Below are 55,326 nucleotides of genomic sequence, written 5' to 3' on the forward strand. Positions count from 1 at the left end.
AGGTCCCCATCAATGACTCTGAACCCAAGCCGTTTCGCATCAACACCATGAGCGACTGTCCTCGCCGTAAACGCGCCTTCCAGGACCTCTCATCCGAATGAGGGAGCCCCCAGGCTGCCCCGAATTCCCGGAGGTCCAGTGGGCATCGTCTTCGAGGCAGCGCACCGAGGGACCGGCGGGAGGCTCCATGGACCAGGCCCTGAACGAGCGGCAGCAGGCCGTGCTCGACTGGGTGGGCCAGGGGTGTCCCGACGGAGTCTGGCCGGACAGCACGTACAAGACCAGCGGGCAGGCCCTGCAGAACCGAGGGCTCATCAAAATCACCAAACGCCGCGGGCATTGGAGCGCCCACCTCACCGAGAAGGGGCGGCAGCATCTCACGGACCGCGGCATCCGCCCCGTGGAACAGAGCACCCGACCACCGGAACGGCCCGCCCGGAAACCGGCACCACCGCGCCCCAGAGCCGTGCCGAAGGCCCGTACGAACTACGCGAACCAGCTACTCGAAGAACTGGCCGCGAACGACGGCTGCCTCATCAAGCCCATCGAATCCGACCCGCACTCGGTGAATTGGGCGTCACGCGTCAACGCCGCCCGCAAGTCCGGCAAGATCCCTCACACGCAGGAACTCCACGGATACCGCACCCACCGCGGCTACGAAATCAAGCTGGTCGACATCCCTGCCTGGCGCCTCGCGGAACTCACCCCGCTCCCTGTGCCGGCCAGACTCACCAAACCCCACGCCGTCGTGGCCGCCCTCCAAAAGCAGCCGCAGCCACTGGGATTGACCAAACCCCTCCAGGGCCGAGCCCTGCGCATCATCCAAACCCTCATCGCCGCCACCACAGCCCAAGGCCACAAGGCATCGCTCGGAACCACACAAGGCGCGCCCCCGCCCCATCGGCACCGCAAGGCACCACCGCACTTCTCCATCACCGCCCACGGCGAAAGTGTCGGATTCCTCGTCCTCCAAGAACAGGACCGCAACGAACACGTCCCCACAGACAAGGAACTCGCCGACGCCAAGAAGCACTCATGGATGCGCATCCCCCGCTTCGACTACACACCCTCCAGCCGCCTACGCTTCATACTCCGCGGCGGCAGCCCGCACCGTGCAAGCGAATGGGCGGATCTCCCCGACCGGCCTCTGGAAGAACAACTCGCCGAGATCGTGCAGGAGGTCGGACTCCGCGGCGAAGCCGCAGAACGCAAACGCCTTGCAGACCAGCAAGCCAGAGAGGTACAGCAAAAGCGCTGGGAAGCCGCCATGCAGGAAGCCCACGCCGCCTACGCCCACGCCTACCGCGTCAAACAGCTCGGAGAACAGGCGGACACCTGGTACCAGGCCAGGCGCCTGACTGAATACGTCACAGCAGTAGGCGTCCATGCCGCATCGCTTCCGCCCGGGCAGGAGCGGACCGAGGTCGAGGCATGGCTCGCGTTCGCGGACGCGCACCTCCAAAGCCTCACCGAATCGGTCTCAGCGCCGAAACTGCCCACGCCGCCGAAACCCAGCGGCGACGACCTCAAGCCCTTCCTCGGTCACTGGAGCCCCTACGGACCCCGCTCCTACTGAGCCGGACCAAGGGAAATCACACCGCCACGAGCCGGACCCGCTCGCCGCACAGCTTGGCCATGTCGTCAACATCGGAAGTCAGCATGACCACGGGGCGGTGCTGTCGCAGAGCGGCCTCGGCGACGGCCGCATCGATCGCGTACTTGTGTCCGTGCAATCCGGCATTCATCAGCAACTTCGAGGCAGCCCTCGCCTCCTCGTCACCGACCGGGACGACCCGCAGCCCGGAAAGCACCCAGTTCAGGCGTGACTTGTTCGTACGGGCGTGGACGGCCTCGATGATGGTGAGCGCGCTGATCACGACCTCCATGCCACGCGAGCGCGCCTCAGCGATCAGAGCCACCACCTGCTCGTCGTCGGCGAGCAGCTTCGACAGTCCCTCACTGTCGAGGACGAGCGTCCCCTCGTGACTCAGCCTGCGGCGGGCCACTCGGCCTCCTCGGCGAACACCTCGTCGAAGACCTGCCGCGCCCGCTGACGAGCCGGCTCGGAAACCGGCCCCTTGCGGCTCTCGTAGTCCGCCAGGTACTCGTCCAGGACCTGCCCGCGCAGCTCACGCTCGACTGCCTCGGCGATGAACGCGGAGAACTCCCGCTTCCCCACTCGCGCCCGGATCGCCTCCGCGGTCCCCTCCGGCAGCGACAGGCTCACCCGCGTCGCCGGACCTTCCCCGATGCTGTACGTCGTCTCACCCATACCCCGAGTGTGTCAAACGAGTAGGAAAAGTGCCACGCCTCCGCACGGCGCCCCAGAGCCGTGAAGAAGATGTGTGGATGAAACCCGTCCCGCCCTCCCCGCGCACCGGTCAGATCACTGCCCGAAACCCAGCACGGGCTCCTCATCCCATCCCAGCACCATCCCAGCACGGTACGGATGACCAGGGGTGATGACAGGTGACGAGGGGTCAGCTATCCCAGCACCATCCCAGCACGGGAAAAAACAAAGGGCCCGACCCCGAAGAGTCGGACCCCATCTGACCTGCATGTTTGCCAGATCAGCGACGTGGTGATATGTCAGCCGCTACACGTTGAAGCGGAACTCCACCACGTCCCCGTCCTGCATCACGTACTCCTTGCCCTCCATGCGCGCCTTGCCCTTGGCGCGGGCCTCGGTGACCGAGCCGGTTTCGACCAGGTCCTCGAAGGAGATGACCTCCGCCTTGATGAAGCCCTTCTGGAAGTCGGTGTGGATGACTCCGGCGGCCTCGGGGGCGGTGGCGCCCTTCTTGATGGTCCAGGCGCGGGCCTCCTTGGGGCCGGCCGTGAGGTAGGTCTGCAGGCCCAGGGTGTTGAAGCCGACGCGGGCCAGGGTGGCGAGGCCGGGCTCCTCGGCGCCGACGGACTCCAGGAGCTCCATGGCGTCCTCCTCGTCCAGCTCGGCGAGGTCCGCCTCCAGCTTGGCGTTGAGGAAGATCGCCTCCGCGGGGGCGACCAGGGCGCGCTGCTCGGCCTTGAAGTCGTCGTCGACCAGCTCGTCCTCGTCGACGTTGAAGACGTAGAGGAAGGGCTTGGTCGTCAGCAGGTGCAGGTCGTGGAGGAGCTCCGAGCGCTCCGTGCCCTGGACGATGCCCTGGGAGAAGAGGGTGTCGCCGCGCTCCAGGATCTCCTTGGCCTCCTCGACGGCCTTGACCTTGGGCGCCACGTCCTTCTTGATCCGCGACTCCTTCTGCAGGCGCGGCAGGACCTTCTCGATGGTCTGGAGGTCGGCGAGGATCAGCTCGGTGTTGATCGTCTCGATGTCGTCCTTCGGCGAGACCTTGCCGTCGACGTGGACGACGTTCTCGTCCTTGAAGGCGCGGATGACCTGGCAGATCGCGTCGGACTCACGAATGTTCGCGAGGAACTTGTTGCCCAGGCCCTCGCCCTCGGAGGCGCCGCGCACGATGCCCGCGATGTCCACGAAGTCGACGGTCGCCGGGAGGATGCGCTGCGAGCCGAAGATTTCGGCCAGCTTGGCCAGGCGGGCGTCGGGGACGCCGACCACGCCGACGTTCGGCTCGATCGTGGCGAACGGGTAGTTGGCCGCCAGCACGTCGTTCTTGGTCAGGGCGTTGAACAGGGTCGACTTGCCGACATTCGGCAGGCCGACGATTCCGATCGTGAGCGACACGTTGCGACTTCCCGGAGTGAGTGGAGGACTGGAGGCGGGTGGGCCGATCCACCAGTCTACGGCGTGCCCCGACCCGCCCCCTGCCGCGTATCGAACGCGTGGCCAAGGTCCGCCCCTCGGCGTGTCTGACGGGCGATTCGGCACATAAACAGACCTAAGTTGGTCCAGTGGAGCAACACAGGACGCGCCCGGCGCAGGACGAGCGGCACGGGCAGCAGGGCACGCGACGGGGTGCGCCCCTTCCTTCGCAGGTCAGGGGTGGTGTCCGGGCGGACCGGACGCGGCCCGGCGAAACGCGGCGCCCGGCCGCCGGCGTACGGCGTCCCCCGCCCCCGGTGGTCCAGGCGCTGCGCCGGCTGCCGAACCCCCGGCTCACCGGACTCGGCGTCGGTCTCTTCTGTCTGCTGTTGATGCTCGCGCTCGGCTCACTGGTGTCGCTGCTGTTCGGCTCCGCGCTGACCGCCTACGGCGTGCTGTTCCTGCCGGTGTGCGTGCTGACCGCGGCCTGGGTGCGCAAGGCGGACCTGGTGACCGCGGTCGTCATCGTGCCGATCGCGTTCGCGGTCGGGCTCGTGCCGGTCGCCGAGTCCGGGGCCGGCGGGACCGGGGACCGGCTGATGGGGCTGTTCACGGCGCTGGCCACCGAGGCGGGCTGGCTGTACGTGGGCACCATGATCACCGGGGTGATCGTGACCGTACGGAAGGTTCGGCTGATGCGGCGCCGGGTGGCCGCCGCCCGCGGCCGCTCCGTGAAGTAGGCGTGAAGTAGGTCAGTCCTTCGCCGCGCGCATCGCCGCGCCCACGATCCCCGCGTTGTTCTGGAGCTGCGCCGGGACGATCTCCGCCTTGATGCCCTCGATGTAGTGCAGGAACTTCTGCGACTTGCGGCTCACTCCGCCGCCGATGATGAACAGCTCCGGCGAGAACAGCATCTCCACGTGGGCGAGGTACTTCCGCACCCGGCGCGCCCAGTGCTCCCAGCTCAGGTCGCCGTCCTCCTTGGCCTTGCTGGAGGCCTTCTTCTCGGCGTCGTGGCCGTTCAGCTCCAGATGGCCCAGCTCGGTGTTGGGGACCAGGACGCCGTCGACGAACAGGGCGCTGCCGATGCCGGTGCCGAAGGTGAGCAGGATGACGGTGCCCTGCCGGTCCCGGCCGGCGCCGAAGGCCATCTCGGCGATTCCGGCGGCGTCGGCGTCGTTGACCACCGTCACCGGCAGGCCGCCCAGGCGCTCACCGAACAGGGCGCGGGCGTCGGTGTCGATCCAGCCTTTGTCGACGTTGGCCGCCGTTCGCACCGTGGAGCCGCCGGTGACCACTCCGGGGAAGGTCAGCCCGACCGGTCCCGTCCAGCCGAAGTGGTCGACGACCTGCTTGACGCCGTCGGCCACCGCGTCCGGCGTCGCCGGGTGCGGGGTGAGCACCTTGTGGCGCTCCTCGGCCAGGTCGCCCCTGCCCAAATCCACAGGGGCGCCCTTGATTCCCGAGCCGCCGATGTCCACACCGAAGATCTGCATGGCTCTACGTTACGACGGACGACTGACGGTCACTCCCCGGAGCCGCCGGTGCGCTCCGCGATCAGCGCGGCCGCCTCCTCGCGCAGGTCCCGGCGCAGCTCCTTGGGCAGCGAGAAGGTGATCGACTCCTCGGCGGCCTTGACCAGCTCCACGTCGCCGTAGCCGCGCTGGGCGAGCCACTCCAGGACCTCCTCGACGAGGACCTCCGGGACGGAGGCGCCGGAGGTGACGCCGACCGTGGTCACGCCCTCCAGCCAGGCCTCGTCGATCTCGCTTGCGAAGTCCACGAGGTGGGCGTCGCGGGCGCCGGCCAGCTTGGCGACCTCGACCAGGCGCTTGGAGTTGGAGGAGTTGCGCGAGCCGACGACGATCACCAGGTCGGCCTCGGCGCCCATCTGCTTCACGGCGAGCTGGCGGTTCTGCGTGGCGTAGCAGATGTCGTCGCTCGGCGGGGAGATGAGCTGCGGGAACTTCTCCTTCAGCGCGTCGACGGTCTCCATGGTCTCGTCGACGCTGAGCGTGGTCTGGGAGAGCCAGACGACCTTGGACTCGTCGCGGACCTCGACCTTGGCGACGTCCTCGGGGCCGTCGACGAGGGTGATGTGGTCGGGGGCCTCGCCGGAGGTGCCGATGACCTCCTCGTGGCCCTCGTGGCCGATCAGGAGGATGTCGTAGTCCTCGTTGGCGAAGCGGACGGCTTCCTTGTGCACCTTGGTGACCAGCGGGCAGGTCGCGTCGATGGTGGCCAGCTTGCCGCGGGCGGCCTCCTCGTGGACCACCGGGGCGACGCCGTGCGCGGAGAACATGACGATGTTGCCGGGCGGGACCTCTTCGGTCCGCTCGACGAAGATCGCGCCCTTCTTCTCCAGGGTCTGCACGACGTACTTGTTGTGCACGATCTCGTGGCGGACATAGATCGGGGCCCCGTACTGCTCCAGGGCCTTCTCGACGGCGATCACGGCGCGGTCCACACCCGCGCAGTAGCCACGGGGGGCGGCGAGCAGGACACGGCGGCCAGGCGAAGCAGTCATGCGTCCCATCGTAAGGCCGCGTCCGTCGGCCCAATGATCGCGGCACAGGAGCCGGTTCCGGACAACTGGGGCAAGTCCGCCATCGGTACGGGGCGGTCTACGACCGGCCCGGCCAACGCGGTTCGTTGTCAGCGGCTGTGGATACCCTCACCGGCATGGCTCTCAACACGTCCGCGGAAACACCCCTGCCCGTCGGTGAGGTGTCCCGGCTCATCGGGGGGTGGATCGACCGGCTCGGGGCCGTGTGGGTGGAGGGGCAGATCACCCAGCTGTCGCGGCGGCCGGGCGCCGGGGTGGTGTTCCTGACGCTGCGGGATCCCTCGTACGACATCTCCGTGAGCGTCACCTGCTACCGGCAGGTCTTCGACGCCGTCGCGGACGTGGTCAGCGAGGGCGCGCGGGTGGTCGTACTGGCGAAGCCCGAGTGGTACGCCCCGCGCGGGCAGCTGTCGCTGCGGGCCGCCGAGATAAGGCCGGTGGGCGTCGGGGAGCTGCTCGCCCGGCTGGAGCGGCTGAAGAAGGCGCTGGCCTCAGAGGGGCTGTTCGCGTCCGAGCGCAAGAAGTCCCTCCCCTTCCTTCCGCAGCTCATCGGGCTGGTCTGCGGGCGCGCCTCCGCGGCCGAGCGGGACGTACTGGAGAACGCCCGGCACCGCTGGCCCGCCGTCCGCTTCGAGGTGCGCAATGTCGCCGTGCAGGGCGTGCACGCGGTGCCGCAGGTCGTGCAGGCGGTGAAGGAGCTGGACGCGATCGACGACGTGGACGTGATCATCGTGGCCCGCGGCGGCGGCAGCGTGGAGGACCTGCTGCCGTTCTCCGACGAGCAACTGGTGCGCACCGTCGCCGAGTGCCGTACGCCCGTGGTCTCCGCGATCGGCCACGAGCCCGACAACCCGCTGCTGGACCACGTCGCCGACCTGCGCGCCTCCACCCCCACCGACGCCGCCAAGAAGGTCGTACCGGACGTCGGCGAGGAGTACGAGCGGGTCCGGATGCTGCGCGACCGCGCCCGGCGCTGTGTGCGGGCGGTCGTGGACCGGGAGGAGCGGGGGCTCGCCCACGCGCTGGCCCGGCCGTCGATGGAGGACCCGCACCGGATGATCGACGAGCGCGCCGACCACGTGGCGGCCCTGCTGGACCGCGGCCGCCGCACCCTCGGCCATCTCCTCGACCGCGCCGACTCGGAGCTGACGCACACGCACGCACGCGTGGTGGCGCTCTCCCCGGCGGCGACCCTCAAGCGCGGGTACGCCGTGCTGCAGAAGGCGGACGGGCATGTTGTCCGGGACCCGGACGAGGTCGGCGGCGACGAGGTACTGCGGGCACGCGTGGCCGAGGGTGAGTTCACTGTCAGAGTCGATGCTTAGGGTGGGTGCATGACCAGCAAGGTGGATGAGGCGCTCGGTTACGAGCAGGCGCGGGACGAGCTGATCGAGGTCGTACGGCGCCTGGAGGCGGGCGGTACGACGCTGGAGGAGTCCCTGGCGCTGTGGGAGCGCGGGGAGGAGCTGGCCAAGGTGTGCCGCCGCTGGCTGGACGGCGCGCGGGCCCGCCTGGACGCGGCCCTGGCCGAGGAGGCCGCCGAGGAAGAGCCCGAGGAGTAGCCCCTCAGCCCCCGTCACGGTGTGAAGCGGATCACCACACCCCCATTTTTGTTGAAGCTTGAACCTCTCTCCCCATATAGTTGACGTGTCAGCTGATCCGGCGCACGCCCCCGGATCCGACGTCACCCCCGAGAAGGTTCCCGAATGTCTCTCGTTCTTGACCCCGCCGCCCAGGACCTGCTGTTCCGCGAGGCCCGCACCGCGAACACCTTCACCGACGAGCCGGTGACCGACGAGCAGGTCCAGGCGATCTACGACCTGGTCAAGTACGGCCCCACCGCCTTCAACCAGACCCCCCTGCGCATCACCCTGGTCCGCTCCCCCGAGGCCCGTGAGCGTCTGGTGCAGCACATGGCCGAGGGCAACCGGGCCAAGACGGCCACCGCCCCGCTGGTCGCGATCCTCTCCGCGGACAACGAGTTCCACGAGGAGCTGCCGCAGCTCTTCCCGGCCTTCCCGCAGGCCAAGGACGCCATCTTCGGCGAGCGCCCGGTCCGCGAGGCCTCCGCCGCCATGAACGCCGCCCTGCAGGCCGCGTACTTCATCGTCGGCGTGCGCGCCGCCGGTCTGGCCGCCGGCCCGATGACCGGCCTGGACTTCGAGGGCGTCCGCAAGGAGTTCCTGGACGACGACCACACCCCGCTGATGGTGGTCAACATCGGCAGGCCGGGCGAGAACGCCTGGTACCCGCGCTCCCCGCGACTGTCGTACGACGAGGTCGTCACCACCGTCTGAGCAATCCGGATCGCATGAGGAAGGCCCCCGGCGAGCACGCCGGGGGCCTTCCTCATGCGCTGTGAACCGTCACTCCGTCTTCAGCGCGCCCGCCACCTCCGTGAGCTGGTCGAACGAGCCCGTGCCCGCGACGACGGTCGTCGCGCCGTCCTCCCGCAGCACCAGGGCGTCGTAGCGGCCGCCCGTCCAGCGGGTCCAGCTGCGGCCCGCGATCTCGTCGGTGGCCTCGGTCTTCTTCGCGCCCTGGGTGGCCTCGGCGATGAAGGTCTTCGGCTTCTGAGTGGACTGCCGGATCTGCACGTACTCCCCGTCGGGAGCGTGGTAGCCGAGGTGCCAGCTGTCGCCCTGGTCGCCCCGGAACCACACCGAGGTGGGCTTCCACTCCTTGGCCAGCCCCTCGGGCGCGGCCACGGGGTACGAGGCGGCGCGGCGCGCGGTGAGCAGCTCGACGCGGTAGTCGACCCGCTTGAGGTCCGGAGTGGACTCCTCGTGCGGGATGAAGAGGTACACCACTCCCGCCGCGAGGATGGTCACCGCGAGGGAGTAGACCATGTTCCGGACCGACTTCTGCTTAGCGCTCGTACCTGCCACGCCCCCTATCGTCGCAGGTGCCCCGGTCCGCTCATCCGTGGGGGCCACTGCTCATTTTGTCGGCCTGACGATAGAGTCGTCGGCATCACCCTCATCCGGCCGTCGTCGTATCAGAAAGGTGCGCTCCGATGACCGAAAATCATCACTTGCCGACCGAGCTCGATGTCCCGTCCGAGGCTCCCGACCGCAACCTCGCCCTGGAACTCGTCCGGGTGACCGAAGCAGCCGCGATGGCCGCGGGCCGCTGGGTCGGGCGCGGCGACAAGAACGGCGCCGACGGCGCCGCGGTGCGTGCCATGCGGACCCTCGTCTCCACCGTGTCGATGAACGGCGTCGTCGTCATCGGCGAGGGCGAGAAGGACGAGGCGCCGATGCTCTTCAACGGGGAGCGGGTCGGCGACGGCACCGGCCCCGAGGTGGACATCGCGGTCGACCCGATCGACGGCACCACGCTCACCGCCAAGGGCATGCCCAACGCCATCGCCGTCCTCGCCGCCACCGAGCGCGGGGCGATGTTCGACCCGTCCGCCGTGTTCTACATGGACAAGCTGGTCACCGGCCCCGACGCGGCCGACTTCGTCGACATCAACGCGCCGATCTCGGTGAACATCCGCCGGGTCGCCAAGGCCAAGCGTTCCACCCCCGAGGACGTCACCGTCGTCATCCTGGACCGGCCCCGCCACCAGGGGATCATCAAGGAGATCCGGGAGGCCGGTGCGCGCATCAAGCTGATCTCCGACGGTGACGTCGCCGGGTCGATCTACGCGCTGCGCGAGGGCACGGGCGTCGACATGCTGCTCGGCATCGGCGGTACGCCGGAGGGAATCATCTCCGCCTGCGCCGTGAAGTGCCTGGGCGGCACCATCCAGGGCAAGCTGTGGCCGAAGGACGACGAGGAGCGGCAGCGGGCGATCGACGCCGGGCACGACCTCGACCGCGTCCTGACCACCGAGGACCTGGTCCAGGGGGAGAACGTCTTCTTCGTCGCCACCGGCATCACCGACGGCGAGTTGCTGCGCGGGGTGCGCTACCGCTCCGAGACGGCCGTCACCGAGTCGATCGTGATGCGGTCCAAGTCGGGCACGGTCCGCCGGATCGACTCCGAGCACCGGCTGAGCAAGCTGCGGGCCTACAGCGCGATCGACTTCGACCGCGCGAAGTAGGGCGCACCCGCTCCGCAAGCGAATCGGGCGCCCCCGGTGCGGAGGGGGCGCCCTTTTCGATGCCCGGTTCAGCCCGCCTGCGCTATGCGGCCCGCCGCCCTGGCCGCCTTCTTCAGCTCCAGGTCGCGGCGCCGGCGGCGGGCCAGCACCACGCGGCGCTCGGCGGCGGTGAGGCCGCCCCACACGCCGTACGGCTCGGGCTGGAGAAGGGCGTGCTCCCGGCACTCGACCATGACCGGGCAGCGTGCGCAGACCCGCTTGGCGGCCTCCTCACGGGAGAGCCGGGCGGCGGTGGGCTCCTTGGAGGGAGCGAAGAACAGCCCGGCCTCGTCCCGCCGGCACACCGCCTCGGTGTGCCACGGGGCGTCCTGGTCCCTGTCTCGCGCTGGCACCCGCTGGGCCGGAACGGCAGCTACCTGCAGGGACGAATGCGGCGGTTGCAGCACGGTCTACTCCTGACGACGGCTTCGCGAGCGAGAGACGATGCAGCAAGGTCTACCCGTTGTACGCGAGCCTATGCAGGGAGTTCCGAAGCGCTGGATTCCGGCGGCAGTTGGGCCCCGAAGCGAGCGGAACCGCGCATTACGTTTTCGGCTGCCTTCGCGTCCGTCAACGTCACAGGTGCTTGCGCAAATGCTTCTCGACCTTGGCGTGGACCCGGTCGAGAATGTCCGTGACCAGCCTGCCCCGTCTCGGCCTGCCCTCGACACTGCCCAGGACGGCCCACCCGTCGACGTAGATGACGGGCGCGGCCGCGTCCTCCGCGTCCAGCGACTCCACCTCGAAGCTGCCGAGGACGCCGCCGCCGGTGCCGCGCAGCGAGACGTTCTCCGGGACGCGCACCTCGACGCTGCCGAACACGGCGAACGCCTTGATGACGACCTGCTGGTACTCGAAGAGCGCCTCGCTGAGGTCGATCTCGACGCTGCCGAAGATCGCGTACGCGTGGACACGGCGCCCGGGGCGCCAGCGGCCCTTGCGGACGGCACTGCTGAAGACGGCGACCGCGGTGTCGTCCGGCTCGGCGGGCCCGCCGGTGGGGCGGCTCGGGGCCGGGGTGTACAGGGGTGCCGCCCGGCGGGCGTGGGCCGCGGGCAGGTCCTTGATGAAGACCTCCAGCTCGCCGACGGTCCGGGCGCCCAGCACCCCCTCCACCCGCTCGCTGTGCTCCTCGGCGGTGAGGCGGCCCTCGGCGAGCGCCTCGCGCAGGATGTCCGCGATCCGGTCGCGGTCGGCGTCGGAGGCGCGCAGCTCGGAGGCGCGCAGCTCGGAGGCGGGCACGTCCTTGACGCGCGGCTCGGCGGCGGCAGTGGGCGCGGTCTGCTTCTCAAGGTCCACGACAGCAGCGTACCCAAACACGATAGATCGCGATAGCCCCTCTTTCGGGTCGGCCCCGGCTGCCGTTCCGCTCGAACTGAGCCTTACCTCACAGGCTCGCTTCGATTCGCAGGTTCTACGCTGGTGGACGCTGCCAATGGAGGCCAGCCGCTGTCTGTCGAGTGAGGAATGGGCGAGATGCCTGAGTTCGCGTACACCGATCTGCTCCCCATGGGAGAGGACACCACCCCGTACCGGCTGGTGACCTCCGAGGGTGTCTCCACCTTCGAGGCCGACGGGCGCACGTTCCTCAAGGTCGAGCCGGAGGCGCTGCGCAAGCTCGCCGAGGAGGCCATCCACGACATCCAGCACTACCTGCGCCCCGCCCACCTCGCCCAGCTGCGCCGGATCATCGACGACCCGGAGGCGTCCGGCAACGACAAGTTCGTCGCCCTGGACCTGCTGAAGAACGCGAACATCGCGGCGGCGGGCGTGCTGCCCATGTGCCAGGACACCGGCACCGCGATCGTCATGGGCAAGCGCGGGCAGAACGTGCTGACCGAGGGCGAGGACGAGAAGGCGCTCAGCAAGGGCATCTACGACGCGTACACCAAGCTCAACCTGCGCTACTCGCAGATGGCTCCGCTCACCATGTGGGAGGAGAAGAACACCGGCTCCAACCTGCCCGCGCAGATCGAGCTGTACGCCACCGACGGCGGCGCCTACAAGTTCCTCTTCATGGCCAAGGGCGGCGGCTCGGCCAACAAGTCCTTCCTGTACCAGGAGACGAAGGCCGTCCTGAACGAGGCCTCCATGATGAAGTTCCTGGAGGAGAAGATCCGTTCGCTCGGTACGGCCGCCTGCCCGCCGTACCACCTCGCGATCGTTGTCGGCGGTACGTCGGCGGAGTACGCGCTGAAGACCGCGAAGTACGCCTCCGCGCACTACCTCGACGAGATCCCCGCCGAGGGCTCGCCGCTCGGTCACGGCTTCCGGGACAAGGAGCTGGAGGAGAAGGTCTTCGAGCTGACCCAGAAGATCGGCATCGGGGCGCAGTTCGGCGGCAAGTACTTCTGCCACGACGTGCGCGTGGTGCGTCTGCCCCGGCACGGCGCGTCCTGCCCGGTCGCCATCGCCGTGTCCTGCTCGGCCGACCGGCAGGCCGTCGCGAAGATCACCGCCGAGGGTGTGTTCCTGGAGCAGCTGGAGACGGACCCGGCGCGGTTCCTGCCCGACACGACGGACGAGCAGCTGTCCGCCGGTGACGAGGACGTTGTCAGGGTCGACCTCAACCAGCCCATGGACACGATCCTCGCCGAGCTGACCAAGTACCCGGTCAAGACGCGGCTCTCCCTGACCGGTCCGCTGGTCGTGGCCCGCGACATCGCGCACGCCAAGATCAAGGAGCGGCTGGACGCGGGTGAGGAGATGCCGCAGTACCTGAAGGACCACCCGGTGTACTACGCCGGGCCCGCGAAGACCCCCGAGGGGTACGCGTCCGGGTCCTTCGGCCCGACCACGGCCGGCCGTATGGACTCCTACGTGGAGCAGTTCCAGGCGGCGGGCGGGTCCAAGGTGATGCTGGCGAAGGGGAACCGGAGCAAGCAGGTCACCGACGCGTGTGCCGCGCACGGTGGGTTCTATCTCGGGTCGATCGGTGGGCCTGCGGCCCGGCTCGCGCAGGACTGCATCAAGAAGGTCGAGGTCGTCGAGTACGAGGAGCTCGGCATGGAGGCGGTGTGGAAGATCGAGGTGGAGGACTTCCCCGCGTTCATCGTCGTTGACGACAAGGGCAACGACTTCTTCCAGGACCCGGCGCCGGCGCCGACGTTCACGTCGATTCCGGTGCGGGGGCCGGGGCTGTAGCCCGCCGGGGGCGGGGGGGGTGTTTTTTCGCCCCCCGCCGCCCCTACCCGTCCCGTCCTCCAGGGGCTTCGCCCCTTCGACCCCACCAGGGGGCTCCGCCCCCTGGACCCCCGTCGGCCCTGGACGGGCCTCGTCCTCAAACGCCGGACGGGCTGGAGATGGCCGGGCTCGCGCAGCCCCCTGCGGGTGGGTGGGGGGTCGGGACGGTCGCTACCCCGTCCTCGAACGCCGCACGGGCCGGGGTGGCCGGGCTCGCGTAGCCCTCTGCGGGTGGGTGGCCGCGGCTGTCGGTTGATTAGTCGTCGAAGTCGAAGTCCAGTTTCTGGTAGTCGCCCTCGTCCGAGAAGTGGATCTGGCCGCTCGCGCCGCGGTAGTCGTCCGTGCCGCCTGTGATCGAGGCGTCGAAGTCCGGTTGCTCCGCCGATTCGTCCAGCGGGACCGACATGAGGACCTGGGCGGTGATCTGGCCGCCGGAGAGGACGAAGGTGCCGACGCACTGGATGTCCAGGGGGTTGCCGGTGCGGACGACCGTGCAGGTGACTCCGTCGCGGCCCACCTTGTCGCCGCCCTTGTCCTCGTAGAGGTCGTCGGCGAAGGTGAAGCTGTCGCCGACCTTGGGGAGCTGTTGCGGCCCCTCCTCGTCGGACGGGACTTCCTTGGCGTAGAGGGTGAAGTCGTCCTGGGCCGACGCCGGGGTCGCCATGACGAGGGTGGTGGCCGCCGCCAGGCCCGCGCCGAGCGCGCCGAGCGTTCTGAAGCTGCTGCGGAGCATGTGCTGCCTCCCGGGGTACGGGCCCCCCTTGCAGTCCTTTCTCATTGTCCGGCGGGGGCGGGGCGGGCGCGCGGCGTGAAGATCCGTGGCCGCCAGGGAACAGGTCACCTGTGCCGGACGCTGTGACTGGTGGAGGTGATCGGCAGTGGCCGACGAAGAGCAGAGCTATCGCATCGAGCACGACTCCATGGGCGAGGTGCGGGTGCCCGCGCACGCCAAGTGGCGGGCCCAGACCCAGCGCGCCGTGGAGAACTTCCCGGTGTCGGGGCAGCGGATCGAGCGGGCCCACATCGAGGCGCTCGCGCGGATCAAGGGCGCCGCCGCGAAGGTCAACGCGGAGCTGGGGGTGCTCGACAAGGACGTCGCCGCCGCCGTTCAGGAGGCCGCCGACGAGGTCGCCGAGGGCCGGTGGGACGAGCACTTCCCCGTCGATGTGTTCCAGACCGGGTCCGGGACCTCGTCCAACATGAACACCAACGAGGTCATCGCCACGCTCGCCAGTGAGCGGCTCGGGCGGGACGTGCATCCCAATGATCACGTCAACGCCTCCCAGTCCTCCAACGACGTCTTTCCCTCCTCCATTCACATCGCCGCCACCGCCGCCGTCACGCGTGACCTGATCCCGGCGCTCCAGCACCTCGCCGGCTCGCTGGCGCGGAAGGCGGAGGAGTTCGCGGACGTGGTGAAGTCGGGGCGTACGCATCTGATGGACGCCACGCCGGTCACCCTCGGGCAGGAGTTCGGCGGGTACGCGGCCCAGGTCAGGTACGGGATCGAGCGGCTGGAGGCGTCGCTGCCGCGGCTCGCCGAGCTGCCGCTGGGCGGAACGGCCGTGGGCACCGGGATCAACACCCCGCCCGGGTTCTCCGCCGCCGTCATCGAGGAGGTGGCGCGAGCCACGGGGCTGCCGCTGGCCGAGGCGCGCGACCACTTCGAGGCGCAGGGCGCCCGGGACGGCATCGTGGAGACCAGCGGGCAGCTGCGGACCATCGCCGTGGGACTGACGAAGATCGCCAACGATCTGCGGTGGATGGCGTCCGGGCCGCGCACGGGGCTCGCCGAGATCGCGCTGCCCGATCTCCAGCCGGGATCGTCGATCATGCCGGGCAAGGTCAATCCCGTGATCCCCGAGGCCGTGCTGATGGTCGCCGCGCAGGTCACCGGGAACGACGCGACCGTGGCCACCGCCGGGGCCGCCGGGAACTTCGAACTGAACGTGATGCTCCCGGTGATCGCCAAGAACGTCCTGGAATCGATCCGGCTGCTCGCCAACGTCTCCCGGCTGCTCGCCGACCGGACCGTCGACGGCATCGTCGCCAACCGGGAGCGGGCCCGCGAGTACGCCGAGTCGTCACCCTCCGTGGTCACCCCGCTGAACAAGTACATCGGGTACGAGGAGGCCGCCAAGGTCGCCAAGAAGGCGCTCGCGGAACGCCGGACCATCCGTCAAGTCGTACTTGAGGGCGGATACGTCGAACGCGGCGACCTCACCCTCGCTGAGCTGGACGAAGCCCTGGATGTCCTGCGTATGACGCGCCCGTGACGATGGGCGCACGCGGCGCGAACCGTGACGTTCGCCGCAGCGTCGTCAGTGGGTGACACCTAATATCTGTGCATGACGGACGGTGGAGCGATGACAACAGTGGAAGCGGGCGGATCGACGGCGTACTGGGAGCCCGGAAGTCACATCCTGTGGCGGTACCGGGAGAACGCCGGGGACCGCTTCCACATCGTGCGTCCCGTCACCGTCGTCCGGGACGACGCCGATCTGCTCGCCGTATGGCTGGCGCCCGGCACGGAATGTCTCAAACCCGCCCTCGCCGACGGCACTCCTCTGCACCGCGAGCCGCTGAGGTCGCGCTACACCAAGCCGCGCACGGTCCAGCGCGGCCGCTGGCTGGGCACCGGGGTACTGAAACTGGCCAGACCCGGAGAGCCGTGGTCGGTGTGGCTGTTCTGGGAGCAGGGCTGGCGTTTCAAGAACTGGTACGTGAACCTGGAGCAGCCGCTGGCCCGTTGGGCGGGCGGGGTGGACTCCGAGGACCACTTCCTGGACATCTGCGTGTACCCGGACCGGACCTGGGGCTGGCGCGACGAGGACGAGTTCGCCCAGGCCCAGCTGGACGGCCTGATGAACGCCGAGGTCGCCGAAGGGGTGCGGGAGGCCGGGCGGGCCGCCGAGGAGGCGATCCGCGTCTGGGCGCCGCCGTTCTCCGACGGCTGGCAGCACTGGCGCCCCGACCCGTCCTGGGCTGTACCGTCACTGCCGGAGGACTCGGACCGTACGCCCGCGCACGTGTCCTCATGAGACCCTTGATGCGCCCCCGGGCGTGAAACGTAGGATCGTCCTCCGCAAGGGCGCGCGGCGGCAACTACGGGAGCGCACAGCGGGCTTGACCGATCGTCACCGAGGGGCGGGCAGGACGTGAGCGAGGGGTACGAGGGCAACACCGTTACGGGCGGCGCACGATCCGCCCGTGGCACAGGAACAGCCTCTGGCCACGCGGGAATCCCGTTCCTGGGGCACGTATTGCGGGTATCGGGACTTCGGCGGGACGAACGACGCGCCCCGGACGGATGGATGCGACACGCGTGACGGAGCAGCCGACCTCCTTCGAGCGCCCCCTGGGCGCCGACCCCGCGGACAGCCGCGGGGCGCTCCTGCGTACCCCGAATCCGCCCCACGCACCCTGTGCCGCCGCGTTACCCGCGCAGGCACGCACCGGCGAGCCGCCCTCCACCCCGGGCACGACCGCACCGTCCGGCTACGACAAGGTCCCCGTGAGCAACGGTTCCGAGCACGCGCAGCCCTCCGCCGCCGCGGAGGCCGACACCCATCGTCCCCGGCCGGTCCCGGAGGGGATCCCGGCCCAGCCGAGCAGCGAGGCGGCTGTGGAGGAACGGCGCACCGGGCAGGGCCTGCCGGCCGGCCGCCCCACACCCATGCGGCGGGACGGCGACCGGCTGCGGTTCGTGGGCGCCGCCACCCGGCGGATCGCCCGCGGCATCGATCTCGACGAGATCGTGATGGGGCTGTGCCGGGCCACCGTGCCGACCTTCTCCGACGCGATCCTGGTCTATCTGCGCGATCCGCTGCCGGTCGGCGACGAGCGGCCCACCGGCCCGGTGGTGCTGCGGCTGCGGCGTACCGACCGGATCCCCGGAGGACCGGGACACCGAGGGCTTCCTGCCCGTGCCGGGCGTGCCCGAGCCCACCGAGCTGGCCGAACTGTCCGCGGTGACCGCCGAGTTGTGCGAGGTGCAGCCCGGCGGGGCGCTGGCGGAGGTGCTGCGCGGGGTGCGTCCGGTGTTCGCGGACTCCCCCGCCGCCCGGGCCGCGCTGCCCGAACTCCTGGGCGACGACGGCGAACTGGTCGTGCCGACCGGGCAGCGCGCGATCCTCGCCCCACTGCGCGGCCGGCGCCGGGTGATCGGCGCGGCGCTGTTCCTGCGCCGCCCGGAGCGGTTGGCCTTCGAGGCGGACGATCTGCTGGTCGCCGCCCAGCTCGCCACGCACAGCGCGCTCGGCATCGACAAGGCGGTGCTGTACGGGCGTGAGGCGTACATCGCCGACGAGTTGCAGCGCACCATGCTGCCCGAGACGCTGCCGCGGCCGACCGGGGTCCGGCTCGCCTCGCGCTACCTCCCGGCCGCCGAGACGGCGCGCGTGGGCGGTGACTGGTACGACGCGATCCCGCTGCCGGGCAGCAGGGTGGCGCTGGTCGTGGGCGACGTCATGGGCCACTCCATGACCTCGGCGGCGATCATGGGCCAGTTGCGCACGACGGCGCAGACCCTCGCCGGGCTGGACCTGCCGCCGCAGGAGGTGCTGCACCACCTGGACGAACAGGCCCAGCGCCTGGGCACGGACCGCATGGCGACCTGTCTGTACGCCGTGTACGACCCGGTCTCGCACCGCATCACCATCGCCAACGCCGGTCATCCGCCGCCCGTGCTGCTGCACCTGGGCGGACGGGCCGAGGTGCTGCGGGTGCCGCCGGGGGCGCCGATCGGGGTCGGCGGTGTCGACTTCGAGGCCGTGGAGCTGGACGCGCCGGCCGGGGCGACCCTGCTGCTGTACACCGACGGCCTGGTGGAGTCGCGGCTGCGCGACGTGTGGACCGGCATAGAGCAGTTGCGCGAGAAGCTCGCCGCGACCGCCCAGCTGACCGGGCCGGACCATCCGCCGCCGCTGGAGGCGCTGTGCGACGAGGTGCTGGACATGCTCGGTCCGGGTGACCGGGACGACGACATCGCGCTGCTCGCCGCCCGCTTCGACGGGATCGCGCCGAGCGATGTCGCGTACTGGTTCCTGGAGCCGGAGGACGCGGCGCCGGGCCGGGCCCGCAGGCTGGCCCGGCGGGCGCTGTCCCGCTGGGGTCTTGAGGAACTCAGCGACTCCGTGGAGCTGTTGGTGAGCGAGGTCGTCACCAACGCGGTCCGCTACGCCTCGCGCCCGGTGACCCTGCGGCTGCTGCGCACGGATGTGCTGCGCTGCGAGGTCGGTGACGACGTCCCGCAGTTGCCGCGGCTGCGGCAGGCGCGCGCCACGGACGAGGGAGGGCGCGGGCTGTACCTGGTGAACAAGCTGGCCCGGCGCTGGGGCGCCACGCGGCTGAGCACCGGGAAGGTCGTGTGGTTCGAGCTGAACAGGTCGAGCTCAGCAGGCCGGGCCGAGCCGGGCTGACGGCACGTCGGGCCGAGCCGGGCCTGATGGCAACGGGAAGGGGCCGGTCCCTGGTGGGACCGGCCCCTCTCGCTATCTCTCGGAGTCCGGATTATCCGGATCCTCCGGTATCTCGTCCGTCGGCGGCTCGGTCGTCGGCTGCTGGGTCGGCGGCTCGGTCGTCGGCGCGTCCGTCGTCGGGGTGTCGGTGGGCGTCTCGGTCGGGGTCTGCGTGGGCGGCTCGGTCGTCGGGGCCTCGGTCGTCGGCTCCTCCGACGGCGACTCGCTGGGCTCCTCGGACTCCGTCGGCGTCCGGGACGGCTCCACCGCGGCGCCCTGGTCGGTCTCCAGGTCGAACTTGGCGTCCGAGTCGGTCACACCGAACGTGTACGCCGCCCAGATCGACGCCGGGATGCCACCGCCGTTGACCCGGCCGGTGCCCGGCAGCTGGCCGGTGGCGCCCTTCATGTTGACCTGCTTGCCGGTCTTGTCGTCCTCGCCGAACAGGCCGACCGAGGTCACCAGGTCCGGTGTGTAGCCGGTGAACCAGGCCGAGCGGCCGAAGTCGGAGGTACCGGTCTTGCCCGCGACCTCCTGGCCCCGGCGGGCCGGGTTCTCGCGCACCGAGACCCGGGCCGTACCGTCGTCGACCACGCCGGTGAGCACCGAGGTCACGGTGTCCGCGGCCTCGCGGCTGAGGACCTCGTCGCCGATCGGGTCGGGCATGGTGACCGTGCGGTTGCGCTGCTCGGCGGACTTGATCAGGGTCGGGGTGACCTTCTTGCCGTGGTTGTCGAGGGTGGCGTACACCCCGGCCATCTGCAGCGGGCTGGCGCCCATGGTGCCGAGGGTCTGCGCGGGCACCGCCTGGAGGTCCTCCGCCATGCCGAGGTCGGCGGCGGTGTCCATGACCTCCTCCATGCCGACGTCGACGCCCATCTGCGCGAACACCGAGTTGACGGACTTGTTCATGGCCGTCTGGACGGTGATGTCGCCGTAGTCGACCTCGTCCTCGTTGGGCGGCGCGAAGCCGACCTTGTTGCCGTTGGCGTCGACCACCGGACGCCGGCTGTCGCCGTCGTAGACCGTTTTCGCGCCGATCGGGTCGCCGTCCTGCGTCTCGGCCCCGTTCTCCAGGGCCGCGGCGAGGATGACCGGCTTGAACGTGGAGGCGGGCTGGTAGTCCTCGCGGGTCGCGTTGGAGCGGTAGTGCTCGAAGTAGTTCTCGCCGCCGTACAGGGCGACGATCCTGCCCGTCTTGGGGTCGACGGAGACGGCGCCGGCCTGGATGTCGGCGTCGACCTTGCGTTCCTTCGGGTCGAGCTTGCCGGTGAGCTGGGTCTTGACCGCCTTCTCCAGCTGCGCCTGCTTCTTCGGGTCGATGTTGAGGGTGATCGTCCAGCCCTGGCCCGTGACCAGCTTGTCGGCCTCCTCGCGGGAGATGCCGTCCTCCTTCATCAGCTGCCTGGCGAGCTGGTCGTTGGCCAGGTCCACCAGGTAGCCCTTCTGGCCCTCCAGACCCGCGGCGGGCTTGGGCTTCTTGGGCACAGGGAACGTCATGTCGGACCGCTCGGAGGCGTCCAGCCAGCCCTCCTCGACCATGTTGTCCAGGACGTAGTTCCAGCGGGCCTTGACGAGCTTCTTGCCCGTCTTGGAGGCGACCTCCCAGTCGTACTGGCTCGGCGCCTGGAGGAGCGCGGCGAGGTAGGCGCCCTGCTCGACGTCCAGCTCCTCGGCGTCCACCCGGTAGTACGCCTGCGCGGCGGCCTGGATGCCGTAGGCGTTGCGGCCGAAGTAGCTGGTGTTGAGGTAGCCCGCGAGGATCTGGTCCTTGGACATCTGGCGGTCGACCTTGAGCGAGATGATCAGCTCACGGAGCTTGCGGGTGACCGTCTGCTCCTGGGTGAGGTAGTAGTTCTTGACGTACTGCTGGGTGATCGTCGAACCGCCCTGCGCACCCTTGCCGCTGAGGGTGTTGATCAGGCCGCGGGCGGTGCCCTTGAGGTCGACGCCGGAGTCCTTGTAGAAGGACTTGTTCTCGGCGGCCACGAAGGTGTTGCGGATGTCCTCGGGCACCTTGGACAGGTCCACGATCTCGCGGTTGACCTTGCCGTCACGGGCGAGGACCGAGCCGTCGCTGAACTTGTAGATGTTGCTCTGGAGCTTGGCCGCGTCGTTGCCCTTGGGCACCTCGACCATCATGTACAGCACGATGAAGGCGCCGATGCCGAGCAGGCACACTCCCAGGAACGCGCCGAGCATCTTCTTCCAGGTGAAGAACCGGCGTATGCCGCTCCTGCCGGCCGCGGGCGACGAGCGGCGGCGACTGGGCGCCGCGCGGCGTCCACCGCGCTGCCGTGCTCGTCTCTCGTCCGCTCTTCCCATGACTCCGATCCGCTCCGCTTCGCTCTGGTGTGCTCTGGCGCCACACAGGTTCGCCGCTCAGGTCAGCTCAGAAAGCTAACACCGGGACATGTGACAAAGCGCTGCCGATCCCGTCTTTTGCGGACGTGACAATGAGCACCCGTTTCAACGGAACCGACGGCCAGGGGCGCCGAAAGGTTGCTTCACCCTCGTACGGGTGAACCATCTCGCACCCGACGCCCCACGCATTCCCGGCCTACGATGATGCTCTCGACACCAGCCCACGGGAGGCACGAGATGTCCGCAGCATCCGTCGAGCAGCCTCGCGTTCCTGAGGGGTCGGACGCCTACCCCGAGCCGCCGCGAACCCTGCTCGATCAGGCCGACCGGCTCATGCAGCAGCTCCCCGGCTACCGCGTCGAGATCCTCGCAGGAGCGCTCACCGTGACACCGCCCCCGGATGCCGCCCACGCAAGGGCCCTGGCCCGTCTCAAGCGCCCCTTCGCCGCCGCAGGTCTCGACGGGGGCGAAACGGAGGTACTGGAGGGCGTCGGCCTGTGGCTGCCCGACGGTCCCGAGGACTACGCCGTGCCGGACCTGTCGGTGGTCGACGCCGACATCGAAGAGCACCTCGTCGACTACAACTGCTACGACCCCGCGGCCTTCCGGCTGGTCCTGGAGGTGACGTCCGGCAACCACGGCACCGACCTGCGGACGAAGGTCAGGGCGTACGGCAACGCCAAGATCCCTGTCCATGTGATCGTCGACCGCCGGCACGACCGGCTCCATGTCCTGACCGACCTGGTCGAAGGCGGTTACGACACCCACCGGGTGCATGCCCGGGGAGAACACGTCACGCTCCCCGAGTCGATCGGGGCCGAGGTCACCCTCGACGTGTCCGCCATCCTCACGGCGGCCCAGCAGGCACCGGATCCCCGCATCCGCCGCTGAGACCGCGCCGCGGCCACCCGCCAACCCCGCCGATCCTTCGGAGGAGGCCAAGCCGATCCCGCGCCGCGGCGGGCCCCCCGCGAACCCGCCCGAACCCCAGTAGCAGAACCGTGACAATCGGCCCTCACCTGGGCCGCCCCACCCACCGCCAGGGACTGCACACTGCGCGTATACATCGGGGGTATACACCCGGTGTACAGTCCTCGGCATGTCCATCGGTCACACCCTTCTGGGGCTCCTGGAATCGGGTCCGCGTCACGGCTACGACCTGAAGCGGGCCTTCGACGAGAAGTTCGGTCACGACCGGCCGCTGCACTACGGCCAGGTCTACTCGACGATGTCCCGGCTGCTGAAGAACGGCCTCGTCGAGGTCGAGGGCATCGAGCCCGGCGGCGGCCCCGAGCGCAAGCGGTACGCGATCACCGACGCCGGCGTCACCGACGTACAGCGGTGGCTCGCGACGCCCGAGAAGCCCGAGCCGTACCTGCAGTCCACGCTGTACACCAAGGTCGTGCTCGCGCTGCTGACCCGGCGCGACGCCGCCGACATCCTCGACACCCAGCGCGCCGAGCACCTGCGCATGATGCGCATCCTCACCGACCGCAAGCGCAAGGGCGACCTCGCCGACCAGCTGATCTGCGACCACGCCCTGTTCCACCTGGAGGCGGACCTGCGCTGGCTGGAACTGACCGCGGCCCGTCTCGACAAGCTCGCGGAGGTGGTGGTCAAGTGACTGCGCCCGCTGGTGCCCTGCTCGTGGCCGAGCAGCTGCGCAAGGCCTACGGTCCGACCGTCGCCCTCGACGGCGCCGAGTTCTCCGTGCACCCCGGCGAGGTCGTCGCCGTCATGGGGCCCTCCGGCTCCGGGAAGTCGACGCTGCTGCACTGCCTCGCCGGCATCGTGACCCCGGACTCCGGTTCCATCCTGTACGCCGGACGCGAGCTGGCGACGATGAGCGACGCCGAGCGCAGTGCGCTCAGGCGCTCGGAGTTCGGGTTCGTCTTCCAGTTCGGCCAGTTGGTGCCCGAGCTGACCTGTGTGGAGAACGTCGCGCTGCCGCTCAGACTCAACGGCACCTCCCGCAAGGAGGCCGAACGCACCGCGCTGTCCTGGATGGAGCGCCTGGAGGTCGCCGACCTGGGCAGGAAGCGGCCCGGTGAGGTCTCCGGCGGCCAGGGGCAGCGGGTCGCGGTGGCCCGCGCACTGGTCACCAGCCCCCGCGTCCTGTTCGCGGACGAGCCGACCGGCGCGCTGGACTCGCTCAACGGCGAGCGCGTGATGGAGCTGCTCACCGAGGCCGCGCGGTCCACCAACGCCGCCGTCGTCCTGGTCACCCACGAGGCACGGGTGGCCGCCTACTCCGACCGCGAGATCGTCGTACGGGACGGCAAGTCCCGTGACATGGAGCGGATCGTATGAGGGGGCGCTGGGCCAGGGACCTGGCCATGGGGGTGCGGTTCGCCTTCGCGGGGGGCCGTGAGGGCTGGACCCGGGCCCTGCTGACCGCGGTCGGCGTCGGGCTCGGTGTGGCGCTGCTGCTGCTGACCACCGCGATCCCGAGCGCGCTTCAGGCCCGCGACGAGCGCGGCAACGCCCGCACCGACATCACCTACAGCGGCGAGAAGCCGCCCAAGGGCAAGGACACCCTGCTCGTCGCGGACGTCGACACCAAATTCCACGGTGAGGACATCCGGGGCCGCGTGCTGGAGCCCGAGGGCCCCGACGCACCGACGCCGCCCGGCGTGGAGAAGTTCCCCGCGGTCGGCGAGATGCTGGTCTCCCCCGCGCTCAAGCGGGTCCTGGAGTCCGACGACGGGAAGCTGCTGCGCGAGCGCCTGCCGGACAGGATCGTCGGCACCATCGGCCACGGCGGTCTGATCGGCTCGGCAGATCTCGCCTTCGTGCGGGGCGGGGAGGGGCTGGCGAAGCACCTCGACGGCGCCTACGTGGCCCGCATCAACAAGTACGGCGACCCGAACCCGTACAGCGACCCCATGGACCCGGTGCTGGTCCTGCTGATCCTCGTGGTGCTCGTGGCGCTGCTGATGCCGGTCGCGGTGTTCATCGCGGCGGCCGTACGGTTCGGCGGCGAGCGGCGCGACCGGCGGCTGGCGGCCCTGCGCCTGGTGGGCTCCGACAGCCGGATGACCCGCCGTATCGCGGCCGGCGAGGCCCTGGCGGGCTCGCTGCTCGGACTGGTCTTCGGCACCGCCTTCTTCCTGATGGGACGTCAGTTCGCGGGCTCGGTGGAGGTGTTCCGGCTCAGCGTCTTCCCCGAGGACCTCAACCCCTCCCCCGCGCTCGTCCTGCTGGTGGCCGTCGCGGTCCCGGCGGCGGCGGTGCTGGTGACGCTGCTGGCGCTGCGCGGGGTGGTCATCGAACCGCTCGGCGTGGTGCGCACGGCGAAGCCGGCCAGGCGCCGGCTGTGGTGGCGGCTGCTGCTGCCCGTCGGCGGACTGGCCATGCTCGCCCCGATGATCGGCCAGGGCAACGACGAGGAGTTCAACGAGTACCTCGTCATCGGCGGCGTGATGCTGCTGCTGGTCGGCGTGACCGCGCTGCTGCCCTGGGTGGTGGAGACGGTCGTGGCCCGGCTCGGCGGCGGCTCTGTCTCCTGGCAACTCGCGGTACGCCGCCTGCAGTTGAGCAGCGGTACGGCCGCCCGGCTGGTCAACGGCGTCGCCGTGGCGGTGGCCGGCGCCATCGCCCTGCAGATGCTGTTCTCCGGGACGGAGAACGCGTACACCGCGGACACCGGCTTCGACGTCTCCAAGGCGCAGATGGAGGTGTCGGTGGCGGGCGACACCGAACTGGCCAACGCGGTCGAGCGGTTGCGCGAGACCGAGGGCGTGCGTCAGGTGATCGCCAACCACATCGGGGACCTCGGCGACAAGCGGCTGGACCCCGAGCGCACCTCGACGGTGACCGTGGGTGACTGCGCGGCGCTGCGCGAGGTGGCGGACCTGCCCTCCTGCGAGGACGGCGATGTCTTCGCGGTGCGCGGCGCCGAGTACGACACGGACACCCCGAAGCTGGCCGTCCCTGGCACGAAGCTGTACATCGACCCGAGCTACGAGGGCGACACCCGGGGCAAGGAGGTCGTCTGGCAGGTGCCGGAGGACATCCGGCAGGCCGAGTCGCTCAAGGACCTCACCGGTTCCGAGCGCGGCGGCTTCCTGTTCACGCCGAAGGCGGCGCCCGAGGCGGCGCTCCCGGCGCTGCTCGGACGGGCCTACATCGCACTCGACGAGTCGGTGCCCGACGTCCGGGAGCACGTCCGCAACACCGCCGCCGCGCTCGGCCCGTTCGTCTACCCCAGCGACTGGTCGGCGACGAAGCAGTCCGACCGCTTCGCCTCCATCCGTACCGGTCTGTTCGTCGGCGCGGTATGCGTACTGGTGCTGATCGGGGCGAGTCTGCTGGTGTCGCAGCTGGAGCAGTTGCGCGAACGCAAGAAGCTGCTGTCGGCGCTGGTCGCCTTCGGCACCCGGCGGCGCACGCTGAGCCTGTCGGTGCTGTGGCAGACGGCGATCCCGATCACGCTGGGACTGGCGCTGGCCTCGACGGTCGGTCTCACCCTCGGCGCGGTGCTGCTGAAGATGACGAACACCGCGATCCGGGTGGACTGGGCGAGCCTGCTGTCGATGACCGGCGCCGCGGCCGGCGTAGTCCTCGCGGTGACCCTGCTCAGCCTGCCGCCGCTGCTGCGGCTGATGCGGCCCGACGGGCTGCGCACGGAGTGATCCCGCGGCAGAAGGAAGGGGCCCCTGTCCGGCGTACCGGGCAGGGGCCCGGCCCGTTCACAGGCCGTACTCCCGCACCACCCTCCGGACCTGGGCGAACAGCATGCCCACGTTGACCGACTTACGGCACACGACGACAGCGACCACGTCCTGCTGCTCGCTCATCCGGATGAACAGGTGCGTGAGGTTTTCGCTGTTGACGAGGATCTCCTGAAAGAAGTGCTGGTCGCTCTCGATGCCGCGGCGTTCCTTGAAGATGTCCTCGATCATCACGACCGTGCGGCCCTGGAACAGATCGAGGGTGGCGCCCGCCAGCAGGTCCAGCACCTCCGGCGGGTGGTTGTCGACGGTCTCGTACGACAGGAGCATGCCGGTGCTCATGTCGACCACGCCGGAGGCTACGCAGTCGGGGGCGTCGTTGCGCAGGGCCTTCACCAGCCCCATCACCTGGTCGGAGAAGCCGGGGGTCATGCGTTTGGTGGCCATCAGACACCTTCCGTTGCTTTGTGCGGGCTGGTCAGAATCGTTTCGATACGGCGCACGGCGCCCGTGGCCGCGCGGTGCAGCTGGTCGAGGTCCATGCCCTCGTCGCCGAGGACGACCATCAGTGCGGAGTCGCCGACCGCGTACAGGGCGGTGACGCCCTGGCTGCCGTAGGCGACGGTCCGGCGCAGGGTGCCGCGCTGGGCGGCGTGCGCGGTGCGCCGGGCGAGGCCGAGGCCGGCCGCGGCGAGGGCGGCGAGGCCCTCCGGCTCGATGCAGTCGGCGGTGTCCGCGGCGATGAGCAGCCCGTCCGCGGTGCCGACCGCCGTGTCGGTCAGGCCGGTCACCTGGTCGCGCAGCCCACGCATCTCGCGGGCCAGCGCTTCGTGGTTCATGTTCTTCAACTCTCCCTATTGCTGTGCTCAGGTGGTTCTTCTCGCCTCGTCCGGCGGAAGCGTTCGACCGTCGGACGCGGTGCTCCGCCGCCGGTCGCGTTGGTCATCCGGCGGACCCGTTGCGCAGGCGGAAGAACCATTTCCAGCCCGCCGCCGACCGTTCCGGGGCGAGCACATCGGCGATGCCGCTGGCGCCGGGTTCCCGGCGGGGCAGCGTGTCGGGCGTGGGGGGAGTCTCGGGGAGCGCCGGGGGAGCCGGCGCGGGGGCGGGTTCGGGCGGTCGGGGCCGTTCCCGGACGCGGGGGCGGACGCCCGCGGGTGGGGTGCGGATACGGACTGGTGGGGGTTCGGGGGCGCATTCCAGCAGTTCGTCGGCGAGCATCCGGGCCACCTCCACGGTGACCGTGTAGACGCTGCGTCCGGTGCGGAAGGCGAGGTCGCGGGCGGTGCTGCGGCCGTCGGCGTGGGTGAGCAGGTCGTACTGGAGCGGCGTGAGCGGGTTTTCGGGCTTGCCGACGGGCAGGGGGCGTTCGCGGTCGGGGTGGACGGGGTGGGGCAGCCGTTCGACGGCGGCGATGCGGCGGGCGGTGTCCTGCAGCAGGCGCTCGGTGGTCTCGGTGACCTCGACCGGGGCGAACGGGTCGGTGTCGCCGAGGGTGCGCCGCCAGTCCTCCACGATCCCGGCGGACATGGCGAACACGGCGTCGTGCAGCGCCATCACGCACACCACCCGCAAGGTGGCGTCGCCGGCGTGCCCGTGGGCGACGAGTTCGGCGACCGGCCACTCCGTGCCGCCGGCCTCCTCCACCAGCCCGGCCCACTGTTCCGCGCTGATCCGCCCGGAGCGCAGCAGCAGTGCCTCGGGGCCGGGCGCGCCGGGCGATTCGGCGGCGACGACGAGTCCGTCGCGGAAGTGGACGGTGCCGCCCGGGGTTCCGGTGACGCGCAGCGCGCCGGTGAACCCGTCCTGTCCGCAACCGGCCAGGGCCGGTGCCAGGAGGCTGTAGCCCGACATCACTCCCCTTGGCCTCTCGCACATACGCCTGATGCGTAGCGCTGAGGGGGGAATACCTATCAGCCGGACGACGGCGTACGGCCGGGGATTTCCGACCTGCCGCTAGTTGACGGAAGTTGATATTCCCGGCGGCCCAACTCGCCGACTTGGCGGTCGACTTGGGCACCGAATTGACCGAACGGAATCCCGGATTTCCGTCAGTCGTGGTCCCCCAGAACCCGAACCGGCAGGGGCCGCAGCGCCTCCCTGAGGGCGGCGGCGAGCTCCCGGTACTCGGCGCGGCGGGCGGCGCCGGTGCGCATGGCGAGGGCGATCCGGCGGGTGGGGGCGGGGTCGGCGAAGTAGCCGGTGGTGAGCTGGTTGCTGCGGCTCGTCTCGACCTTCACGGCGGTGCGCGGCAGCAGGGTGACGCCGAGCCCGCCCGCGACGAGCTGCACCAGCGTGGCGAGCCCGGCGGCCGTTGTGGTGACCGGGGCGTCCTCGCGGCCCGCCTCCCGGCAGATGTCGAGCGCCTGGTCGCGCAGACAGTGCCCCTCGTCCAGGAGCAGCAGGTTGACTTCCTTCAGCGCCTCGCGGGGGATGCCCTCGCGCCCGCCGAGCCAGTGGTCCAGCGGGGTGACGAGCACGAAGTCCTCGTCGAAGAGCGGGAGTTCGGTGACCGTCGGCACCCCGAGCGGCACGGCGAGCAGCAGCAGGTCCAGCCGCCCGCTGTTCAGCCCGTCCAGGAGGCTCGCGGTCTGCTCCTCATGGACCTGGAGGTCGAGGTGCGGGTAGCGGTCGTGGACCAGCCGCAGCACGGTCGGCAGCAGATACGGCGCCACGGTCGGGATGACACCGAGCCGGAGCACTCCGGTGAAGGGGGCGCGTACCGCCTCCGCCTCCTCCAGCAGGGCGCCGACCTCGTCCAGGACAGCCCTGGCGCGCTCCGCGAGCCGTTCACCGGCCGGGGAGAGCAGCACTTTTCGGGTCGTACGCTCAAGGAGGGTGACCCCGAGTGTCTCCTCCAAGGCGGCGACGGCGCCGGAGAGCGCGGGCTGGCTCATGCCGATGGCGGCGGCCGCGTCCCGGAAGTGCAGATGCTCCGCGACGGCCGCGAACGCCCGCAGCTGCGCCAGACTGGGCAGCCGGCGCTTGGCCCCACCATTACCCACGGTCACTGATAAACGCCTCCGATCAACACGAGTCAGTGTAGCGATTTCTCTAATCAATGCACCGTGTGCCAGCATCGGCCTCGTCCAACCCATGGGAAACGTCCGCGATCCGGACGCTTCTTCGCTGCAAGGAGAGCCTGTGCTCACTGTTGGTGACAAGTTCCCCGAGTTCGAACTCACCGCCTGCGTCTCGCTGGAGAAGGGCAAGGAGTTCGAGCAGATCCACCACAAGTCCTACGAGGGCAAGTGGCTCGTGGTCTTCGCGTGGCCGAAGGACTTCACCTTCGTGTGCCCGACCGAGATCGCCGCGTTCGGCAAGCTGAACGACGAGTTCGCCGACCGTGACGCGCAGATCCTGGGCTTCTCCGGTGACTCCGAGTTCGTGCACCACGCCTGGCGCAAGGACCACCCGGACCTGACCGATCTGCCGTTCCCGATGATGGCCGACTCCAAGCACGAGCTGATGCGCGACCTCGGCATCGAGGGCGAGGACGGCTTCGCGCAGCGCGCCGTGTTCATCGTGGACCCCAACCGCGAGATCCAGTTCACGATGGTCACCGCCGGTTCGGTCGGCCGGAACCCCAAGGAGGTCCTGCGGGTCCTCGACGCCCTGCAGACCGACGAGCTGTGCCCGTGCAACTGGAGCAAGGGCGAGGACACCCTGGACCCGGTCAAGCTGCTGGCCGGGGAGTGACCTGAGATGTCGCTCGACTCCCTGAAGTCCGCCGTCCCGGACTACGCCAAGGACCTGAAGCTCAACCTGGGCTCGGTCATCGGCAACTCCGACCTCCCGGCGCAGCAGCTGTGGGGCACCGTGCTGGCGACCGCCATCGCCTCGCGTTCCCCGATCGTGCTGCGCGAGCTGGAGCCGGAGGCGAAGGCGAACCTGACGCCGGAGGCGTACACCGCCGCCAAGGCGGCCGCCGCGATCATGGCGATGAACAACGTCTTCTACCGCACCCGCCACCTGCTGTCGGACCACGAGTACGGCAACCTGCGCGCGGGTCTGCGGATGAACGTCATCGGCAACCCCGGTGTCGACAAGGTCGACTTCGAGCTGTGGTCCTTCGCGGTCTCCGCCGTCAACGGCTGCGGTATGTGCCTGGACTCGCACGAGCAGGTGCTGCGCAAGGCGGGCATCGAGCGCGAGGTCATCCAGGAGGCGTTCAAGATCGCCTCGGTGATCCAGGCGGTCGGTGTCACCCTGGAGACCGAAGCGGTCCTGTCCGCGTAGCTCCGGTAGTCCCCCGGGCCCCGTTCACTCCTGGTTCACTCCGGGTGAGCGGGGCCCTCGGCGTTCTCCACAGGCGTTTCCGGCTCCGCGTCCTTTTCCTGGACCGCGGGTGCGGCCGCCACGGGCGGCTGGTTGTACGAACGCAGGTAGCCCACCACCGTGTTGGCCACCGCCACCAGCGGCACCGCCACCACCGCGCCGCCGATGCCCGCCACCATGCCGCCGGAGGCGACCGCGAGGACCACCGCCAGCGGATGGACGCGCACCGCGCGGCCCAGGATGAACGGCTGGAGGATGTGCCCCTCGATCTGCTGCACCGCCAGCACGACCACCAGCGTCATCACCGCCGTGAACACGCCCTGGGTGACCAGCGCGACCACGACCGCCAGCGCGCCGGAGGCCACGGCACCGACCAGCGGGATGAAGGAGAACAGGAAGATGAACACGGCCAGCGGCACGGCCATCGGCACATCGAGGAAGTAGATGCCGATACCGATGAAGACCGCGTCGATGAGAGCCACTATCACCGTGCCGCGCACATACGCCGTCAGCGTCCGCCAGGCGGCCGGACCGGCGCCCGCGACACCCGGCCGGGCGGCGGCCGGCACCAGCCTCAGCGACCACTCCCAGATCCGCTTGCCGTCGTAGAGCAGGAACAGCGTCGAGAAGGCCGCGAGCAGGATGCCGGTCAGCGCCTCGACGATGACCGTGACGCCCTCCAGGCCCGCCGAGGTGATCTCGTCGGTGTTGGCGCCGATGGTGTCGCGCAGGTTCTCCGCGATGTCGTTGATCTGCTTGTCGGTGACGTGGAAGGGGCTGTCCAGCAGCCAGTTGCGCAGTTCGTCGATGCCGTCCTGGACCTGGTCGGAGAGGTTGTCGATGTTCTCCATCACCTGCCAGGTGACGAACCATCCCATCAGCCCCATGACGACGAAGCCGAGGATCGCGGTGAGCGCGGTCGCCAGGCCGCGCGGCACGCCGTAGCGGCGCAGTCGGGTCACCGTGGGCTCCAGCAGCGCGGTGATCAGCAGCGCGGCCACGAAGGCCAGTACGACCAGTTGGACGGCGCTGATGACCCGCATGAGCACCCAGACGGTGCCGGCCAGCACCAGCAGCCGCCAGCCGGCCTCGGCGGCGACCCGGACTCCCCAGGGCACGGCCAGCGCGGGATCGGGCCGCTCGGGCGGCGGGGTTGCGGCGGGCAGCGGGGCCCGGTCCACGGGCGGCAACGGGGGCGGCGCCGCCTCGGCGCTCTCCCGCTCGACCTCCGCGCGGCGCTGGTCCAACCGCTCACCCATGTGCGTCAGACCGGCGCCGAGCCGTCCCAGCCAGCGTGGCACTCGCGACATGATCCGTCCTCTTCCCCCGTCCTTGCCCACCACTCCCCCCTGGAGTCGTCGGCTCCGACCGTACATGGCGAAGCCCCTCACCGTGAGACGGTGAGGGGCTGCCCGAAGTTGAGAGGTACGGCGTAATGCCTAGTACCAGTGGTTCGCCTGCCAGAAGGCCCAGGCGTCGCACGGGCTGCCGTAGCGCTCGTTCATGTAGTTGAGGCCCCACTTGATCTGCGTGGCGGGGTTGGTCTGCCAGTCGGCACCGGCGGAGGCGTACTTGCCCGCCGGCAGGGCCTGGAAGAGACCGTAGGCGCCCGAGGAGGGGTTCACGGCCTTGTAGTTCCAGCTGGACTCGTGGTCCACGATGTTGCTGAAGCACTGGTACTGGCCGGAGGGCACCATCTGCTGCGCCATCGCCTGGATCTGCGCGATGGTGTAGGAGCTCTGGACCGCGAAGCTGGTGGAGGAACGGGACGCCTTGGTCTCGGCCTCTTCGCGCTCCTTGGCCTCCTCGGCGGCCTTCGCGGCCTTCTCCGCGGCTTCCTTCTTGTCGATCGCGGTCTGGGCGGCGGCGCGACGGGCCGCTTCCTCCGCGTCCTTCTTGGCGCTCGCGTCCGCGGCGATGGCCTGGACGTTCGCCTGCTGAGTCAGGGACGCGGTCTGAACCTGGGCCTGCTGACCCGTGGGTATGTCCGCGAGGAGCGTCGCGTCGGCTGCCGTCGCTTCGGCGTCGTTGTTCTGCGCGGTGCTGCCCGAGGCAACGCCGACGACGCTTCCGACAGCGGTGACCGCGGTGGCCGAGGCCACTGCGAATCCCCGGACCGAAATCCGGCTCACACGGTTTCCTTCCAGCATCGCCCGCTTCGGTGACCCTGGCGGACGCAATCGTGCCCCTGACACTGGCCTCCCAACTGCGGGGTCACGGGAGGCGCGGGCCCGGTGGGCAACTCCCACGAGGGGAGCGCCGCTTGGTGCTCGGGCGGCATACGACGACGCTATGGAGTTAGCGGTGCTTCTCAAGTTGTGCCGTACCGCTGGGGGTACAGATGTGCCGTATGCGGGGCCTGACAGGAGTGAGACTCTGCCGTAACCGGACGCCGCAAGGCAATTCTGTGTTGCGTGTGAAAGCTCACATCCCGTTTGAGCCAGCGAGTTTGCGCGAAACGGCCACACGCGAAGGCGCCGCCCCACTAGGCTCTAGCCTTTGTCGGACGGCGCCAACTGGCGGGTAGCTACCCGAAGTTCAACACTCCGGTCAGATCTGCCCATCCTCCAGCATTTCGGTCACAAGGGCGGCGATCTGGGACCTCTCGGACCGGGTCAGCGTGACATGCGCGAAGAGCGGATGCCCCTTCAACTTCTCCACGACGGCGACGACACCGTCGTAGCGCCCCACCCGCAGGTTGTCCCGCTGGGCCACGTCGTGCGTGAGCACCACCCGGGAATTCGCCCCGACTCGGGACAGAACGGTCAACAGGACGTTCCGCTCCAGGGACTGGGCCTCGTCCACGATCACGAACGCGTCGTGCAGCGAACGGCCGCGGATATGGGTGAGCGGCAGGACCTCCAGCATCCCGCGCGCGGTGACCTCCTCGATGACCTCCCGGCTGGTGACCGAGGACAGCGTGTCGAAGACCGCCTGTGCCCACGGGCTCATCTTCTCGGCCTCGGTGCCCGGCAGATAGCCCAGCTCCTGCCCGCCCACCGCGTACAGCGGCCGGAAGACCATCACCTTCTGGTGCTGACGGCGCTCCAGCACCGCCTCCAGACCCGCGCACAGCGCCAGCGCCGACTTGCCGGTGCCGGCCCGGCCGCCCATCGAGACGATCCCGATGTCCGGGTCGAGCAGCAGGTCCAGCGCGATGCGCTGCTCGGCGCTGCGCCCCTTGATACCGAAGACCTCACGGTCGCCGCGCACCAGCCGGACGTTGCCGTCGGCCGTCACCCGGCCCAGCGCCTTGCCGCGCTCGGACTGGATGGTCAGACCGGTGTGCACGGGCAGGTCCGCGACCTCGGGCACATAGGCGTGCCCCACCTCGAAGAGGACGTCCACCTGTTCACCGGAGAGCGTCAGTTCGGACATTCCGGTCCAGCCGGACGAATCCGTGATCGCGAGCTCGGCGCGGTACTCCTCGGCGAGGAGTCCGACGGAGGAGGCCTTGATCCTCAGCGGGAGGTCCTTCGACACCACGGTGACGTCGAACCCCTCGGCCTGCAGATTGCGGGCCACCGCCAGGATGCGGGAGTCGTTGTCCCCCAGGCGGTAGCCGGTCGGCAGAACGCTGGGGTCCGAGTGGTTGAGCTCGACACGCACCGTGCCGCCCAGGTCCCCGATCGGGAGCGGGGCGTCGAGACGGCCGTAGCGGACCCGGAACTCGTCCAGCAGGCGCAGCGCCTGGCGGGCGAAGTAGCCGAGTTCGGGGTGGTGCCGCTTGGCCTCCAGCTCCGTGACCACGACGATGGGGAGCACGACCTCGTGCTCGTCGAAGCGGCTGAGGGCGTTGGGGTCGGCCAGCAGGACGCTGGTGTCGAGAACATAGGTGCGCCGGTCGGACTTGCGGCGCTTTGTGCTGGTCACCACGGAAGGACGTACCCCCTCGGAAGAGGTCGGGGAGCGACGGAGTGGAGCTGGACCGGTCGACGGCCCCTGTGCACGGGCCGAAAACCGGCCCTCCGCGCTTGCGTCCGTACGGTGTCCGCACGATCGGGCTGGTGCAAAGGGCCTCCCGGGCGGACGGCCCCGTGCCGTCCGCTGAGGATCCGACACCCGTGGTTCGGGCATCGACCTGACTGGCTTATGCCCTCGAACATGCGGTGCCATGCCACGGCATATGACGGCGTGGAAGTGAACTCCCCGTTACTTCTGCCCGGAAAGGGGGTACTTCGGGAGCCTGTCGGTGCTCGGGTCAGGCGCCGTAGCGGCGGTGCCGGGCCGCGTAGTCGCGCAGCGCCCGCAGGAAGTCGACCTTGCGGAAGGCCGGCCAGAACACGTCGCAGAAGTAGTACTCGGAGTGCGCCGTCTGCCACAGCATGAATCCGGACAACCGCTGTTCGCCGCTGGTGCGGATGACCAGGTCGGGGTCGGGCTGGTCGCCGGTGTAGAGGTGGCGGCCGATCATGTCGATGTCGACGGAGTCGGCGAGCTTCTCCAGCGAGGTACCGCGCTCGGCCGCGTCGAGCAGCATCGAGCGCACCGCGTCGGCGATCTCCTGCCGCCCGCCGTAGCCGATGGCGACGTTGACCACTATTCCGTCGACCTGCTCGGTCCGTTCCTCGGCCGCCTTGAGCGTGCTCTGCATCTGCGGCGGCAGCAGGTCCCGGGTGCCGACGTGGTGCACCCGCCAGCGGCCGTCGGCGGCGAGGCTGCGCACGACGTCCTCGATGATGCCGAGCAGCGGGACGAGCTCCTCCTGCGGCCGGTCGAAGTTGTCCGTCGACAGCAGCCAGAGGGTGACGACCTTCACGTCCGTCTCGGAGCACCAGCCGAGGAACTCCTCGATCTTGTCCGCCCCGGCCCGGTGCCCGTGCACGGTCGTGGAACCGGCCGCCTTCGCCCAGCGGCGGTTGCCGTCCATGATGACGCCGATGTGCTGGGGCACCTGAGCGTGGTCCAGGTGACCCTCCACCCGGCGCGCGTATAGCCTGACCAGCAGGCCGCGCAGCTTGTCGCGCAGGTTCACGTGAATGTCAGCCCCTCCGTGCGGATCCGGCCCGGCGGCGGTCCAGGGCCGAAGCCTACCTCCGCCCGGCGCGGGAACCGCCCACGGGTGTCAGGGGGTGCGGGGCCGGGTGAACCAGGCCCTGGCGTCGTCCCGGCGCAGCAGGATGAAGACGGTGAGGGCGGCGCCGAAGGGGATGATGCCGAGCAGTACCTGCATCTTCGACAGCGCGACGACGGCGAAGAACATCTGAATGACGGCCAGCACCGTGGAGGCGCCACGGACGCCGCTGCGGCGGCTCGCGTAGAAGGAGGCGAGCAGCGCCATGACCCACAGCATCAGGTAGCCGCCGGTGACGTACCCCGCCGCGTACGCGCTCCCGGCCGCGGCGGCGTGGAGCACGGAGACTCCCACGGTGACCCAGAGCACGATGCGCGCCGTGCGCACGGAGTCGGGCATGACGGCGGGGGCGTAGGGGAGCGGGGGGTATTGGCTGTACGGCGGTTGCTGGCCGTAGGGCGGTTGCTGACTGTACGGCGGTTGCTGGCCGTACGGCGCTTGCTGACCGTAGGACGGTTGCTGGCCGTAGGGCGGCTGCTGACCGTAGGGCGGTTGCTGCGGCGGTCCGAATGACATGTACCGGACCTTAACCGGGCAAGAAAAACGGGCCGGTCCGTGGGGGGGAGACGGACCGGCCCGAGGGGGGGTTTCCACCATAACCCTTCGTAAGTGATCCTGCGTGCATCGGCGCGCCACAACTACTCTCCGAAATCGGACGGCGACGCGTCGAGGTCCCCGGAGGGGCCTTTCCGGCGGGTGTTCATGGCCGGAACACAGCGGATTACCAGGGGAATCGAGCGGAACGCGAGGGGCTCTGGCCGGTTCGGGCGACATCCGTGACACACGGGGCGCGCCGGACACCCTTCCCTCCCCCGGGTGAACCGGCGGCGAACGTCGGCTTGACGGTGTGTACGGCACCGCGCAGCCCCCTCCACTGCGCGGTGCCGCCCGCGCAGCTTTGCTGACGCGAATTACCTTGGTCTGAACTTACGCGAGATGTGCGTGAGACGCGAGCGACAAGCGATAACAATGTGGACAAGCCGTGAATCCTTGGATGCGAAGGCGGTACAGTGGCGCAGGTCACATTTACCCGATTTGCTCCTTTCGTCCGCACCAGGCTTTGAGGGCGCGGCGGACGGAACCTGGGGCCATAGCGGACACGGGCTGACCTACATGAGCCCTAATGTCGCCCCATGACGGTGACCATCTCCTGGGAAGCGGCGAGCGCGCGGCGGCTCGAACGGCAGTTCCTGGCCAATCCGGCGACGGGGGCCGCGGCCGTCCCCACCGTCGTGGCGAGCATGCTCGGCGCCCACGCCCAGGTGCTGTCCGCGGCCGAACTGTCGATCGGCGTCCGCATCACCGGGGCAACCCGCACCGACGTACGCGCCGCACTGTGGGAGCACCGCACCCTGTTGAAGACCCACGGCCCGCGCGGCACGGTCCACCTCCTCCCCACCCGCGACCTCCCCCTGTGGACCTCGGCCCTGCCCGCGATCCCGTCCGGCGCGGGCCCGTTCGCCCCCGAGGTACGGGTTACGGAGCAACAGGCGCAGCAGATCGTGACGGCGATCGAGGACGCCCTCGACGGCGCCTGCCTCACCATCGACGAACTGAGCGACAAGGTCGTCGCCCGCACCGGCCCCTGGGCCGGCGACCCGGTCATGCCCGCCTTCCAGGGCATGTGGCCGCGCTGGCGCCAGGTCCTTCACCGCGCGGGCCAGTCCGGCGCCCTGTGCTTCGGCCCCGACCGCGGCCGCAAGGTCACCTACACCCGCCCGCCCCGCTTCGACCCCCTCCCCGCCACGGAGGCGGTCCCCGCACTGCTCCTCCGCTATCTGCACGCCTACGGCCCCGCGACCCCGGCGTACTTCGCCAAGTGGCTGGCGGCACCGACGGCATGGGCGGCCCGGCTCTTCGAGGAGCAGGCAGCGAGCGGCGCGATCGAGGAGGTCGGCTTCGAGGGCGCGTCGGCGTGGGTGGCCGCGGGCGACACGGAGTTCCCGTCGCAGGGGTGGCGGGGGGTACGACTGCTCCCCTACTTCGACGCGTACGGCATCGCCGCGCAGCCCAGGGAGTCGCTGTTCCCCGGAGAGGCGTACGGCAGGGCGCTGGCGCGTGGCCAGGCCGGCAACTATCCGGTGCTGCTGGTGGACGGGGCCGTGGCCGGGGTGTGGCATCTGCGCAGGCAGGGGAAGCGGGCGGTGGTGACGGTGGAGGTGCTGGGGTCCTCGTCAGGTGCCTTGAAGGCCCGGCAGGAGGAGGCGCTGGCCGAGCAGGTGGATCGGCTGGGCGAAGTACTGGGGATGCGACCGGAGTTGGTACGGGGAGAGGTGAGGGTGGGGCCGCACGCGTAGCCGCGCCGGATCCGCCGGCTTTCTCAGCGGGGCGTGTGGCGCCTACCGGGCTTATGGGCCACGAAGAGGTGTCGGGTGCTGTGGGTGACGAAGGCACCGTCGCTCTGGATCCGCTCGTGCAGGGCGCGGAGCTGGGGCTCGTACGCCTCGACGGTGAAGCCGGGCACCATCCAGATCACCTTGCGCAGGAAGTGCACGACCGCGGCGATGTCGTAGAACTCCATGCGCAGTTCCTCGGCCCGCAGGTCTTCGATCTCCAGCCCGGCGGCTTCGGCGGCGGCGCGTTCGCGCTCGGGATGCCGTGCCTCGCGTACGTCCCCGTCCTGCGGCCCGAGGAAGTACTCGACGAGCTCGAAGGCGCTGTGGGGCCCGACGTGTTGGGCGAAGTAGACCCCACCGGGCCGGAGCACCCGGACGATCTCCTCCCAGTGGGCGCGGACCGGGTGCCGGCTGCTGACCAGATCGAAGGTGTCGTCGGCGAACGGAAGCGGATCGGGCTCGGGCGAGGCGACGACGGCGACACCGCGCGGGGCGAGCAGGGCCGTGGCCTTGGCGATGTTGGGCGGCCAGCCCTCGGTGGCGACGGTGAGCACGGGGGCCTTGGACGCCCGTGCGAGGGCGAAGTCGAGCACTTCCCCTCCCCCGGTCTGCAGATCGAGCGCGGCACGGGCGCCCGCGAGCCGCGTACTGAGGGAGACGGCGTACCCCCAGCTGGGCCGCGCCTCGGTAGCGCGCCCCCGGAACCAGGAGAAGTCCCACCCCTCCGTGGGCACGGCGGCACCCTCGGCGACAAGCTCCTCGAAGGTACGGCTGGATTGGTCGTGGCCCATGCGCCAATGATCGCAAGGGGGTGTCGGAGGCCGCTGCTAATTTCCGAGGCATGGCGAACCCTGAGAGCACGCAGTCCGACCTGTCGTACACGGCGGGCGACAAGGAGACACTGCACGCGAGCCTGAACAGGATGCGGAACGCGGTGCTGTCGAAACTGGAGGGCCTGGACGACGAACAACTGCGCCGCCCGCTCACCCCGTCCGGCACAAACCTGCTGGGCCTGGTCAAGCACCTGGGTTCGGTGGAGTACGGCTGGTTCGTCTCGGCCTTCGGCGGCGAGGTGGAGCCGCTGTGGTTCGACCCGTACAGCGACCAGGACATGCGCGCCGACCAGGGCGAGACGACCCAGCAGATCATCGACTTCTACGGCCGCGCCCGCGCCGCCGCCGACCGCACGATCGACGAACGGTCACTGGACGACGTGGGCCGGCCGGACTGGCGGGACCATGATGTGTCCCTGCGCTGGGTCCTGGTCCACATGATCGAGGAGACGGCTCGGCACGCGGGACACATGGACATCGTGCGGGAGCTGATCGACGGGGCGGTGGGTTAGGGGGCTTGTACAGAGCTTCTACGGCGATACGAGCGGCCGTACGTCCTCGGCGACGAACCGCACGAACCCGGCGGGGTCGGGCTCGTCCCCCGCCGGCTGGAGCACGACCGTATCGGCACCGGCTTCCGCCATCCGCTGTACGGCCTCGGCGACTGCGTGGGCCTCCCCGGCGACCCCGATCCCGGGCACGTCGGCGAGCCCTTCCTCGGCGAGTTCCTTGTGCAGCCGCTCGGCGGCGCCGGGACCGGTGGCGGCGAGCAGATAGACGGTGAGGGGGTGCGGCTCACCGGTACGCGAGGCGGCTTCCCGGCCTTGCTGGATGAGTTCCTTCGCTTGCCGCACCTGGTCCACCGAATGGGAGGCGGTGAGCAGCGTCCCGTCGGCGGCCTCACCGGAGAGCCGGAGCGAACGGGGCCCGGTGACACCGGCGAGCACGGGGACGGGGTGGGCGGGCGGCCAGTCGAGAGCGACGCCGTCCAGCCGGACGTACCGCCCTTGCGTACTGACCTGCTCCCCGCGCAACAGGGCACGCAGCGCGTGCAGATGCTCCCGCAGGAGGGTGAGCGGCGACTCGACGCGGGCGCCGACCTGCTCCATCCACTCCTGCACTCCGTGCCCGACGGTGATGACGGCACGGCCGGGGAACATCCGCTCCAGCGTGGCGACTTCCATCGCGGTCACGGCAACGTTCCGCAACGGCACGGGCAACAGCCCGATCCCGACCTTCACCCGCTCGGTCCAGGCCAACACGGCAGCCGCCGCGGAAACCCCACCCTCCCGGAAACAGTCCTCCCACACCCACAGCTCCTCAAGCCCGGAGGCATCGGCGAGCCGGGCGATGGGGCGGAGGTCTTCTGGGGGGAGTTGGGGGCGGAAGATTGCGCCTAGGTGGGTCATGGGGGTGTTCCTACCCCGGTCGTCGGCGACGAACAACGCGATTACGCCAGCGGATGCTCACCCCAACGGCCGCTCAAAACTGACCGTCTCGACGATCCGGTGGAGGATCGCACGGTACTCGGCGCGGCGGGCCAGGGCGGTGGTGCCGAGGGTGAGTACGGCGAGGCGCTTGCAGTCGGGGTGGGGGATGTGGGCTCGGATCTGACGGAGGGGTGTGGGGAGCGAGGACGAGGGGACTGATGTGGACTCGGTGAGGGTGACGGGTCCGCAGGGAAGTTCCAGGTACTCGATGTGGGCGTCTTCGCTGGCGGATGCGGCGGCGCGGGCCGCGGTGACGCCGCGCGGGGTGGTGGCGATCTGCCGCCAGGAGACGGTGAAGAAGGAAAGAAGGGGTTCGGGGGCCGCATTGACGGCCACGTCGTCCCGATGGAGCCCGATCGAGCAGTGAACGGTGCCGGTCTCCTGTAGTGCAGCGAGGAGTTGCTGGCCTGCGGCGACGTGGGCGATGAACTGGAGGCGGTGCAGTTCGTTCGGGGCGGAGTTCAGGAAGGGCTCGACGGTGGCCCGTAAGGCATGGGCTGCCTCCGAGCCGGGCTCGGGGAGCAGGGCGTCGAGGGGCAGCGGAAGGAAGCCGGGCGGTTCGGCGAACCAGAGCTCCGCGTGGGGGTCCTGCGCGGAGTCATCGATGACGATGGTGGGGGTGGGTGCGGCTGCGTCGGCGGTGCTCATGACTCCTGTCCGGCGGGGGTGGCGGCCGGTACGTTCGGGAGGTACCGGGCTCCGGCTCGTCGTGCGCGCTCGATGTCGGCCGGCGTGACATCGGGCCACTCCGGCCGGGTGGCCCGGGCCTCGAAGGCGGACGGCCGGTAGAGGAAGTGCAGCCGCCTGGGCGCGGCGCCGTGCCGCCCGGTCACGGCCACGACGCCCAGGAACCGGGGGTCACCGGCGAACCACAGCGGCTCCAGTGCGGCCTTGAGGTCGGGCTTCGTACGCGGCCCACCGATGTGGCGGAGCCACCAGTAGGCACGGAAGTGTTTGACGAACGTGAGCGGGATTCCCTTCCTTCCTCGCCCGCTGGGATCCGGGAACTCGATCCAGATACCGCCGTCCTCGGCGTGGGGGTGTTCGTCGAGTCCGCGGGGGGTGTTGGGGAGGAGTTGCCAGGGGTAGTGCTGGAGGACTCGAAGGGTGCGGATGGTGGTGGGGAGGTGGCGGAGTTGGAGGATGGTTCGGTACATCGCGTAGCAAAGGGGAAACGCGAACAGAAGGGCGAACCCAGGGGTCAGGTAGACGACCAGGACATAGAGAAGGCCGATCCATGTGGCGGGCCATCCGACGAGGCCGAGCAGGTGACGGGCCACATACGCCCGCCATGCCCTGCGGGTCGGCGGGTGATCCCAGGCAGTACAGCAGTCGGGGGGGTGCACAGGTTTGCTCTCTCCGTCAGAAGACATGGCGCGCCAGGCTGTAGAGACCTCCGGTATCGAGTACCAGGCGTGATCCGTCGATGCCGGCAACGGCACCGTCCTTGATCCCGTCGTCATCCGCGTCCACAACCTTGTTGTAGAGGCCGAATCCCCCCGTGCCCACGCCGACGAGGCCGGACGCGCCCTGTACAGCCTTGGCGGCCCGTTCCGGATCGGCCAGACCGCGCACCGCCCTGAGAAACAGCGGGTTGTCCAACTGGGCCACCGCTTTCGCCTCGTCCATCGTCTTGGTGCCGTAGAGGGCCACCTTCTCGCCGAGGCTGAGCACTTCGGTGCTGCGGAGAGCTGCCTGCACTCCGGTGTACGCGCCTTTGCCGATCGCGCCGACGCCCGGGAACGCGCCTGCGGCGTCCGCCCCCACCGAAACGAGATTGCTCCAGAAGTCGGCATCGATCTCACCCTTGGTGAAGCCGTCCTTCAACGACGCCCAAGTCTCCGCGTCGGAGAGCCGGAGGGTCAGCCCCGAAAGACTGACAGCCGAAGCCCCCAACATCAGAACCCCCACCGTCGCGAGGCTCCATCCCAACGGCCCGGAGAGAAGCAGTGCCGCCACAGCGATCGTGCCTGCCAGGAAGCTGAGGACGTCCGGGAGGTTCTCGCCCAGCCAGTCGAGCGCGTCGTCGAACCACCCCGGCTCATTAGGCGCCAGCTTCTGCGTTGCTTCCCGGATCTTCTGGGCCCGATGTTTTGCCCTGGCCTCGTGCTCCCCGGCCAGCCGCCGAGCCCGCCCGAGCACCCGGTCCAACTCCGACTGTGCCTCTTCGACAACCGCCTCGGACTTCCCCTCCGCACGCTTCACCGCGTCGCGGGCATCCCGAGCGTCGTCCTCAAGCCGCTTGGCCCGCGCTTGGAAGTCGTCGAGCTCCCCCTCCCACCGAGTGAGCTGCTTGGCCGCTTTCCGCAAGGAGCGTGCCGCGTTCTTCAAGTTCCGCGGCAACGGCCCGCCGTCGAGCTGCTCGCGAAAGGCGACAGCGGCGTCGCCCTTCCAGTAACTGCCGTCAAGCAGCTTGGTGACGAGGTCGTACGCCTCCTCCAGGACCGACGCGCAGTCGCCCAGCTTTCGATACAGCTCCCGAACGGTCTCCGTACTGCCGGGAACGGGATTGAACCCGACGTGTGGGTAGTGCGGATTGGGAATGACGGGCGCCGACTTGAGCCCTTGCGGCTTGTCGAGATCGGCGAGGGCCTGAGGGCTGAGCGCGGCGCCGGTCTGCTCGGTACCGGGGGCGTAGGTCACTTCCGCCCGGCCTTGCTCAGCGCGGCCTCCAGGGCCTCGTCGACCTCCAGATAGCTGTCCCGGCTCTTCCCGATGATCTCGGCGAGATCCTGGGTCTGCTTGCCGATCTCCTCGGCGCCGTACTTCCAGTCCTCCTGAAAGTCCTCGCAGGCACAGTCGAGGTCGTCGGTCCCGAGTCCGGTCACGGTGGAGTCCAGCAACGCCTTGCGCACCCCGTTGAGCGAACTGACCGACTTCCGCAACGACCCCATGAACCGAGTCAGCTCATCCCCGTCCACCACCAGCCGCTCCGCCACGCGTCTCCCCTTCCACGCACCTCCGGCACCGCTTGAAGGAACGACGGGGCGAGCCATTCGTGACGCTGGAGGGGGTGGTCCGCCCGGAAGGGGGAGCGGGTTTCAGACCCAGCGCAGCGAGTGGGCGATGGCCTCGCACAGATCGCCGAGCGGACTGTTCGTGCCACTGAGTGGTACGGAGAAGGACAAATGCAGGTAGCCCACATTGCCGGGCATGTGAACGTGGAAGTCCATTGTGGTCTCGGTGCGAGTCTGCACAACCGTGCCAGCGGGCAGCTCCAGGACACCAACGTCAGTGTCGTGCCCGCTTCGAACAGTCAGTCGCTGCGCCAACTCGGCTGGCTGGGGCGTCAGTTCGGGTGGGATAAGCCTCAATGAGATCAGGAGCGAGGCAGGCAGGGTCACGCTGTCGCACACCTCGGTCTTCAGGAAGAACTCCAGGGCCCCGTGTGCCAACCCGCTCTCCGCCGTATTGCGCAGCGTGGTCCAGATGGTTCGGGTGACCTCCGAAGAGGCGCTGCCTTTCGCGGATTCCTTATCCACGAAAATCTTCAGTTGCCGTCGCCAACGCTCCTGGGTCAGGTCGACGCGGAACCAGTCACGCGGAACCAGAAGGGTGGATTGGATGCGAACTGGGCGGGGACAGTGGTCGCAGTGTCGGGTGCGCCGGTCACTCAGCATCTTCGCTTTCAGGAAGTGGCAGTTCGGGCGCGTCCGGGAAGAACTTCCGGGACGAGGCGTACATGCCGTAGGACGGATATGTGGCCGGAATATCAGCCCCACCGCGCCGAGCGATTCCAGCGATTTCTCGGTATCTGCGCGCCCTGATTCGTACGTTACGCAGAGATGGGTCGCGCAGGCTCGGCCGACGCCACAGATACAAGCCGACCAGCATTGCCAGTACGAGGAAAGCGTCTGCACAAATAAACGCCACCTGGAAGGTTCGGGATTTCTGCGATGCAACCAGATCCCAGAACGGCCACGCGCCAGCTACAAAGATGAACAGCGGGACACTTGCCAGGCACCCGCGTCCCCGCCATTTCCTGTTGTCTTCCCAGCGGTGGAACAGCAGCCCATGCACAGCCTTGTCATCGAGAAAATCGAAGCGTAGCTCGCGGCCAAACCGTTCGGCCGCCGCCTTGGCCGCGGGGACAGAGGCGATGACAGAAGAGGGGACCATGTCATGAGTACCCCCGTCATCGCCCATGAATTTACCGAACTGCAAACCTCCTTGACGGCTCACGGAAGTCTTCTCCTATCCTGCCGGGGCCAAGGCACCTCGGAATGAAGCTCCCGATCTTGTGGCAGCCCCGCAGGGCCGGAGCCGATCGTAGCCTCGGGCTTGGAGCCGCCCTGATCTCAGGGGTGCAGTCACCTCACGAAACTGCGTCCAATTCGCGCCGTTCGGCGCTGCACACCCCATTCACTCACCTGTTGATGACCTGGATTTCCTGGACCACTACGTCCTGCGTGGCGCCGAAGGTGCCGTCGGGCAGGTCGCCGCCGGCTCCGCCGGATCCGGTCCAGGTGATCTCCCATGTGACCGTCGCCTGGAGGGGGGCTTGCGAGTCAGGGCTGGCACTTCTCGCTGCCCCTCTGCGAAGTCAGGGTCTCGGTGACCCATACGCCGTTCTTGTTCTTGCGCAACGTGCCTGCGTAGACGACGTAGCTGTTCTTCGTCACCGGCGTGACGTCGACCTTGCCCGTCTCCAGGAACTTGTTGTACGCCTTGCTCTGGTCCTCGCAGTACACGAGGGCCGCGGTGCCATCGTCCCTGATCGTCAGGCTCTCGTTGTAGTAACGAGTCAACCCAGTCGTACGGGCCTTGTGGTCGATGAAGTCCTGGATGTACGACTGGCTTCCGGCCGCCGCAGATCCCTCGGAGTAGAAGCGGTATGCCTCGTGCAGGGCATCCTGCTCGGCGATGGCCATGTCGACGGCTCTGATGCGTTGTTCGGCATCATTGAGCACGGCGTCCTTCTCCTGGTCGCCGGTCTTCTTCCACTGAAAGTCGTACGTTACGTCCGTCGGCAGCTCGATCTTCGGTCGATCCGTCGCCTGGACGCTCTTGCTCGGGGAAGCCGAAGGCTCGTTTCCCGTCTCTGCTCCCGCAATCTTGTCCTTGCCCTCGGGGATGTCGTCGTCGCCCCCGCACGCGGACAGCGTCAGGGCCGCTACAGTCGTCAGGATGATCGCTGTGAGGGCGGTGGGGCGGCGGTACACGGGCGACTCCCGGGAGGCGAGGCTTCTCTTCTGCGAAGCAAAGCTATCCAGCGGGATGTCACGGTGCCAAAGGAGCACTGGGCGGCAGGCGCTAAGTCAGGGGTTCAAGTGACGGCTGCGTGGCCGAAAATGGATGGCAGGCATCCCACGCCGCGCATGACGTCTGGATGGCCAGGAGTCGAACCGAGTCCATCGCGACGGAGAAACACGAGGCTTGAGACCGGTGCTCAAGGCTGGCACTTGTCGCTTCCCCTCTGGGACTGGATCTTACTGACGGCCCACACTCCCTCTCCGTTCTTACGCAGTTGGGTGGCATAGAGCACGTAACTGTTTCTGGTTTCCGGTGTCTTGATGACCTTCTCGGTCTTCAAGTACATGTCGTACGCCTTGCTCTGGTCCTCGCAGTAGGTCAGCGAGGCCCTGTCCTTGCCGGTTACGTCGACCGTGGCGTTGTAGTAGCGGTATGCGCCGGTGACGCGGGCCTTGGCCTTGACGTACGCCTTGATGAACTCCTCTGTCGAGGCAGCGGCTTCGCCCTCGTAGTAGTAGAGGTAGGACTCGTCCAACGGGTCCTGGTTGACGATCGCCAGGTCTACCGCCTTGATGGACTGCTCGCTGTCGGCCAGGACCGCGTCCTTATCCTCATCGCCCGTCTTGGGCCAGTCGAAGGTGTAGGAGAAGTCCGCCGGGAGCTCGATCTTCGGGCTGTCCGAGGCCGACGGGGCGCTCTGGCTGTGTGACGGCGATGGCTTCTTGCCCGCGCCCGCTCCTGCGACCTTGTCGTTGCCCTCCTTCGCCGGGCCGTCGTCGCCCCCGCACGCGGACAGGGTCAGAGTCGCTGCGGTCGTCAGAATGAGTGCTGTGAGGAGAGCGGGACGGCGGCGGATCACGGGCGGCTCCTGGTGCTGCGTGCCGGGGTTGGGGGGTCAGCGTCTCAAGTGAGTTACCCGTGGGTTGAATTGGGGGTACTTCCTTCGGATGGTGCTACTCCCCCGTGAGGCGGAGGTCAGCCGCCGTCGTGGGCGATGCCTCGTCGGGGTTTTCGGCAACAGCATGGGTTCTATGACGACAGCCACCGCTCCGGTCCTTGCGCCCAGCCCCGCGCCTGCCTGGGCCCGTCGTGCCGCTCACGGCATCGCCCTGTGCGCCCTGCCCTCTGGGCTTTGGCGTATCGCCATGGCGTCCGGGGTGTACGTGGGGTACAGCGATCAAGTCCTGCGTGACGTCTTCGACATCCCTGGTTGGGGGATCGTCTACGTCGTCGGGCTGTCCGTGCTCACCGAACTGGCCGCGCTGCTGCCGTTGTTGCTCGTCAGTGGGCGGTGGAGGGTGGCTGTGCAGCCCAAGGTACTTGGGCTGGTGGCATGGGGGGTCTCCGGGTTGCTGGTGTTCTTGGCGGTTTGGCAGCTCGTTGTGGCGTTCACCGTTGAGAGTCAGACCTATATGGAGAGTGGTATCGCACAGGGCGTTTGGTGGGTTACCTTCTCGCCGCTGTTCGCCATTCCGGGGCTGATGACCGCGGTGACCTGGTCGTACTGGGCACGGCACCGAAAGCCCCTACGGCTGGCACTCCTCCGCGCCCCCGTTCGATGCGATGCTGGTCGTCTGCCAGACGCCTCCGTCGTTCCTGGCGAGGCTGGTGTTGTACTGGACGTAGGAATCCGCAGTCGCGGGTGACTTCTCGACCTTTCCGGTCTTCCTGTTCTTGATGTACGACTTGCTCTCGTCCGCGCAGTACGTGACGTAGGCCTTGTCGGCGCCGGACAGGGTTACCTTGTAGTCGTAGTACCGGGTCACCCCGGTCCAGGTGTCGCCGCCGTCGATGTACTGCCGTGCGAAGGTGATCGACGACTCCAGCGCCTTGCCCGTGTTGTAGAAGCCCAGCGCCTTCGTGTCCGTGTTGCCCTCGAAGATCGCTTCGTCCACGGCGTTCACCGCCAGGGCGCTGTCGGCCAGCACGGCGTCCTTCGTCCTGTCGCCCGTCTTCCGGTCCTCGAAAACGTTCTTGGCGTCCGACGGGAAAGTGATCTCCGGGCGCTGTGCGGAGGCCGGTGTGTCGGTCGCGCTGGGCGACGGGGACTTGCCGTTCGCCTCGTCAGCGACGGTGGTCTTCGCGTCGTCCCCGCTCCCGCACGCGGACAGCGTCATCAGGGCCGCTGCGGCGGTCAGCGCGAGCGCGGTGAGGAGGGTGGGGCGGCGGTTCACGGTCAGCTCCCGGTGAGGCGAGGCTTCTCTTGATCGAAGCAAACGTAACCGGGGCGCCGCTCCTTGCGGTGGCGGCGCCCCTTCACTCACCTGTTGATGGCCTGGATTTCCTGGACCACCACGTCCTGCGTGGCGCCGAACTCGCCGTCCGGGAGGTCGCCGCCGGCTCCGCCGCTGCCGGTCCAATGGATTTCCCACGTAATCGTCGCCTGGAGGGGGAACGTGTTCTCACCGGAGGAGCGGAGGTACTTCACTCCGCACGGCGGTGTCCGGTCCGCCTTGCCCTTCGCGTACGGCTCTCCGATGCGGCCGTTGTTGATCTCGCAGACACCCGACGCGGGGTACGTCACCGCGTCCTTCGTGCCCGGCTCGATCTGGAGGGACACCGGTTCCGCTGTCGCCGTCGCTTCCAGGCCCAGGACCGGTACCGACGCCGTCACTGACACCGGCTTGAAGTCCGCCGCGTCCAGCCATGCCCACGTCGGCAGGTTCACCTTCGTCGCGTTCTCCGGGGCCAGAGTCACCTTCGTGCCGGGGACGCGGATCTCCGCGTAGGCCAGTTGGGCCAGGATCTCGGGGGTTATGGCGTTCTCGATGTTCGCCGGCGGGGCGTCGCCCGTGTCGACCCAGAAGTACTCGTCCTCGTAGCAGGAGTCCCAACCCGGGGGGAACGTCTTGTCGTTGACGTAGGCGCCCCACCAGTAGCCCTCGCCGGACTTGTCCTTGTTGAAGGCCTTCTTCTCGTCGTTGGCGTTGTACTTCTCGCGCTGCTCGGCGTCCCATGTGTGGCCCGTCGAGCCCGCCTCCCAGATCGGCTCCAGGTACTTCTGAAGGCCCTCAGGGGTGTACTTCGGGGCATGCCAGCACGGTGGGGGCGTCCAGGACGTGGTCGAGGTCAGGGTACCGGCCTTGGCGCCGGTGCCGTTCTTGGAGTGGTCGAAGACCACGCCGCCGGCGGATACCGAGAGCTTGTCGCCATTGACGTTGGCGCCGGTGCCGCCCTCACCGAAGGAGCCGCCGTCTCCGGTGATGTCGTCGGCGTGCGCCGGGTTGGGGAGGGCAGAAATGATCAGGCACACACCGAGCGCTGCGGCGCATGGAAGCTTCTTCAATATCCGGGTCAGGGCTGGCACTTGGCACTTCCCCTCTCGGAGACGACCTTCTGGACTACCCAGACACCCTTGTCGTTCTTCTTGAGCGACGTGTGGTAGATCACGTAGCTCTTGGCAGTGACCTCGGTCTTCTTGGCCTTGCCGGTCTTCAGATCCTTGACGTACGCCTTCCCTTGGTCCTCGCAGTAGCTGAGGGAAGCCGATCCGTCCTTGGCGACAGCCACCACGGGGTCGTAGAAGCGGTAGGCGCCGGTGAGGCCTGCCTTGTTGTCCACGTAGTTCTGGATGAACTTCTCGGCCTCGGCGGCGGCTTCACCCTCGTGGTAGAAGCGGTACGGCTCGTCCAACGGGTCCTGATTGACGATGGCCAGGTCGAGTGCCTTGATCGACTGCTCGCTGTCGGCCAGGACCGCGTCCCTCTCCTTGTCGCCCGTCTTGGGCCAGTCGAAGGTGTAGGAGATGTCCGACGGCAGCTCGATCTTCGGGCGGTCCGTGGCGGGCGAGGTGCTCGCGGTGGGCGACGGGGACTTGTCGCCGCCGGTGTCGGCGCCGGCGATCTTGTCGTTGTCCTTCTTTTCGGGGCTGTCGTCGCTCCCGCACGCGGACAGCGTCAGGGCCGCTGCGGCGGTCAGCGTGAGCGCTGCGAGGAGGGTGGGGCGGCGGTTCACGGTCGGCTCCCGGTGAGGCGAGGCTTCTCTTGAGCGAACAAAACTATCCAGCGGCATGGCGGGGCACCAGGGCGGGGGCTGGTGACTGGCGGTGCGTATGAGGCCAAATCAACCGATGAGACGTCGCCGGTGGCCGTAACGGTTGCATAACCCGGCCACTTGTTCGCGGGCGGGATTGAGCTGGTCATTCCACTTATGAACATGCAAAGGAGGGGTGTGGGGGCGTAGTGAGCGTCCTGCCGGGGAGATTTGGTGGCATGAGGCGGCAATGGCGGGACGGTGTGGGGAAGTTGGCTGTGCTCGGGGCAGAGGGGGGTGTGCGGGTGCCTCTGGAGATTGCCTCGTCCTATCGCGCCCGTACGCGCGGGCTGCTCGGGCGGGAGTCGGTGGAGGGGGCCCTGTTGCTGTCTCCCGCCAACAGCGTGCACACCGTGGGGATGCGTATCCCCATCGATGTCGCCTATCTCGACCGGCGGATGCGGGTCGTCGCCGTGCGCACCATGAAGCCGGGGCGCATCGGGCTGCCGCGGCTTCGGGCCCGGCATGTACTGGAGGCCGAGGCCGGAGCCATGGCGGGGTGGGGGCTTCGGGTCGGGGGTCAGGTGGTCGTGGAGGTTGAGGGGGAAGCGGAGGCGGAGGCGGAGGGCGTGTAGCACCTCCAGCTCGACGGGGGGTGTTTTTGCGCTTTGTTCAGCTTGATGGGGGTATTTTCGGGTTTCTGGTGACCTGTTCTGTGTGCGTTTCTAGTCTGACTTCCGTACGGCTCTTCGACTCCTTTACGGGAAGGTGCTGGCGTGGTCGAACGGGGTGCGGAAACACCGGCCGAGGCGAACGGCACGACGGGGTTGTTCACCGCCGTCGGCAAGATGCTTCGGGTGCTGCGTGAGAGGAAAGGGCTGACGCAGAAGGAGTTCGGGGCGCTCGTCGCCTACGGGCCCGATGCCATCTCCGCCATCGAGCGGGGCGTACGGACTCCGCAGCCCGACCTGTTGGAGAAGGCCGACGATCTCCTCGACGCAGGGAATCTGTTGAAGGAAGTCATCCCCGAGGTCAAGGAGGCCATGGCCAAGGCGCGTACCCGGCATCCGGAGTGGTATCGGAACTACGCGGCGTTGGAGGCGGAGGCCGTCTCGCTCTACGACTACAGCCCCCTGAGTGTGCTGGGGCTGCTTCAGACCGAGGACCACTCGCGCGCCGTCTTCACCCAACGCCAGCCTCCCCTCGACGAGGAGACCATCGAGCGGCGCGTCGCCGACCGGCTGTCGCGGCAGCAACTCTTCGAGAAGTGGCCACCCCCGGAGTGCAGTTTCATCATTGAGCAGTCGGTGATCGAGCGGCCCATCGGCGGGCCCTCCGTGCACGCCGGGCAGTTACGGCAGTTGCTCCGCATCGGGCGTATGCGGACCGTGCAGCTTCAGGTGATGCCTACCGATCGGACTCAGCATTCGTGTCTCGGTGGCCCGTTCACGTTGTTGATTCCCAAGGGGCAGGAACAAGTCGCCTACATGGAGATTCAGGGGTATCCGCGTCTCGTCGTTGACCGAGAAGAAGTACGTCTTCTCGCCGCCCGCTATGGGATCATCCGGGCGCAGGCCCTCAGGCCCGACGAATCCCTAGAGCTGATCGAGAAGGTGCTGGGAGAGATATGAACATAGAGACGTTGAGTTGGGTCAAGTCGAGCTACAGCGACGGCGAAGGTGGACAGTGTCTGGAGGCCGCTGTTGCCTCCTCCACCGTCCACCTTCGGGACTCCAAGACTCCGGAATCGCCGTACGTCACCGTCGGCTCCTCCGCCTGGAACGCCTTCCTTCAGGCCCTCAAGTGAGCCTTCGCGGCTCGTCGGCGGGCCTGGTCAGTGCTCGCAGAGGGAGAACTCCCGTTCGTACAGCTCCTCGTTGTGCACATCCACGAAGTACTTGCGTTCCTGCATGAGTTGCTCTCGGTAGGCCTTGGCCTGGTCGAGGGTCATGGTGGAGGTCGGGGACCACGGCTGCTGCGGGGGTATGTCCGATGTCGACACGATCTTGCTCGACGGGTCCACCAGGAAGAACGCGACGATCTTGCGGTGACCGGGGCGGGTCGGGTCGGTCAGGCGGAACGGGCTGACCCGGTGCTGGAGGACGTTCGGGAACGCCAGGCAGCGGCCCTGTGGGGTCGACGTCGATCCCAGCACCTGGTTCAGGGCGTCCTCATCCTCCAGGCCGTAGGCCTCGCGGACGCCGTTGTCGTCGCTCTGCTCGTAGTCAGGGTCGTCGAGTGCCGTGCGGAAGCTCAGGTGGCTGTCGGTGATGTTCTCGTTGTCCCAGTAGTAGAGGGCGGTCGAGACGATGCGTTCGTTCAGCATGCCCTCCACGTGCCAGGAGCCGCCGGGGTACTCGGGCTTCTCCGGGGTGAGGTGAATGGTGGCGAGCTTGACGATGACCTGGAGGTCGCGGCCGCGCAGGTCGACCCGGGTGGCGTCGGTCGGCGGCTCGGGCGGGGTGAAGGCCGGGGCGTCGGGGATGTTCGGGGAGCGGTTCTCGTACCAGTCGTCAATCGCCATGCCCCAGGCGTTCATGGCCTCCTCGAAGTCCTTCACGTCCTCGAAGGCGGTTCTGACCGGGCGTTCCGGCCGCGAGTCGTACCAGGTGTAGGGGTTGACGTCGATCCGCACGGGGCGCGGGTTGCGCAGGTCCGTGAGCACCCTCTCGTAGAGCGAGCGCATCCTCGCGAACAACTCCGGGAGTACGGCGCTCAGTTCGCGGTGCTTGTCCGGGTGGACGTTGTTCACGTAGGAGAGGAACTCGGGCTCGCCGTTCTCATCGATCCGTACGTCCGTGGGCAGCCACTGGAACTTCTCCGAGAACTCGTGGCGCGAGTAGTGGTTCGTGGGGTTCTGCCAGGCGCGGTCGGGGGCGTTGCTCGCCTCTCGTACCAGGCAGAAGAGGGAAGGGTGGACCAGGTCCAGGACCTGGCCGTCCGATCCCGGGTGCCAGTCCTGCTCCTCCTCCGGTACGTCCTCCAGGACCCGGACGGCCTCGCGCAGGCGCGCCCTGAGGTCCTCATCGACCAGGCTGTCGGACTGCCACACACCGTCGACCGCCGACACCTCGATGCCGGTGCGCTCGTCCCGCAGAGACGCGTAGTACGCGAGTTCGTCCAGCACGTAGCGGATCTGCGCCTCGGTGAGGCCCTGGGCGAGCGCCTCCTGGGTCCACTTGGCGACGATCTCGGCGTCGTTCATCTTCTCGAACCATCGCGATTTGGCCCGTATGTGGGAACTGCACTGCATCATTTCCAGTTCGCGCAGCGTCCGCGGCGGCGTGTAGGACATGGCATGCCCAGTCTGGAACGGCAGTGGGAAAGCAGACAGGCCAGTCAATTCTCCGGGTCCTCCCCAGTCGGTACGTGGTGCTGGGAAGCGTACTTCCAGGGACTGACATCGCCTGGAGGCTGCCGGTCCCGGTGCGGGCTGCACGACGCGGGGCCGACCCCCGTCCGGCCCCGCGTCGGGTCCAGACTCGGTTGCCGGCGTGGCCAGGTCGACTCGTTTCGGGCTCCTCCGAAACGATCGCACCGGCCAGACTCGGGGACGTGGCACTGCGCTTTCATTTCACGGCGGAGGACTTGGCCCGTACCCGCCTCGCCCCGGGGCCGCGTTCGCTGCTTGAACTGGAGATCGCGATCCGGCAGTTGCAGGAGCGGCAGCACCCTGTGCACTTCGATGCCTGGCGGCAGCGCACGGGCGGACGTCTGCCTCCGCGGCTCCGTCCCCTGTTCGAGCTGATCCCGTCCACCGGTGCCGGGGTGGGGTTCCTCGACAACAGCCTGACCGAGGAGGGGAGTCCGGCCGAACTCGTGGAGCGGCTGCGTTCCACTCCGGCCGCGACCGTACGCAGGGACATGGAGGAGTGGGCGGGGCAGGCGGGCGCACGGCTGTCGCCGGAGACGCGCCGCGCGAGTGAGAGCCCGGCGTTCGCCCTGCAGGTGGCCGACCTCGTCGAGGACGCCTACGAGCGGATCGTCGCCCCCTACTGGCCGCGGATCGACCGGCTCGCCGCGGCGGACCGGGTCCTACGGCTGAAGCACCTCGGTGAGCACGGGGTCGACCGGCTGCTGCGCGAGCTGAACCCGCGCCGGATGATCTGGCAGCCGCCCGTCCTGCACGTCACCATGGCCTCCGGGTTCAGTGGCGACGTCCATCTCGGTGGTCGCGGACTGCTGCTCATCCCGAGCCTGTTCGGCTCGCACTACCCCTTGTTGGAGTACCACGTGGAGCAGCCGTGGATCACCTTCCCGGTCCGCTCCGACCAGCCGCTCGGCGCGGCACCGGCCGCCGTCACGGCCACCGCGCTGGCCGAGCCTCCGCAGTCACTGGCCGCGCTGCTCGGGCGTACCCGGGCGCTCGTGCTGAGCGTCATCGCCGACCATCCGGGCAGTACGACCACCCAGCTCGCCGAACGTGCCCGTATCTCGCCGGCCAGCGCCAGCGAGCACGTCACCGTGCTGCGCAACGCCGGGCTCGCGGCGCTGCTGCGGGACGGCAAGCATGCGCTGCACACCCTCACCGCGGCCGGGCATGTGTTGCTCGCCTCCTCACGCGGGGTGTGAGGGGCGGCCGTACTCAGTTCTCCGAGCGCGGGAAGCTGACCTCCACCCTTCGGTTCTTCTTGCGGCTGGCCTCCGTCGCGTTGGAGGCGATGGGGTACTGCTCGCCGTAGCCGCGCACCTCGTAGGTGATGTTCGGGTCGTTCAGTTCGGACTTGAGGATGTCCTCCACGGCGTTGGCGCGCTGTTTGGACAGGACGTCGCCGTGGGCCGAGGAGCCCAGGTTGTCGGTGAAGCCGAAGACCCTGATCCTGGTGGCCTTTTGGGCTTTGATCTCGTCCGCGATCGCCGCGATTCTCGCCTTTGCCTCGCCGTTCAGTTTCGCGCTGTCCTTCGGGAACAGGACCTCCGCCTGCAGCGCGAACTTCACGTCCGCGTTGGTGTCTTCCCGGCGTTCGTCGCCGCTCTGGTCCTCGACGACCTGTTTGATGTCCAGCACCTTCGGCTCCGCGAGCGTCGCGCCCTCGGGGAGCTTCAGGTCCGGGTCGTTGGGGTCCACTTCGACGGGGGCCGTCGCTGTTGCTTCGGTGCCTGGGGGGACGCTGGGGTTTTCGTCGGCGTGGGCGGCTGTGGCGCCGTAGAGCGTCGTGCAGAGCATGACCGTGGCTGCCGCCATGGCTGTGGTGAGGTTCTTCGTCGTCGTCATGGCGGGTGCCTCAGCCGGAGATCTGGATCGTGGCGGCGGCGAAGGTGGGGAGTTGGAAGGAGACTTCGGTGGTGTCCGAGGGGGGTGCGGGGAACTGCATGAAGACGGGGATCGAGGCTCCTGCCTTGATCCTGGGCATGTCGGTTGTCGTCAAGGGGCGGCCGTCGGTGTCGCGGAGTACGTAGTAGCGCTTCTTGGTGGCCGAGTCGACGAGGGTCGCGCCGCCCAGTGACGAACCGTGCCTGAGGATCTCGGTCTCGTCCCCCGCTGTGCGGACCGAGACACGGGCCGGCTCGTCGCCGTCGTTCTTCAGCTCACCGGTGACCGTCACAAAACCGCCGGAGTCCCTTTGGGCGGAGTCGATACGGAGGACGAGGCCGTCCTCGCCCCTCATCTCCGCCAGCACCTCGTCAGTGCCCTCCTGCGTGCTCGGCTTGGAACCGTCGTTCCGGGAAGCAGACGTCGATGCCTCGGGCTTCTTGTCGTCGCCGCCACCGCCTCCGCCGCAACCGGCCACACCGACGGCCAGACCGACCGCGACGGTCAGGGCGACCATCCCTCTGCGGGCCTTCGCAGTGAACCGAATGCTCATGCCTCTGCTTCCTTCATCCCTTGTCGTTCGGTTGTCAGTCGGCCAGGTGGACGTCGAAGAGGTCTTCGGGGTCCGGGAGATCGGTGATGTCCTCCGGGTCCAGGTCCCACACCTGGTCCTCGCAGGTGAGTTGCGGCAGTTCCTCGTCTTCCGCGTCCTCGCCGGGGAGTTCGAACGTGCAGCGGGACTCGATCACGGCAATGGCGGACGCCTTCGCGTACTTGCCCTCCGTTCCCGGGACAATGGAGTCACCGACCGGTTTGTCCATCTGGACCGAGACTTCGTACTCCAAGGGACCGGTCTGA

General features: G+C 68.9%; 57 protein-coding genes and 1 pseudogene (1 of these 58 only partly in view). 22 read left to right on the forward strand and 36 right to left on the reverse strand.

The genetic code is table 11. From position 1 onward, the window contains the following. Positions 1-187 precede the first annotated feature (187 nt). Positions 188-1,576 carry a hypothetical protein gene (locus tag GA0115233_RS41070; RefSeq protein WP_176711834.1) on the forward strand — a complete coding sequence of 463 codons (1,389 nt, stop codon included), beginning with the start codon at positions 188-190 and terminating at the stop codon, positions 1,574-1,576. Positions 1,577-1,592: 16 nt separating this feature from the next. On the opposite strand, the gene GA0115233_RS17985 is transcribed toward GA0115233_RS41070, so the two are convergent. The 3 genes from GA0115233_RS17985 to ychF all read right to left on the reverse strand — a co-directional run bounded on the left by GA0115233_RS17985 (position 1,593) and on the right by ychF (position 3,685). Further along, positions 1,593-2,006: a PIN domain-containing protein gene (locus GA0115233_RS17985; protein WP_093721253.1), complete on the reverse strand. Its 414-nt coding sequence runs from the start codon at positions 2,004-2,006 to the stop codon at positions 1,593-1,595. Next, entirely contained in the window at positions 1,988-2,272 is a 285-nt protein-coding gene (locus tag GA0115233_RS17990; RefSeq protein WP_093721254.1) for a hypothetical protein, read from the reverse strand. Before GA0115233_RS17990 ends, GA0115233_RS17985 begins: the two co-directional genes overlap by 19 nt. Positions 2,273-2,596: 324 nt before the next feature. Next, positions 2,597-3,685, reverse strand: a complete 1,089-nt coding sequence (ychF, locus tag GA0115233_RS17995; RefSeq protein WP_093721255.1) for a redox-regulated ATPase YchF — start codon at positions 3,683-3,685, stop codon at positions 2,597-2,599. 167 nt (positions 3,686-3,852) lie between these two features. Here ychF and GA0115233_RS18000 point away from each other — a divergent pair, with 167 nt between their 5' ends. Continuing rightward, positions 3,853-4,443: a DUF6542 domain-containing protein gene (locus GA0115233_RS18000; RefSeq protein WP_176711835.1), complete on the forward strand. Its 591-nt coding sequence runs from the start codon at positions 3,853-3,855 to the stop codon at positions 4,441-4,443. A gap of 12 nt (positions 4,444-4,455) precedes the next feature. On the opposite strand, the gene ppgK is transcribed toward GA0115233_RS18000, so the two are convergent. Further along, a complete protein-coding gene (gene ppgK / locus GA0115233_RS18005; protein WP_093721256.1) occupies positions 4,456-5,199 on the reverse strand; it encodes a polyphosphate--glucose phosphotransferase in 744 nt (247 codons plus the stop codon). Between the two features lie 29 nt (positions 5,200-5,228). Next, a complete protein-coding gene (locus GA0115233_RS18010) occupies positions 5,229-6,230 on the reverse strand; it encodes a 4-hydroxy-3-methylbut-2-enyl diphosphate reductase (RefSeq protein ID WP_093721257.1) in 1,002 nt (333 codons plus the stop codon). 155 nt (positions 6,231-6,385) lie between these two features. Here GA0115233_RS18010 and xseA point away from each other — a divergent pair, with 155 nt between their 5' ends. The 3 genes from xseA to GA0115233_RS18025 all read left to right on the forward strand — a co-directional run bounded on the left by xseA (position 6,386) and on the right by GA0115233_RS18025 (position 8,566). Then, positions 6,386-7,594, forward strand: a complete 1,209-nt coding sequence (gene xseA / locus GA0115233_RS18015; protein WP_093721258.1) for an exodeoxyribonuclease VII large subunit — start codon at positions 6,386-6,388, stop codon at positions 7,592-7,594. Between the two features lie 9 nt (positions 7,595-7,603). After that, entirely contained in the window at positions 7,604-7,831 is a 228-nt protein-coding gene (locus GA0115233_RS18020) for an exodeoxyribonuclease VII small subunit (protein ID WP_093721259.1), read from the forward strand. A gap of 144 nt (positions 7,832-7,975) precedes the next feature. Further along, a complete protein-coding gene (locus GA0115233_RS18025; protein ID WP_093721260.1) occupies positions 7,976-8,566 on the forward strand; it encodes a malonic semialdehyde reductase in 591 nt (196 codons plus the stop codon). Between the two features lie 69 nt (positions 8,567-8,635). On the opposite strand, the gene GA0115233_RS18030 is transcribed toward GA0115233_RS18025, so the two are convergent. Then, positions 8,636-9,157 (reverse strand): DUF4245 domain-containing protein, encoded by a 522-nt coding sequence (locus tag GA0115233_RS18030; protein ID WP_093721261.1) that lies wholly within the window; start codon positions 9,155-9,157, stop codon positions 8,636-8,638. A 128-nt stretch (positions 9,158-9,285) separates the two neighbouring features. On the opposite strand from GA0115233_RS18030, the gene glpX reads away from it, so the two are divergent. Then, positions 9,286-10,320: a class II fructose-bisphosphatase gene (gene glpX / locus GA0115233_RS18035; protein ID WP_093721262.1), complete on the forward strand. Its 1,035-nt coding sequence runs from the start codon at positions 9,286-9,288 to the stop codon at positions 10,318-10,320. Positions 10,321-10,388: 68 nt separating this feature from the next. On the opposite strand, the gene GA0115233_RS18040 is transcribed toward glpX, so the two are convergent. Next, a complete protein-coding gene (locus tag GA0115233_RS18040) occupies positions 10,389-10,766 on the reverse strand; it encodes a WhiB family transcriptional regulator (protein WP_093721263.1) in 378 nt (125 codons plus the stop codon). Between the two features lie 169 nt (positions 10,767-10,935). After that, on the reverse strand, positions 10,936-11,601 hold the full coding sequence (locus tag GA0115233_RS18045) for a DUF1707 SHOCT-like domain-containing protein (protein WP_093721326.1): 666 nt from the start codon (positions 11,599-11,601) through the stop codon (positions 10,936-10,938). A 225-nt stretch (positions 11,602-11,826) separates the two neighbouring features. Between GA0115233_RS18045 and GA0115233_RS18050 the strand changes: the two genes are divergently transcribed. After that, on the forward strand, positions 11,827-13,503 hold the full coding sequence (locus GA0115233_RS18050) for a fumarate hydratase (protein ID WP_093721264.1): 1,677 nt from the start codon (positions 11,827-11,829) through the stop codon (positions 13,501-13,503). A 295-nt stretch (positions 13,504-13,798) separates the two neighbouring features. On the opposite strand, the gene GA0115233_RS18055 is transcribed toward GA0115233_RS18050, so the two are convergent. After that, positions 13,799-14,275: an allene oxide cyclase barrel-like domain-containing protein gene (locus GA0115233_RS18055; protein ID WP_093721265.1), complete on the reverse strand. Its 477-nt coding sequence runs from the start codon at positions 14,273-14,275 to the stop codon at positions 13,799-13,801. Positions 14,276-14,420: 145 nt separating this feature from the next. Between GA0115233_RS18055 and GA0115233_RS18060 the strand changes: the two genes are divergently transcribed. The 3 genes and pseudogenes from GA0115233_RS18060 to GA0115233_RS18070 all read left to right on the forward strand — a co-directional run bounded on the left by GA0115233_RS18060 (position 14,421) and on the right by GA0115233_RS18070 (position 18,962). Beyond that, on the forward strand, positions 14,421-15,818 hold the full coding sequence (locus GA0115233_RS18060) for a class II fumarate hydratase (RefSeq protein ID WP_093721266.1): 1,398 nt from the start codon (positions 14,421-14,423) through the stop codon (positions 15,816-15,818). A 90-nt stretch (positions 15,819-15,908) separates the two neighbouring features. Beyond that, a complete protein-coding gene (locus GA0115233_RS18065) occupies positions 15,909-16,583 on the forward strand; it encodes a cytidylyl-2-hydroxypropylphosphonate hydrolase (protein ID WP_255310247.1) in 675 nt (224 codons plus the stop codon). Between the two features lie 269 nt (positions 16,584-16,852). After that, a pseudogene (locus tag GA0115233_RS18070) lies at positions 16,853-18,962 on the forward strand (SpoIIE family protein phosphatase). A 72-nt stretch (positions 18,963-19,034) separates the two neighbouring features. On the opposite strand, the gene GA0115233_RS18075 reads toward GA0115233_RS18070, so the two are convergent. After that, positions 19,035-21,326, reverse strand: coding sequence for a transglycosylase domain-containing protein (locus GA0115233_RS18075; protein WP_093721268.1), 2,292 nt, complete (start codon positions 21,324-21,326; stop codon positions 19,035-19,037). A gap of 276 nt (positions 21,327-21,602) precedes the next feature. Between GA0115233_RS18075 and GA0115233_RS18080 the strand changes: the two genes are divergently transcribed. The 4 genes from GA0115233_RS18080 (at position 21,603) to GA0115233_RS18095 (ending at position 25,999) form a co-directional block, all read left to right on the forward strand. Next, positions 21,603-22,256, forward strand: a complete 654-nt coding sequence (locus GA0115233_RS18080; RefSeq protein ID WP_093721269.1) for a Uma2 family endonuclease — start codon at positions 21,603-21,605, stop codon at positions 22,254-22,256. 208 nt (positions 22,257-22,464) lie between these two features. Beyond that, positions 22,465-22,989 (forward strand): PadR family transcriptional regulator, encoded by a 525-nt coding sequence (locus GA0115233_RS18085; protein WP_093721270.1) that lies wholly within the window; start codon positions 22,465-22,467, stop codon positions 22,987-22,989. Beyond that, positions 22,986-23,675: an ABC transporter ATP-binding protein gene (locus GA0115233_RS18090; RefSeq protein WP_093721271.1), complete on the forward strand. Its 690-nt coding sequence runs from the start codon at positions 22,986-22,988 to the stop codon at positions 23,673-23,675. Before GA0115233_RS18085 ends, GA0115233_RS18090 begins: the two co-directional genes overlap by 4 nt. Further along, the gene (locus GA0115233_RS18095; protein ID WP_093721272.1) at positions 23,672-25,999 is read left to right on the forward strand and encodes an ABC transporter permease; all 2,328 of its coding nucleotides are present in this window, start codon (positions 23,672-23,674) and stop codon (positions 25,997-25,999) included. Before GA0115233_RS18090 ends, GA0115233_RS18095 begins: the two co-directional genes overlap by 4 nt. Before the next feature lie 57 nt (positions 26,000-26,056). Here GA0115233_RS18095 and GA0115233_RS18100 read toward each other — a convergent pair whose 3' ends face one another. From GA0115233_RS18100 to GA0115233_RS18115, 4 genes are all read right to left on the reverse strand, one after another. After that, entirely contained in the window at positions 26,057-26,485 is a 429-nt protein-coding gene (locus GA0115233_RS18100) for a hypothetical protein (protein ID WP_093721273.1), read from the reverse strand. After that, entirely contained in the window at positions 26,485-26,877 is a 393-nt protein-coding gene (locus tag GA0115233_RS18105; RefSeq protein ID WP_093721274.1) for a roadblock/LC7 domain-containing protein, read from the reverse strand. The genes GA0115233_RS18100 and GA0115233_RS18105 overlap by 1 nt, the downstream gene beginning before the upstream one ends. 103 nt (positions 26,878-26,980) lie before the next feature. After that, on the reverse strand, positions 26,981-27,892 hold the full coding sequence (locus tag GA0115233_RS18110) for a DUF4388 domain-containing protein (RefSeq protein ID WP_093721275.1): 912 nt from the start codon (positions 27,890-27,892) through the stop codon (positions 26,981-26,983). Between the two features lie 197 nt (positions 27,893-28,089). Then, complete coding sequence (locus GA0115233_RS18115; protein WP_093721276.1) at positions 28,090-29,049, reverse strand: LysR substrate-binding domain-containing protein; 960 nt, start codon at positions 29,047-29,049, stop codon at positions 28,090-28,092. A 133-nt stretch (positions 29,050-29,182) separates the two neighbouring features. On the opposite strand from GA0115233_RS18115, the gene GA0115233_RS18120 reads away from it, so the two are divergent. Further along, positions 29,183-29,737 carry a peroxiredoxin gene (locus GA0115233_RS18120; protein ID WP_093721277.1) on the forward strand — a complete coding sequence of 185 codons (555 nt, stop codon included), beginning with the start codon at positions 29,183-29,185 and terminating at the stop codon, positions 29,735-29,737. Positions 29,738-29,743: 6 nt separating this feature from the next. Beyond that, positions 29,744-30,277, forward strand: a complete 534-nt coding sequence (locus GA0115233_RS18125; RefSeq protein WP_093721278.1) for an alkyl hydroperoxide reductase — start codon at positions 29,744-29,746, stop codon at positions 30,275-30,277. A gap of 35 nt (positions 30,278-30,312) precedes the next feature. On the opposite strand, the gene GA0115233_RS18130 is transcribed toward GA0115233_RS18125, so the two are convergent. The 5 genes from GA0115233_RS18130 to GA0115233_RS18155 form a co-directional block, all read right to left on the reverse strand. Next, positions 30,313-31,626, reverse strand: a complete 1,314-nt coding sequence (locus GA0115233_RS18130) for an AI-2E family transporter (RefSeq protein ID WP_093721279.1) — start codon at positions 31,624-31,626, stop codon at positions 30,313-30,315. 129 nt (positions 31,627-31,755) lie between these two features. Continuing rightward, positions 31,756-32,448, reverse strand: coding sequence for an aggregation-promoting factor C-terminal-like domain-containing protein (locus GA0115233_RS18135; protein WP_176711837.1), 693 nt, complete (start codon positions 32,446-32,448; stop codon positions 31,756-31,758). Between the two features lie 418 nt (positions 32,449-32,866). Continuing rightward, positions 32,867-34,192 (reverse strand): PhoH family protein, encoded by a 1,326-nt coding sequence (locus GA0115233_RS18140; RefSeq protein WP_093721281.1) that lies wholly within the window; start codon positions 34,190-34,192, stop codon positions 32,867-32,869. Between the two features lie 325 nt (positions 34,193-34,517). Then, a complete protein-coding gene (locus tag GA0115233_RS18150; RefSeq protein WP_093721283.1) occupies positions 34,518-35,291 on the reverse strand; it encodes an isoprenyl transferase in 774 nt (257 codons plus the stop codon). A 90-nt stretch (positions 35,292-35,381) separates the two neighbouring features. Continuing rightward, positions 35,382-35,906, reverse strand: a complete 525-nt coding sequence (locus GA0115233_RS18155) for a hypothetical protein (RefSeq protein WP_093721284.1) — start codon at positions 35,904-35,906, stop codon at positions 35,382-35,384. Between the two features lie 617 nt (positions 35,907-36,523). On the opposite strand from GA0115233_RS18155, the gene GA0115233_RS18160 reads away from it, so the two are divergent. Beyond that, positions 36,524-37,687, forward strand: coding sequence for a winged helix DNA-binding domain-containing protein (locus GA0115233_RS18160; RefSeq protein ID WP_093721285.1), 1,164 nt, complete (start codon positions 36,524-36,526; stop codon positions 37,685-37,687). 23 nt (positions 37,688-37,710) lie between these two features. Here the strand turns inward: GA0115233_RS18160 and GA0115233_RS18165 are convergent, their stop codons facing one another. Continuing rightward, positions 37,711-38,517, reverse strand: a complete 807-nt coding sequence (locus tag GA0115233_RS18165) for a class I SAM-dependent methyltransferase (protein WP_093721286.1) — start codon at positions 38,515-38,517, stop codon at positions 37,711-37,713. A 50-nt stretch (positions 38,518-38,567) separates the two neighbouring features. Here GA0115233_RS18165 and GA0115233_RS18170 point away from each other — a divergent pair, with 50 nt between their 5' ends. Continuing rightward, positions 38,568-39,071, forward strand: a complete 504-nt coding sequence (locus GA0115233_RS18170; RefSeq protein ID WP_093721287.1) for a DinB family protein — start codon at positions 38,568-38,570, stop codon at positions 39,069-39,071. Positions 39,072-39,089: 18 nt separating this feature from the next. On the opposite strand, the gene GA0115233_RS18175 is transcribed toward GA0115233_RS18170, so the two are convergent. From GA0115233_RS18175 to GA0115233_RS18230, 12 genes are all read right to left on the reverse strand, one after another. Next, positions 39,090-39,968, reverse strand: coding sequence for an LLM class flavin-dependent oxidoreductase (locus GA0115233_RS18175; protein WP_093721288.1), 879 nt, complete (start codon positions 39,966-39,968; stop codon positions 39,090-39,092). 57 nt (positions 39,969-40,025) lie between these two features. Continuing rightward, on the reverse strand, positions 40,026-40,697 hold the full coding sequence (locus GA0115233_RS18180; protein ID WP_093721289.1) for a hypothetical protein: 672 nt from the start codon (positions 40,695-40,697) through the stop codon (positions 40,026-40,028). After that, entirely contained in the window at positions 40,694-41,206 is a 513-nt protein-coding gene (locus GA0115233_RS18185; protein ID WP_141689531.1) for a hypothetical protein, read from the reverse strand. Before GA0115233_RS18185 ends, GA0115233_RS18180 begins: the two co-directional genes overlap by 4 nt. A 205-nt stretch (positions 41,207-41,411) precedes the next feature. Continuing rightward, a complete protein-coding gene (locus GA0115233_RS18190) occupies positions 41,412-42,692 on the reverse strand; it encodes a putative T7SS-secreted protein (protein ID WP_093721291.1) in 1,281 nt (426 codons plus the stop codon). Beyond that, positions 42,689-42,988, reverse strand: a complete 300-nt coding sequence (locus GA0115233_RS18195) for a hypothetical protein (RefSeq protein WP_093721292.1) — start codon at positions 42,986-42,988, stop codon at positions 42,689-42,691. The genes GA0115233_RS18190 and GA0115233_RS18195 overlap by 4 nt, the downstream gene beginning before the upstream one ends. A 102-nt stretch (positions 42,989-43,090) precedes the next feature. Continuing rightward, complete coding sequence (locus GA0115233_RS18200; protein WP_255310248.1) at positions 43,091-43,669, reverse strand: hypothetical protein; 579 nt, start codon at positions 43,667-43,669, stop codon at positions 43,091-43,093. Next, positions 43,659-44,231 (reverse strand): hypothetical protein, encoded by a 573-nt coding sequence (locus GA0115233_RS40645; RefSeq protein ID WP_141689532.1) that lies wholly within the window; start codon positions 44,229-44,231, stop codon positions 43,659-43,661. The genes GA0115233_RS18200 and GA0115233_RS40645 overlap by 11 nt, the downstream gene beginning before the upstream one ends. Positions 44,232-44,557: 326 nt before the next feature. Beyond that, positions 44,558-45,211 (reverse strand): hypothetical protein, encoded by a 654-nt coding sequence (locus GA0115233_RS18205; protein WP_093721328.1) that lies wholly within the window; start codon positions 45,209-45,211, stop codon positions 44,558-44,560. 227 nt (positions 45,212-45,438) lie between these two features. Further along, on the reverse strand, positions 45,439-46,098 hold the full coding sequence (locus tag GA0115233_RS18210) for a hypothetical protein (protein ID WP_093721329.1): 660 nt from the start codon (positions 46,096-46,098) through the stop codon (positions 45,439-45,441). Between the two features lie 670 nt (positions 46,099-46,768). Continuing rightward, entirely contained in the window at positions 46,769-47,416 is a 648-nt protein-coding gene (locus GA0115233_RS18220) for a hypothetical protein (RefSeq protein ID WP_093721293.1), read from the reverse strand. Positions 47,417-47,502: 86 nt separating this feature from the next. Beyond that, a complete protein-coding gene (locus GA0115233_RS18225) occupies positions 47,503-48,447 on the reverse strand; it encodes a hypothetical protein (RefSeq protein WP_255310252.1) in 945 nt (314 codons plus the stop codon). Between the two features lie 89 nt (positions 48,448-48,536). Further along, positions 48,537-49,196 (reverse strand): hypothetical protein, encoded by a 660-nt coding sequence (locus GA0115233_RS18230; protein WP_093721295.1) that lies wholly within the window; start codon positions 49,194-49,196, stop codon positions 48,537-48,539. A 257-nt stretch (positions 49,197-49,453) separates the two neighbouring features. Between GA0115233_RS18230 and GA0115233_RS18235 the strand changes: the two genes are divergently transcribed. The 3 genes from GA0115233_RS18235 to GA0115233_RS18245 all read left to right on the forward strand — a co-directional run bounded on the left by GA0115233_RS18235 (position 49,454) and on the right by GA0115233_RS18245 (position 51,021). Further along, entirely contained in the window at positions 49,454-49,849 is a 396-nt protein-coding gene (locus GA0115233_RS18235) for a DUF192 domain-containing protein (protein WP_093721296.1), read from the forward strand. Positions 49,850-49,990: 141 nt separating this feature from the next. Beyond that, positions 49,991-50,845 (forward strand): helix-turn-helix domain-containing protein, encoded by an 855-nt coding sequence (locus tag GA0115233_RS18240; RefSeq protein WP_093721297.1) that lies wholly within the window; start codon positions 49,991-49,993, stop codon positions 50,843-50,845. Continuing rightward, positions 50,842-51,021 carry a DUF397 domain-containing protein gene (locus GA0115233_RS18245; RefSeq protein ID WP_093721298.1) on the forward strand — a complete coding sequence of 60 codons (180 nt, stop codon included), beginning with the start codon at positions 50,842-50,844 and terminating at the stop codon, positions 51,019-51,021. Before GA0115233_RS18240 ends, GA0115233_RS18245 begins: the two co-directional genes overlap by 4 nt. A 27-nt stretch (positions 51,022-51,048) precedes the next feature. Here the strand turns inward: GA0115233_RS18245 and GA0115233_RS18250 are convergent, their stop codons facing one another. Then, complete coding sequence (locus GA0115233_RS18250; protein WP_093721299.1) at positions 51,049-52,557, reverse strand: DUF4246 domain-containing protein; 1,509 nt, start codon at positions 52,555-52,557, stop codon at positions 51,049-51,051. Between the two features lie 212 nt (positions 52,558-52,769). Here GA0115233_RS18250 and GA0115233_RS18255 point away from each other — a divergent pair, with 212 nt between their 5' ends. After that, positions 52,770-53,786, forward strand: a complete 1,017-nt coding sequence (locus GA0115233_RS18255; protein ID WP_093721300.1) for a winged helix-turn-helix domain-containing protein — start codon at positions 52,770-52,772, stop codon at positions 53,784-53,786. A gap of 13 nt (positions 53,787-53,799) precedes the next feature. Here the strand turns inward: GA0115233_RS18255 and GA0115233_RS18260 are convergent, their stop codons facing one another. The 3 genes in view from GA0115233_RS18260 to GA0115233_RS18270 are tightly spaced (at most 34 nt apart) and all read right to left on the reverse strand, a layout consistent with a single transcriptional unit that may run on beyond the window. Beyond that, positions 53,800-54,429, reverse strand: a complete 630-nt coding sequence (locus GA0115233_RS18260) for an OmpA family protein (protein ID WP_093721301.1) — start codon at positions 54,427-54,429, stop codon at positions 53,800-53,802. 10 nt (positions 54,430-54,439) lie between these two features. Beyond that, positions 54,440-55,021: a hypothetical protein gene (locus GA0115233_RS18265; RefSeq protein WP_093721302.1), complete on the reverse strand. Its 582-nt coding sequence runs from the start codon at positions 55,019-55,021 to the stop codon at positions 54,440-54,442. Between the two features lie 34 nt (positions 55,022-55,055). Then, positions 55,056-55,326, reverse strand: the 3' portion of a protein-coding gene (locus GA0115233_RS18270; RefSeq protein ID WP_093721330.1) for a pilus assembly protein TadG-related protein. Its footprint extends 326 nt past the window's final position; 271 of the gene's 597 nt are visible here — the last part of the coding sequence; the start codon falls outside the window, past its right edge; the stop codon is at positions 55,056-55,058.

The sequence above is a fragment of the Streptomyces sp. DI166 genome, from assembly GCF_900091315.1.
Taxonomy (GTDB): Bacteria; Actinomycetota; Actinomycetes; order Streptomycetales; family Streptomycetaceae; genus Streptomyces; species Streptomyces fuscus.

Coding starts and splice junctions, on each gene's coding strand:
- GA0115233_RS41070 (WP_176711834.1), top strand. CDS start 188: ATGGACCAGGCCCTGAACGAGCGGCAGCAGGCCGTGCTCGACTGGGTG.
- GA0115233_RS17990 (WP_093721254.1), bottom strand. CDS start 2,272: ATGGGTGAGACGACGTACAGCATCGGGGAAGGTCCGGCGACGCGGGTG.
- ppgK (WP_093721256.1), bottom strand. CDS start 5,199: ATGCAGATCTTCGGTGTGGACATCGGCGGCTCGGGAATCAAGGGCGCC.
- GA0115233_RS18010 (WP_093721257.1), bottom strand. CDS start 6,230: ATGACTGCTTCGCCTGGCCGCCGTGTCCTGCTCGCCGCCCCCCGTGGC.
- xseA (WP_093721258.1), top strand. CDS start 6,386: ATGGCTCTCAACACGTCCGCGGAAACACCCCTGCCCGTCGGTGAGGTG.
- GA0115233_RS18020 (WP_093721259.1), top strand. CDS start 7,604: ATGACCAGCAAGGTGGATGAGGCGCTCGGTTACGAGCAGGCGCGGGAC.
- GA0115233_RS18025 (WP_093721260.1), top strand. CDS start 7,976: ATGTCTCTCGTTCTTGACCCCGCCGCCCAGGACCTGCTGTTCCGCGAG.
- glpX (WP_093721262.1), top strand. CDS start 9,286: ATGACCGAAAATCATCACTTGCCGACCGAGCTCGATGTCCCGTCCGAG.
- GA0115233_RS18050 (WP_093721264.1), top strand. CDS start 11,827: ATGGGCGAGATGCCTGAGTTCGCGTACACCGATCTGCTCCCCATGGGA.
- GA0115233_RS18055 (WP_093721265.1), bottom strand. CDS start 14,275: ATGCTCCGCAGCAGCTTCAGAACGCTCGGCGCGCTCGGCGCGGGCCTG.
- GA0115233_RS18065 (WP_255310247.1), top strand. CDS start 15,909: ATGACAACAGTGGAAGCGGGCGGATCGACGGCGTACTGGGAGCCCGGA.
- GA0115233_RS18075 (WP_093721268.1), bottom strand. CDS start 21,326: ATGGGAAGAGCGGACGAGAGACGAGCACGGCAGCGCGGTGGACGCCGC.
- GA0115233_RS18080 (WP_093721269.1), top strand. CDS start 21,603: ATGTCCGCAGCATCCGTCGAGCAGCCTCGCGTTCCTGAGGGGTCGGAC.
- GA0115233_RS18085 (WP_093721270.1), top strand. CDS start 22,465: ATGTCCATCGGTCACACCCTTCTGGGGCTCCTGGAATCGGGTCCGCGT.
- GA0115233_RS18095 (WP_093721272.1), top strand. CDS start 23,672: ATGAGGGGGCGCTGGGCCAGGGACCTGGCCATGGGGGTGCGGTTCGCC.
- GA0115233_RS18100 (WP_093721273.1), bottom strand. CDS start 26,485: ATGGCCACCAAACGCATGACCCCCGGCTTCTCCGACCAGGTGATGGGG.
- GA0115233_RS18105 (WP_093721274.1), bottom strand. CDS start 26,877: ATGAACCACGAAGCGCTGGCCCGCGAGATGCGTGGGCTGCGCGACCAG.
- GA0115233_RS18110 (WP_093721275.1), bottom strand. CDS start 27,892: ATGTCGGGCTACAGCCTCCTGGCACCGGCCCTGGCCGGTTGCGGACAG.
- GA0115233_RS18125 (WP_093721278.1), top strand. CDS start 29,744: ATGTCGCTCGACTCCCTGAAGTCCGCCGTCCCGGACTACGCCAAGGAC.
- GA0115233_RS18130 (WP_093721279.1), bottom strand. CDS start 31,626: ATGTCGCGAGTGCCACGCTGGCTGGGACGGCTCGGCGCCGGTCTGACG.
- GA0115233_RS18155 (WP_093721284.1), bottom strand. CDS start 35,906: ATGTCATTCGGACCGCCGCAGCAACCGCCCTACGGTCAGCAGCCGCCC.
- GA0115233_RS18160 (WP_093721285.1), top strand. CDS start 36,524: ATGACGGTGACCATCTCCTGGGAAGCGGCGAGCGCGCGGCGGCTCGAA.
- GA0115233_RS18165 (WP_093721286.1), bottom strand. CDS start 38,517: ATGGGCCACGACCAATCCAGCCGTACCTTCGAGGAGCTTGTCGCCGAG.
- GA0115233_RS18170 (WP_093721287.1), top strand. CDS start 38,568: ATGGCGAACCCTGAGAGCACGCAGTCCGACCTGTCGTACACGGCGGGC.
- GA0115233_RS18175 (WP_093721288.1), bottom strand. CDS start 39,968: ATGACCCACCTAGGCGCAATCTTCCGCCCCCAACTCCCCCCAGAAGAC.
- GA0115233_RS18180 (WP_093721289.1), bottom strand. CDS start 40,697: ATGAGCACCGCCGACGCAGCCGCACCCACCCCCACCATCGTCATCGAT.
- GA0115233_RS18185 (WP_141689531.1), bottom strand. CDS start 41,206: ATGTACCGAACCATCCTCCAACTCCGCCACCTCCCCACCACCATCCGC.
- GA0115233_RS18200 (WP_255310248.1), bottom strand. CDS start 43,669: ATGCTGAGTGACCGGCGCACCCGACACTGCGACCACTGTCCCCGCCCA.
- GA0115233_RS18235 (WP_093721296.1), top strand. CDS start 49,454: ATGAGGCGGCAATGGCGGGACGGTGTGGGGAAGTTGGCTGTGCTCGGG.
- GA0115233_RS18245 (WP_093721298.1), top strand. CDS start 50,842: ATGAACATAGAGACGTTGAGTTGGGTCAAGTCGAGCTACAGCGACGGC.
- GA0115233_RS18260 (WP_093721301.1), bottom strand. CDS start 54,429: ATGACGACGACGAAGAACCTCACCACAGCCATGGCGGCAGCCACGGTC.
- GA0115233_RS18265 (WP_093721302.1), bottom strand. CDS start 55,021: ATGAGCATTCGGTTCACTGCGAAGGCCCGCAGAGGGATGGTCGCCCTG.